Consider the following 57671-nt stretch of genomic DNA (forward strand, 5'->3'; position numbering starts at 1 on the left):
TAAATGTTGAAAGCTGTTGGATAAATGTATCGATATTTTTGGTCGAATAAGGGTTCACCCCCCTAATGCTTTGTATTAGGTCTACACCAATATTTTGTGCTTGTTCAGGGTGATCATGAAGATAATGACTTAGATAGCTAATAGTATCTTTAAAATCACCAAGCCAATCACCAGTCGCAGCATCCTGTGTCCAATTTACCTTATCGAAAAAAGGAGCAAGGTAAGTCTGCGATGCAAGTTGGTAAAAGATAGTGTCTGTTAAATTTTGAAAATAGCTTTCGTATAAAAATGCGTATTGCTGTCCAGTACCGCGCGGAGTATCTACTTTATAACCGTAAAAAGCCTCAAGCGCTGAGATCTTTCTACCATCAATCGGTGATAGCGCACCTTTATCGGTGTAAACCGCGCGTTCACCGCCTGTCTGACCAGCCCAAGCAAAAATTATTCTTTGAATCAAATCAAGTCGCGACTCTCTTGTCTGCGAGCTTACGAACTGCTCTACTAAGGAAATCAAATTGCCTGATGTGTCACGTACCATCGCTTGATGCAAGGAGCGTGATTTACCGAAACCTTTAGCATCTGGTAGTAAATATATCTCCATAGATATTGGTAGCTTTTCTTCCAGTGAATTTGTTAGATCCGTTGCAAACCATACGTCAGTAATATTACGAGTCACGCCGTTTAATAAAGTGTAATTTCCAATTTGATTGTGTCGGTTTCCGTTACTGTCTATTTGATCAATTTGAGTTGAATAATTTAGACCGATGCTGGCAATTTCTAATTGAGAAAGCGTAAAAAGCTCACCCTCATCTGATATGCCGTCCTGATTTAGATCACGCCAAACTTTTAGTTTGGAAAAAGAAGCGTCACCCACATCAATTTTGCTATTGTTATTTGTATCAAGCTCCGCCAATGCAACGAAGCCATTACTTGCAAAGGTGCCATTTTTTAAAAGTGTTGAATTACCAAATAACTCATTGCCGCTAGTAATTTTTCCATCATTATTTTTATCGAGCACAAGCAGACCATCATCAGCGCCAACCCAACCTGTATTCTCCTTAAAGGTGTCGCCCTTGTAATCAAAGTGAATGTTGCTGTTTAGACCCGTGGTGGAAATAATACCATCGCTATTTAAATCTAAGGCTAAAGGTGATGCAGGGGTTGCTGCCGGACGTTTGCTTCGGCGCAACTGGTTTTGGAGCATCAAGATTTTTACTGCGCGAAGGAGGTCTCGTAAATCTTTAACACCATCAACATAATCTTTATCGCCACCCACTATTAATCGCAAAACATCTTCATCGTTCAGCGCCAGCTAGGTTTGCCTTGAGGGCGGATTTTGTAATTATCAATGCTTTCCAGATAAAGATTTACAACTATTGGATACCGTTTGAAAGTCTTCACCGAGACCGAGCGGATTTTAGGAAAAGCTTCATTCATCATATTGTCTTGAGTGCCCAGCCCAAATCTGTGCTTTGATAATTTGAGCTGTCGTTCGAATAAACTTGGCCGGGCCCAAAAGCTTCTCCGTGTGTTGAGGGTGCAAACCCATAACTTCTAGGCTGCCCACTAAGTTGGTACCACATATCCTCAGCTAAATTGTTTGATGCAGTTTGTACCTTTTGTTGATATATTCACAGTCAACTTTGGCATTCTTAGCTCCTTTCTCATTCCATAGATTAATTTAAAAAAATTCGATAAGTTGATATATAAACTACAAACTCACTATCTTTCATAAGAATTAATTACGCTATCATTCATAGCTATCTATGCGATCTAACAAGCTCATAACCAAAACGAATAGCAAATAGAATCAACATAGGAACAAAACAATGATAAAGAATTATCCAAAAATAATTAAACAATATGTTATAGATTAATCCACCGTGCTGATGAATAGGCGATAAAGCAAAGTGAATTAGTCCTGCAAGTGGGGAAATTGATAAACTAGCAACGAGAACCCATACAACACTACGCACGCTGTGAGGAATAAATGTAGCAGGAATTAAGGCAGCCCCAATAATCACAGAAGGCACAAGCATTGGAAATGGAAATAACAACATCCAACTTGGTAAAAAGATAGTTTTTGAGAATGAAAAAAAATCAAAATATATATAAACTATAAAAGATAAGATAACAGCACTCGCTCCAAAAGCTAAGTAGTTTCTACTCATATCAAAAGCCCTCATATTATCAAAATTCGATATCCAATTTTTTAAAACACATCTAAAAAACGATATTATTTAACGCCACATATAAGATGCATTATTTATCAAGTGCAATTCTACTTGGCATTACTCTGAAAAAATTACCTTAAAATTAAACACTTTATGAAAATAATCTAAATAAATAATTTTCATAAAATAACTAAAATTATTAAAATTTTTGCATACGAAATATAAAAATTTAGCAGCTTTGTACTATCAACAATACGAATATCAGAATTATTTTCAGCAATTTCCTTAGCAATACAATTAATATTTATATACTGCCCCAAATTGCCAATGTATAAATAGTCTGCGTACCAGTTCCTTTGATTTCTAACTGGAAAATTAAATTTCGCAGATTACTCGACCATTCTCTCGCCGCCAAAGCATCTCTAAAAGCTGTCATCATGACTCTCCTTTAATTTAAAAAATTTATTCACAAAAATCTTTGTTTTTCGCATCTGTATAATATGTAAATTCATAGGAACACCCGGCCACAGCACACGACCAAGTCTCTACGATAACTAAATTTTGGTTTTTAGGAGAAATTACAGCAACACCGCCAGACGCGCCGCTGAAATCACATTTTCGTACTGAATATTTTTGTTCATTATTCTCAAAGGGAGATATAAAGCTTTGTTGACCTAGAGGCTTCTGGATTGATAATCCCTCGGAGACCTTAGTAACTGCAGGAAAGTCCCAATTCGTTATTAATAATTTATCGCCCCCAATCGCTTGCACTTTATCTAGAAGTGGTATTTTCCTATGCACCGAATCAAAACACTCATTGCCTTCAATAATTTTTGCAGCTTCAAGTATTCCTTTTTCTTCAATAATTTTTTCTATCCCAACCAATGACATATTTATTTTCGTACACAACATGTCACACATTGCATTTTCAGAAAATACACCAACAAAAAGTATCGCAATAATTTTTTTCATAAAACACCACCTCATAAAAATATAAACACAAATCAATTAAAAGTTAAATTTCATTAGGTCTGATATTTTGACAGCTATACGATAAATTATCAGGGTACTTTTGAGATTTATTTGCACGAAGGACATAGTGGTTACCAATATATTAATTAACGCCATTCACTATATTTTTAGATAAACATGAAATTTTCGCCTTCGTTGATTATCTCTCCCTCAAACTCTCCGAAGCATGCCTCATCAACGGATCAAGGAAGTATTCAATCACACGTCGCTGTGTTGTTTTGATTTCCACCGTTACCGCCATCCCGGGTGACAGGTTTACCTGATTACCATCCACAAAAATTGCGTTTTTGTTGAGGCGAACACGCGTAGCGAATACTAAGCCCAGCTTTTCATCTTTAATTGCATCTGACGACACTGAAATAACTTCGCCTTTTACAGTGCCGTATTTTGTGAAGGAAAAGGTTTCAACCTTCACTTCCACTTGCTGGCCTTTACGAACAAAGCCAATATCCTGATTAGACACGTATGCTTCAATTTCGATGGGGCTATTGGTGGGAACAATCGTCATAAGCGGTTGCGCGGGAGTAACAACGCCGCCGATAGTGTGAATAGCTAATTGCTGGACTGTGCCATCCACAGGTGCGGTTAAACGCATAAAGCCACCGCGCGAGGTTGCCTTAATAAATTCTTGCGACAATGAGCTAGTTCTTTGCTCTGCCTCGTGCAATTTATCGAGCCAGTTGCGGCGAGTTTCTGCGTAGAACTGTTTACTCTCCCGCTGGGCTTCAACAAGTGCCGCTGTGATTTCCGCCAGATGTTCCTTTTGCGCTACCAAATCTCGCTCTTGTTCAATGAGTGATTTTTTTAGTTCGAGGTACTGGTGATTGGATACGTAGTTTTTTTCGCGAAGGCGCTGGTAGTCTTGTTCACGCTGCTGAATGATGGGTAGGGTTTCCTGGTATTTTTCTAGAATAGATTGCGTGGAGCGCTGCTCAGCTTCTTGCCGCGCTATAACTGCAGCGAGTTGTGAGGCACGGGTTTTGTAGGCATCTAACTGACCAGTAGCTAAACGCTTTTGTGCATCAATATCGGCACCTGAAATAGTGCTTGGGAATTTTTGAACGTCAAATTCCAATGCAGAGGATTTCTTTTGGAGCGTGGCAGATTCCTTTTCATGCGCAGCGAGGAGCGCTTTGTACATTTGTGCATCTAAAAATGCGGCTTGGTATTCGCGCTGCAGGCGATCGATATCAGCTTGCGCGACGGTTGCGTCCAACTCGATTAGACTCTCGCCTGCTTTAACCGCTTGGCCATCCACCACATGAATGGCATGAACCGATGCGGTTTCCATGGGCTGAATGGTTTTGCTGCGGCTGTCAGGGACTATTTTGCCGGTTGCAGAGGCCACAACATCCAACTTGCCAAAACAAGACCACAGCACCAATAAGACCACAAACAATAAAATAAGCCGCATAAATATTTGCGGGGCTGGGTGAATTGGCGTTTCTTGCAATGCGAGTGTCGCGGGCAAGAACTCATATTCGTGGGGAGTGCGTTGTACCGGTTCCATTTCGTGGCGGCGGGCCCACACCAACACAAATATGGATTTGTAGCGGTAGAGCAGCTCTTTAAATGCTTGCACTTTGAGGCTCATGATTAGCCTCCCTGCAATTCAAGCAGGCGGGCGTAATGGCCGCCGTTATTTTCCACCAACTCATTGTGATGGCCCATTTCAACAATTTGCCCGCGTTCCATAACGACAATGCGGTCGGCTTGGCGTACTGAGGATAAGCGGTGGGCGATGATAATAACGGTGCGTCCCACGCAAATATCTTTCATGTTATTTTGAATAATGCGTTCAGATTCGTAATCAAGCGCACTGGTTGCTTCATCAAAAATAAGGATTCGGGGATTACCCATTAGTGCGCGCGCAATGGCAATGCGTTGGCGCTGACCGCCTGATAACGTTGAGCCATGTTCACCCACCATGGTGTCGTAACCATCTTGCAGCTCTAGAATAAATTCATGAGCACCGGCTAACTTGGCTGCCACCATCACTTCTTCGATAGATGCGCCGGGATCAGCAAGGGCGATATTTTCACGAATGGTGCGGTTGAACAGCACGTTCTCTTGCAGCACGACACCGATTTGACGACGCAAGGAGACCGTATCCGCTTGCGCAATATCAACGCCATCAACCAGTACGCGGCCACGCTCGGGTACATAAAGGCGTTGAACCAGTCGCGTTAAGGTACTTTTTCCTGACCCGGAGCGCCCTACAATGCCGATGGTTTCACCCGGCTCAATCAACAGGCTTAGGTTTGAGAGAACTTCCTGGCCATCTGGTCTATAGCGGAAACGGACTTGATCAAACTCAATTCTGCCTTCTAAGCGCGGCAGGCTGGAGCGATTATCGGCGGCCAGCTCGGTACGCGCGTTTAAAATATCGCCCAAGCGCTGCATGGATATGCCCACTTGTTGGAAATCTGTCCACAATTGCGCCAAACGCATAATGGGTTGTGCAACACGGCCAGCCAGCATATTGAACGCAATTAATTGCCCAACACTGAGATCGCCATCAATAACCAACCTTGCACCCAACCATAGAGTCCCAACAACAACCAGCTTACTCACCAAATTCACGCCTTCATGGGCAATTGTTGATAAGGTGGTTGCACGGAAGCTTGCTGATACATAACTCGCTAATTGCTTATCCCAATGGCGAGTCATTTGCGGTTCGACCGCCATGCTTTTTAGCGTGTCTATTCCAGAAATGCTTTCTACCAAAAAGGATTGGTTTTCGGCACTGCGATTAAATTTTTCATTTAAACGAACCCGCAATAGCGGTGTGATGAGCAGCGAGATACAAAAATATAATGGGAGGGAACCTAGAACAATGAGTGTTAGCCACCCGCTGTAAAACAGCATCACTGCAATAAAGACAATCGAAAAAACGATATCAAGCACAACCGTTATGGCGTTGCCCGTTAAAAAGGAGCGGATATTTTCAATCTCCCTAACACGCGCAACCGAGTCACCCACGCGGCGAGCCTGAAAATAGCTCATGGGCAGGGCGAGCAAGTGCCGAAAAATTCTTGCTCCGAGTTCAACGTCAATACGGCTGGTGGTATGGGCAAATACGTAGGTGCGCAGTGCGGACAATAAGACTTCAAAGATGGATACCACTAATAAGCCGATGGCAATTACATCCAATGTAGTCATGCCGCGATGGACAAGAACCTTGTCCATTACCACTTGGAAAAATAGCGGTGTCACTAGAGCAAATAAATTCAGCGCAAGCGATACCAACAGGATTTCACTGAGTAGTTTGCGGTATTTAACAACAGCGGGAATAAACCAAGTGAAATCAAACTTGGCAAGCTCGCCGATCATGGATTCGCGGGATGCCACCAGTATTAACTCACCGCTCCATAACTCAGCCAGCTCTTCCTGACTTAGCACTAATGGACGTGCTGAACAGGGATCTTGAATTAGGAATTTATCAGTATCTGCCTGAGCCAATACAAAAAATTGGCCTGTTTTACTTACTGCTATAGCGGGCAGCGGTGTTCTATCCAGACGCTCAATCGACGTCGAGACATGCTTGACTTGTAACTTATATTTCTTTGCGGCCAACATAATGTCGGACACAGAAAACAATTTACCCGGCAAGCCAAACTCATGCTCAATCTGTTCTGGCTCTACGGGTATTCCATGAAAGCGCGCTAAGAGCACAAGACTAATTAAGCCAGAATCCACAGTCGGCGATTCCTGCAATGGGTCATTTACTTCTAAAACAGACATACAAAATCCTGATTCGAGTTGCGACTACGCAAAGTAACAACCCATTCCCTTCGTCATTTCTACTACATTGCGAGCGGCTTTGCCCAACAGGACATTCACGCAGCAGTAGAAAGCATTTTTTAAAAAATTAGGTGTATCAATATGAGTTTTGGCGGGAGACATGCTTCCATACTCAATTCCTTTTTATACTCAATCACAGGTAGATATAGGTACAATGCGGAAAAAAAAGTGACAAGCCTACTTGCCGGTCGCGCGGAATTTAACAATATTTGCCTGTCGCGTAAACTATCGTTTCGCAAAAGTGTTAAGGAATACAAACTTCATGAAGATTCTTTTCGTTCACCAGAACTTTCCGGGACAATTTAAACACCTTGCACCTACGTTGGCAGAATTGGGGCACGATGTTAAAGCCCTCGCAATTAATAAGAACCCAGTACCGCAAGGAGTTCACTGCGTACATTACACACCATTACGCGGTAACGAACCCAAAGTTCACCCTTGGCTACTGGACATGGAATCGAAAGTTATTCGTGGTGAAGCTGCATATTTTGCAGCGCGGCGACTGAAAGCAGATGGCTTTGATCCGGACATTATCATTGCACACCCAGGATGGGGAGAGGCTTTGTTTTTAAAAGACGTATGGCCACAAGCGCGCCTCGGTCTTTATGCAGAATTTTATTACCAAGCCCAAGGTAGCGATGTAAATTTTGACCCCGAATTTTTAACCACAAATGTTGCTGAAGCTTGTCGGTTACGCATAAAAAATGCGGGCCAAGATTTGCAATTTGCTCAGGCAGATTTATTCTTGTCCCCTACACAATTTCAAGCTTCTGTATTCCCAGCCGATTTACAAAGCAAAATTTCCGTTATTCACGATGGAATTGATACGCAACATTTGACACCTAGTGTGGATGCCGAACTTAAGCTTAATAATTCAGTGGTGCTGAACAAACAATGCGAAGTTATCACTTTCGTAAATCGAAATTTGGAACCAATGCGTGGCTATCATATCTTTATACGAGCCTTACCAGAAATACTGAGCAGACGCCCGAAGGCCCGCATTATTATTGTGGGCGGTGATGGGGTCAGCTACGGAGCAAAGCCGCCCAAAGGTAAAAGTTGGAAGAATATATTTTTGGATGAAGTACGCGATCAGATTGATATGAGCCGCGTACATTTTGTTGGAAAAGTTTCCTACCCAAACTTTATTAAACTACTGCAACTCTCAAGCGTCCACGTTTACCTTACCTATCCATTTGTACTGAGCTGGAGTTTGCTTGAAGCCATGAGCATTGGTTGCGCGATTGTCGCGAGCGACACAGCGCCAGTCAGCGAGGTTATTGCGCACAATAAGACTGGGCGCTTGGTAGATTTTTTTGATAGAGAAGCGCTGGCCGCACAGGTCATCAATTTATTGGAATGCCCTACAGAGAGAGAACGATTAGGTAACGCAGCCCGTGAGTTCGCGATACATAATTACGATTTAAAAAATGTCTGTTTACCTAAACAGATGGAATGGGTACAGAAATTAGCAAGAAAGGGATAATAATTTAATTTTCAAATAAAAGCTTCCTGCCCAACGTTGCACTGATTCTTGCGCAAGCGATGTGTTATCTGTTGTACCGGTCTTTCGGTGGACGCGGCTATTTTTAGCGTGTTGTGGTCATTTTGAATGCTGCGGAGGCGGCTCAAGTCCACGCCATATTTTCTTCAAGTCGCCACATGGATCCCAAAATGTATCGCTTTGAGAATCTTTATTTTGCTTTATTTAAAGTGCAAATCAACAGACCCCGATCAGTGTTCTTACCGGCTGGCTGCCGACTATGCAAAATCTAGTTCGTGGTTCCTGATCGTAAGCTTCGTAATTTCAAAGCTTTTTCGCAGGCCCCTACGACTTGGCTGAGCGACCTTTGACTTAGATACTAAAAGAGTTTCATAGACGATAATCCCTTTGATCTGTGAGCGTCATCAACTCTGAATTTCAATAGGCAATCTCAACATCGTCAAAATTGGCGTGTAAACATCAACCTCCGCATTTTCAGTTTCTATAGACACTATCAAACTATAACGTGTTTTTCGATTCCAACATCCAAGATGAGCTCGCTCTCTCCACCAACCGATTTTTGGCATTACGGAAATAAAATTTGAGGTTGCGAGCTCCGCCGCTGTACCCAACCAAGTATCGGAATGGATAGAGCCGCGATCTCTCGCGGTTGAACCAAGTAACCAGTGCCCAGATGCAGATTGGGTACTAACCAGTTCTTCATCTTCTTGTCGCGCAGCTTTGTTTATTCGTTTAATAAATTCTTCTTTGGATTCACCCGGATTATTAATATCAAATCGCAACGCGTGCGACGCGTAACGATATCGATCTTTCCAACCGATTTCACCGGGCCCTGGCTCAATAAAATATGAAAGTGTAATTTTCATTTTTACTTGCACGTTATCAGGGAGTGATTGCAAAACTTCTACCGGCCATGGCAAATCATAGAAATGCATATCACGAGTACGCATTCCGCCACCTGATTTTTTATCAAAAGGTTGCAGTACTGCTTGCGCGATTAAGGTTAAGGAATTTCTGGCGCTATATCGCGCTCGATCAAGATTGGGTACACCATAACCGCAGATTTTGAGCAGATTTTTGTAATCACTCTTTTTATCGCCCAACATAAATTGCTTTTTCAAAGCTTCGGGCCACTCTGCCGAATGCACTAACAATGCTCGAATAGTTTCTTCCCAATAGTCTGGATATTCGGCTCTGATAAAACCCGCCATTCTTGCCAATTGAGCGGTGGCCGCACTCGTCATATTGAACGGATAGAAATAACCTTGAGAATTCGGTTGATAGGTCGTAGAAAGAATTGAAAGATCATCACATTCAGTAGCAAACCCAGTATCGTCAATTGCTAAGTTTCCACCCTCCAATACCAGCTCTGGCTTAACGGGCCACTTATTCTCTTCCCATGTACTTGAGGTTGTAGAAAATGGGGATAGCGTTCGCGCTTCCGCAACGGGATGGTAGGACGCTAAATTGGTTTCAACAATATCTACAAGGTTTGTAATTGCACCTACTGTCAACGCATTCCATGATTGAGCAGGATCGTGAACCGATTCTGTTACCTGAATATCAGGATAGTGTTGAGCAGCTTCTTTCACTCCTATGGAGTGCAAAGAATTTCCACCGCTGATAATAAATAATCTTTGTTCATTCCATTTGGCAGTCAATTGATCGATTTCCGCAGACCAAGAGCTAGGGCGCCCTCTATCGCGGCTATCCGTTGCAGTGACTGCCATGCAGTAGGAACGCTTTCTTTCTGGCGCTTGTATTTCCGCTCTGCTTACACCCTGAGCAGTAATATATCCCCATAAATTTGGTTCATTTTCACCATCATGCGGCAATATTTTTACCGACTCTAAAATGTGAGGAATGGATATTGATTCGTTGCTTTCCAATAGAGGTGTTAAATCCCCATATAGAGCAGTGCCCGCCATCAAAGTCCCATGCCTATCATGATCATGCGAGCCCCAAGCCGCATCAACAGTCTGGCAGTCTTCGTTCAATAAAAATGGTTTGATTAAAGGATGCCCATTGTTGACACCCGTATCCAGAATACATACCGATGACAATTTATCCTGAGACTGAACAATTCGTTTTTGTAGATTATGAATCCAGTCGGCTTGCTCTTTGGCATCCATTTCCATAAAGAAAGCAGATGTTGTTTTAGCCAAGCGATATTCTGCTATAAGATCACTTGACTGAGTCAGCTTTTCCAAATCATTTGAACTGGCGAAAATTACCTTAACGGTTCGCTCTGGAAACTTGATGACTCCTTGTCTCGCCTCCAATTCCAGCTGAGCTAAAAGCCTTTCAAATTTATTTACATCCTCACCAGAGTCAATTCGAAGCCAAACTTCTATCCACTTTTTATCTTGTCCAGGTTTTGGAGCTGTTTGATCAGTCCAAAATGATTCAACCAATAATGCAGTTCTGATATCGGAAATACTAGCAACAAGATCTTGATGCCTTGGGTTACCCTTATCCGTATTCAGACTCAGATATTCGGAAAACTTTTTTACAAAATATGCTCGTTTATTATTTGAGACATATACAGTCGCTAATGTAACTAATTGGTCAGCGGCATTTTTTACTTTTCGAACATTTAGCAACCTTATTTCCTTGGATTTCATATCCTCAAGGCTCTTGGTTACTAGTTCCGCATCTGGATCGCTTACAAACTCTAAGTAAACACCGTCACGCGCACCAACTGTTACTAGCTGACTACTATGAGACTCATCCCATGCTTTTTTAAACTGGCCTTGCAAATATTGACCATGTTGCGCTCGATTTCTGGGGACAATTGTTTTTTGGATTACTGCGGTGGAGGTGCTGGTGTAAAGGCGGGTTTCAGGCAGGTTAGGTAAAACTATGTGAGGTAACTTATCCATAAATTATTTTCTGTTCTAGTGGTATTAGATGTCAGAGTCCCGAATAAACTTCTCTCCGCTGATCTAAATTTTCGATTAATTCATTCTCGGTAACTCTCGATTTATCATGTAGTACCGCTTCCTTAATTGCGTCGCGACAAGCCGATCCAATTTCAGCCTGACTCAAACCGTTGCATGTTTCAAGAACATTTTTCCAAGAAAATCGGCCACTCAAAAATGTACCTAAAACGAGCTCAATCAGATGTTTTCTTTCGCTCTCATCAGGCAAAGAATAATAAAGAACATCATCGAATCGGCGGAACAAAGCGGGATCAAGCAATTTAGGGTTATTGGTCGCAGCAATAACAATACTATCGGACTGATCAAGCTCAATAAATTGCAACAGTGCATTTAATACACGCCGCATTTCACCCACATCGTTATCCAGTGAGCGATCACCGCCTATAGCATCAAATTCATCAAAAAAATATACGCCTTGCTTCTGTGCCATCACATCAAAAATCTGACGCAGCTTAGCACTCGTCTCACCCATAAACTTAGTTACAAGTCGATCTACCTGAACAGTGTAAAGAGGTAGTTTCAACTCATGCGCGAGAACTCTTGCCGACATGGTTTTTCCCGTTCCAGGTGGTCCAGCGAGCAAAATGCGGCGGCGGTTAAAGAGGCCATGCTGTTGTAACTTGCCGCGCTGGTAGAACTCTTTAATCACCCGATGAAACCGATCCAGAGTGGCCCGAGGGGCAACCAAAGATTTAAATGGGATGTCTGGATTTTCTGATACCACCAACCCCTTCAATTCTTGAGGAAAGGGAACGACTGTCAACCCATGGTGAGTACGCTTGCGATGATTATCCACCAGCCCACGTATTTCATGAGCGAGGGACGCATGCCCTTGTTTTGCCTCATGTGCTGCCACTTGAAGAGCGATTGAGTAGAAGCGCTCTCGATCCTCCTCGGAGTAAGAGCGAATAAGAGATTTAATCTGATCCGCAGTGGCCATGGCGCTACCTAAAAATGAATATTCTAATGACAATATGCTACAGGAACTTTGCTATACACAGAACAGTTCCGAATTTAGGTCAGAGTAACACACATTTGCGTCTAATAGACACATCTGTTTGTCTATTAAGCTTAATTAATGGTTTAATAGACACAGAAATCTGATATTGAGCGTGCTTAATGAATGTTCGTACACTGAAGATGGCTGATGCATGTGCAATCTCTGGTTATACCAGGGACCAAATGAGGGCACTTTTGCGAGATTTGCCATCATTTACAATAGACCAAGGTTCTGGCCGAAACCGCACATTCACCAGAGTTGAACTACTAACTATCGCGATCATCTCCCACATGGAGCAGAGATACGGAATCAGACGCGCAGCTATTGGAACCATTATTAAACAGCTACTCGAGACACTTCAGACTCCCCGCACAGTAGATCCACTCGCTTGCTTGGTGATCATCGCCGGTGACTCATTTGTTTTATACACCCAATTAGGTGAATCGGTTGCGGAAGGACTAGTGATTCCTCTTGCACCCATTTTCGACCAGTTAGACGCCTACCTAGGCGTAAAAGCACCTCAAAAACAGATGGAAATCGGTTTTGGGCCATCTGCCTTGCGAAAGGCTTCTATTCACACTATTAGATCCTAAGAAGCCTCATAGAAAACCAGCTCAAATCATTTCTGCATAAACCCTTTCAGCCCAGCGCTGAACCGATTCTTGTTCAAGCGATGACTTATCTGCGGCGCTGGTCTTTTGGTGGGGGATGCGTTTGTAATTTTTTCCAAACACTTTTTTCAAATAAGACGTTGGCCAAGCCAACGAACGCTTCACCAAAAGCACTTCGATTTCAGCTATTCGCTTATCCCAATTCTGGTTTTCATTTTGCTGCTTCAGTAAGAGACTAGAAAGGCGGTTTTTGTTGTCTGAGGTATCAACCTCGACTAATGCGTACACGGCGTTGTTCTTTCTTATAAGGTAGTACGCTAAACAACGCGGGTTGCCATCTGCAAGTAAATGTTTGGAATATCCCCCAATCGCTGGAAGCTTGCGTAGCTCACGCCTTATTTGGCTACACTTGGGCATTGCGATTAAGTGCTTAACCATTGCTGCAAAAGCTTCAAACTTATCGGCATAAAGATAAGTATCTTCGCTCTTATCATCCAATCCATCATAATCAGCTGATGGCAGAGTTCCATGAATACTTGACTCATTTGTACTGACATCTATGGACGGATTAGTTTTCGAATTTGACTGATCATCGCCCTGTTGTGTTCCACTAGAAGAACGAGTGCCTTTGCCAACACGTGTAGTTTGGATTGGATTAGTAAATTCAAAAGAAACTGTAGGCGTTTCTATTTTAATTTCTGAATGATCTGTATCGGGATCTTGTTCATCATCTATCTCAACTTCGGGCAATGGAGAACCGCTTGGCTTAGCCGCACCTTTACCACCTGATTGTTGTGTCTGATATCGAGGGTCAAAAAATTCAACGGAAGAGGGGCAATTGCATGTGAGATTGGAAACACTGTAGATCTCATACACAAAAAATACTTTCTGTTCTTGATCATAGTGCCCCCTAAGAGTTAGCCCTACACCCTCAAGTAAGGGCGGATCAAATTGGAAATGCCAAGTTCGATACTTTTCTGTGTCATAGCCATTTTGGAGTTGATAGTACGAAATGCTTTCAAATGAGCGCCTTGCATCAGGGTCTAATAATATCCAGGCTAATAGTCGTCGCAATGCATAATCACCCCTTACGTAAAGCGGCACTGAACAAACAGGTAGGATATTAATTAATACTTTTTCGGGACTTATTTGTTGAACATCAAAGTCTTGTACGAGTCCTTGGTCTATAAGCGATAATCGTGCTATGTATGCATGATGAAAAAATAAGACTCTAGCCAATTCAAGCTGCGGTAAATAATAGGTTGTGCCTTTATCTTGAAAAGTAAAACACCATTGTTGTGAATCACCTTGCTTACTAACAGATGCTATAGGACAAGATTTAATATTTGAGACTTTCCATAAACCCGTAGTGTTAATCAAAACAGATGATTGAAAACCCGCTAGTTTTACCTGATCTGTAGGGTTAATTACTCTGCGCCTTGCTAGCACAGGCAATTGTGATGCTCCAAAATATTGTTTTTTCTGATGTGGCATTAACTTTACATTAATATGCCAATCCGATTTATCTACACCACGAAATAGGGAGCCTATTTCCCTGACAATACTATTATTTTCTACGCCTTTGAACTTCATGCTCATAACTCACTAAATCTTCCAAATAACTTCTCGAATATTCTGTTAGCCTTTCTTCACTCAACCCTGAATTTCGTAGCAATCGCCAGCGAGGTGGAAATTCAAATAAACCCCTCAGATCTTCATACGCATTTTGTAATCGTCTGACTTGATATTGTGAGACAGTTTCCACCTTCTCTGACAAAAATTGATAAGTCAGCGGCATTTTGTCCATATTTTTTTCAATGGTCGATACGTTTCCCAGAGTTTTTAAGTACATCGCCCTGGATCGCCGAGCACACTTATTATTGGCCTTAAAGAAATTATCCAGTTCTGCTAAGGCTTGCAGATATTCCCGATCACGATACTCCCAATCAACTTTGAGCTTATGCCCAATGGATCGATCTTTTGCGTGTTGGCAATTAATATCTAGTAACCAATCACGATAATTTCGATAAAGCCTTGCATATAAAGCAGGAGAAATTTTTCTAGATTTTTTAGGGGTATGTAATCTTAATAAATTTATCCATGAGTGTTGATCATCCGAAAGAGCAAGAGAGGTTAAATTTTTGACATTAATCTGATCTGATTTTCTATCTTCGGGATACTTACGAACAGCTGCAATTACATCTGAGATTTTCCAGTCTTCGCCCAATAATGTCTGATTTACAACTATGTGTTCAAGATAACTAAACGTTTTTCTATGTTTTCGGAATAGATTGCACAACCAATCAGATTGGTTGTCGTGAGCATTAAATGTAAGTCCATATTTAATCAGCCAGTTTTTTGGCCAAACCTGTAGAATTTGCTCCTTAATTTTTTGGTGCTCAATTTGGGCATTACCTCGGACAAAACCAAACTGACGCGCCAACTCCTGATAATATTTAGTCCACTGCGAAAATGACGCTGATGGCTCAGCAGGCATCATGAGTAGCTGCTGAACCTGTTGGCCTACCCATCCAGACATTATTTCTTTCTGTGATTGCAAAATAACCGGACAGCTATCGGGCGAAGCGGCTATAAACCTATGTCGTTCAACCCCAGTTCTAGAAATTTTGGTATTAATTAATGCTAAGGTTTTATGTATAGAGCATGTTTCAATTCCAGCGATTTGCCATTCTCTACACCAAAAATATTCGCCATAATTTAATTTTTGCTGTGTTACACATTTTGGACAATATCTGATAAATCGCAGAGTTTTTATTCGAGATGCCGCAACTCCTAAAGCCACATGAATTGCACCTTGGGATTTTTTCAGCATCCACTTCATACATTTTTGGCGGCGCTCTTCGGGTATAAAAGGTGCATAGATAGGAAATAACGTGTGATTATAAATTAGTTTTTCCGCATTAAATTCAGAAGGCAACCAATTTAATATGGAAGAAATATGGTTAGGTAAATCTAAAGTCGCTATCACAGTACGGGAATTAAAAACTTCATCCAATAACTGTTTTGGGCTGGTCAATCCGTGCCTTATACCGGCACGAGCAATCGTGCTGTAAAGAAGCTCTTCCTGATACGGTATAGGAAAGTTAAGCATCTATAGCTATCTCATTTGATCAACCCAATGTTCAGCATCAAGAATAATATTTTCTTTTTTCAATGACTCCTGGAAATATTCTTCGTTAGCAGATTGAGAAAATAGAAAGCGTAAATCCCGTGATTCCAAGGTATGCCATTCATTCTTTTTAATGGTTTTCTTTTTTGGTTTTACAGATACAGAAGCTCCGGATTCTTTATTTTGATACCAATTCAGAATTAGCGGCATGAGATCCCTAACTGCTAAACCAGAGTGTTCTTCGAAAGCACGATTAATGAGAGGCTCCAGTAAACTTGACTCATAGCCCATATCAACAAGCATATTGTGTAAACGAATTGCTTGTTCATTTCCGCGATATTTGACGGCTGCATTGATATTTTCTTGTTTTGATTGGAGCAGATTACTTAACTCAATAATTTTTTTGTCAACCTCTGGAATTGTAAGATCCGAGTACTGGGCGATTCTTTCGATGTCACCAGAACTTAATGCTTCAATCATGGGATGAATTGGTTTTAGCTCATCCTGATATACCTTCTTCATTAGAGTAGGTGTGATTCGCTCTATGCCTGTCACCACGGCCCGAATTTGTGATAAGACAAAAAGTTTAATAACAATATCCATTATCCCTTGAGATAATTCATACCAGGTGTCACGAACGTCTTGCGATATTTCGATAGATGCTTTTGTCAACCACTGGTATTTCCACAATCGATCAGTAAAAGCTCCCCATTCTGTTCGCGATATTTCTTGGTCTGCAGAAGGCTTATTTAAAGGCTCCCAAAGTATTGAGCCGAAACCGGCGCCACGCCGAGCTGATCGCAAATCCAATTCAAATATTGGTCTGGCTTTCGGAGTTCCAACCATGACAACAGGTACAGAAATTTCATTTACTAGAGTTACAAAAAAATTGAGCATTCTTTCTGCACCGCCAGAATGCTTAACACTCAAATGCTGAATTTCATCTATTACTAAAAGTCCTATCGCATGGGTGTTGGCTATGTGCGCCATAACTGCAATTAATGTTTCAACGCTGTGTCGTTTTTCAACATATCGACGTACATAATTTGTTGCGAGTATTGCGTCTATTTCACGGAAAAAATTATGGCACAGACTTTTTAAAGAACCGTCATGTGGACAATCAATTTTCAAAAAAACAATTTGCGTAAAGTTATATTTCTCGTGATATATCAGTTGCGGATACGTAGCCAAAATTCTGTTTAATGAGCTTGTCTTTCCTGAACCAGAGCAACCAATGAATGCCAGGCTTTTAGCGGTAGATTCGACATGATCAAATCTGAATACACCAAGGTTACCTTGCATCACTCGTTCATATCCATTCTGAATATGCGCATTCAATTCACCAGTCGCCAAATTTCTTCCAACGTACCCTTGCCTGAGCATTATGGATATCTTTGATTCCAGCTCTATGTGACGGGAAAGTGGCTGGAAAAAACTGTCGAGCAATTGAGAAATAACGTGTATTCGTGTCTGGCCGTCAAGATAAATATCTGTCGGACGAATTTCGATATTACTTGAAAGTCCATCACGTAATTGTTTCCGATCTAATATGGGTGGTAAAGCTTCAATAAGAGGATTCCCCTGATACCTATCAATACCCGTATCACGATAAGCCGCATTAACCATACCTTTTGGAAGCGTCATTCATCATCTCCAAATAGATCATCTAAAAAGTCAGGAAAAGCAACGTCTTCAGGTTTTTCATGTAAATAGGTAACTGTTGCCGATGGCTTTGATTCTTTAGGCTTTATTTCAGACTGTCGTTGTCGTCGCTCCGCCGCCTTGGCTTCTCGCCGACTGCCTTCAATACCTGACAAGGTTTCTTTCTTTAGCTCTCCGAAATATGATGGCCGGAGCTGCTCTGCTTTTGCGATAGTTTCCTGAATTGCATTTTCCAGTTTTCTTTTGCTGTCTCGTTCCTGCAATTTTGCAGTGGCCGTTGTTTTTCGCTGCTGCCTTTGTTTATCCCACAATTCCCACATTGACATGCCACGATATTCCCGCGAACGATCTGTCAAAGAGCACTCCCAAAATTCGGATTTATTTTCTTCAGGAAAAAAATAAATTATGTCCGCAATAGCAGGATCATACGCAGCCATAAATGAACTTGGCCTCTGACCGCCACCTCTATGTAACCATCCTGTAGCGAGTAGTTCGCGCGATGTGTAGAAAGCACCAAAACACTGAATACCATTGTCAGAGAGAGTTACCTTTTGGCGTGGAAGCAGCGCTAACTTTAATTTTTCCTCAGATGTGTTTCTTAAACGACCACTCCGATGTTGAATACCCCATTTCCAGATATGTACAGGTATTGCAGGAAGAGAATCTGGCATATCTACATCACGGTCGTATTTAACTAATACAGAGCTCAAGTTTCTATGCAGAATGGAACCAAGAATAATTTTTCTAAAATCACTCATCGTCAACGTGGCATCTAATCTGTAGTCCTTTCCGCCGCGTTTTTTAACAATGGTTCCAGATACCACACCTGGAGCAAATGGTTTAAAATCTGCCTGAATCGTATGAAAATGGCGCTCAACAATACCTTTTGCATCGCCCCGATAAGGTGGTGTATTTTCAATCCTTACACCAAAAGCTTGTTCGAGATACTCAATTTGATATCCCAACAGTTCGCCACGATCCGCCAAAATGGCATCTGGTAAACCAATTGAGGGCCAGTCATCTTTATCAATGTCGTAACCATACTCCTTGCATAACTGCGTTTTATCCGTCATCGCATTTACCAACGCTAACATTGCAGTTACATAGGATGGATTTTCTGTGCCGACATAAAAGCCAGCAATCAAACGACTATATACATCTACAACAACATAGAGTGTTGGGCGACCGATAATTCTTTGTCTATCCTCCGACAGTAAATAGATGTCAGCGATAGTCGCATCAATTTCATAGCGTGCGCCTGGCCCATGCACACTTGCTGTAGCGGTACCATGCAGAGGTCGAATATCTTTTTGATATTCAATTTTATTAGCCCTCAATCGAATGCGCTCAGGAAGAACATATTCACGCTCATAGAAGTAGCGCAACTGCGCAAGCGTAGGAAAGTCCTCTTTGGATACTCCAGGATTCGCAGCTTCAAACATATCTTCAAAACGACGATGAGTGTAGGGAAGGGAAAGCTTCTTCTCATTTAAGTAATACCGATCAAGCACAATGCGAAACATACGCTCTACAGTTTCGTCAACAATTGCACCTGTACCAGAAGCAATGCTCCTCGGGCGGCCAAGTTTCTTTTCTGAGGCAACGCGTTTTTTCCCCCGACCACCTGAATTTTCATAATCAGGTAAAAGAGCATTTGGCGTACTACCTCTTTGCCAAAATTGACGAAGATATGCATAGATAGTTTTCTTAGGCGTACCTGTTTCTTCAACAACTCGTTGAATCAATGTGCCCCTACCATTTCGGTAATAGATATCAGAATGACGAATCAAACTTGAGATAATTGAATAACGCTTGTCTCTGATTTGTTGAGCAGTAGAACCCGGTTCAGGAAGCTGGGCCGCCAGATTTAAAAATGGATCATCGGCTTTCTTTAGGTTTTCCGATAAAATTTCAGATTCAACTTCTGATATCAATATTGATTCTGGAAATGATTTTTCAGAATCAATATTAATCCATATGTATCTGGAGTCACCGACTTCCAAAATTCGATATCGCTCGCCTCCGAGTTTCACCACATCATTGATTCGCAGCATAACGATCCCTTAACGAGTTAATATCTGATGATGCTTGTAACTCACACACTGACAATGATGACCAAGGTTTACGGATATCAAATAAGAAAACTCTCAATGCCATAAGAGCACGAATTCTTTGAAGAGATTCACCTGTTGAAAGTGAATAAGCTTGATCTAGCATCATCGCGGCTTGTGATATTTGCAGTGCGGGGTATTGAAGAAAATAATTCAGATACAATGGAGCAAAACCAAGAGTTTCTTCCAGTTCTCCTAAGACAACCTGTGCGGGATAAAGCCACGCAATATTCTTTATTACTATTTTAGGGATTTGCCTCTCGGTAAGTAGATACCAAGGAATTTCTTTCATTTCCCAATAACGCCGTTCAAGCTCCAGCTTTTCAATCGTTCTTGGATTGAAGAGGTCAGTCGAAGTTTTGACTTGGATTGCCAATCTGGGCGTGTTTGGTCTATTTGTATCAACAAGCAGGTCCGTAGACATCACTTGGACCTGTCCACCAACTTCTGGATGGCGGATACCTGCATCAGTTGCGAGTTTAAGTGTGTCTTCAAGCCTAAGAGGGTATTGCTCTCGGATATCAGTAACCGTTGAATTCCAGTCAAAAAGAAAGAAGGCTGCTAGTTCAAGGTCTGATAATAGATGGTGTGTTCTCTGGGTTTGAAACCCCCAGATACGATGAGACCTGCCAGAAGATGGCAGGTCTCTAACAGTTAACCATGGATGATAGTCTTTTCCTGAGCCTGAGCCGCGCCCTTGCTTTATCCATTTCTGGGAGCGTGAATCAAGAATAATGCTGGTCATGTCCCATATACCTTCAACATTGCCGAGGTTAGATGGGAAAAGTTACCAGCTTTATTTGCAAGTTACTATCTTTATTTATATGTTACGAACTTTATTATCGTGCCACAGCCTTCATTTGAAGGCCCTTTTTTATTATTCCACAGTAACTGATTTTGCTAGATTGCGCGGTTGATCTACATCCGTTCCTTTAATAATTGCCACGTAGTAACTCAGCAATTGCAATGGCAGGGTGTAGAGAATTGGCGCTAACCACGGGTGAATATGCGGTACGTTTATTACGCGCATGGTGTCATCAGATTCGAAGTGTGCGTCTACATCAGCAAACACATATAATATACCGCCGCGTGCGCGAACTTCTTCTACGTTGGATTTCAATTTTTCCAACAAGTCGTTATTTGGTGCGACCACAATGATTGGCATTTCTGCATCAATCAATGCGAGTGGGCCGTGTTTTAATTCGCCGGCTGCGTATGCTTCTGCGTGAATATAAGAAATTTCTTTTAACTTCAACGCGCCTTCCATTGCGATGGGGTATTGATCACCGCGGCCTAAGAAAAGTGCGTGGTGTTTATCCGCAAATTCTTCTGCTAAAGCTTCAATGCCTTCCGCTAATTTCAAAGATTCTTCTAATTTAGCGGGTAAATTTTTCAACGCAGCAACCATGTCTTTTTGTTGCTCGGCAGTTAAGCCGTTGTATTTACCAATCGCCAATACCAACATGGCCAAACCAACCAATTGCGTGGTGAAAGCTTTGGTAGATGCCACACCAATTTCTGCACCGGCGCGCGTCATAAACGCGAGATCTGATTCGCGTACAAGTGACGAACCCGCAACGTTACAAATAGTTAAGCTACCCAAGTAGCCCAACTCTTTTGCAAGGCGTAATGCCGCGAGTGTATCTGCCGTTTCGCCCGATTGGCTGATAGTCACAACCATACTGTTAGGTTGTACGAAGGATTTGCGGTAGCGAAATTCGCTCGCGATTTCTACGTTGCATGAAATACCCGCGAGCGATTCCAACCAGTAGCGCGCAACCATGGCTGAGTGGTAGCTGGTGCCGCATGCGACGATTTGGATGTGTTTTACTTTCCTAAATAAATCTGCTGCGCCGTTGCCGAAGGTTTCATCCATAACGGATTCATTGCTTAAACGACCTTCTAGCGTATTCAAAACCGCATTGGGTTGCTCGTAAATTTCTTTGAGCATGAAGTGGCGATATTGGCCTTTATCGCCTGCATCGTAACTGGCGGTTGATTCGTGAATCTGACGTTCAACGGCGTTACCATCTTTGTCGAAGATTTTAATGCTGTGACGAGTAATTTCGGCAACATCACCTTCTTCCAAAAAGATAAAGCGACGAGTGACGGGCAATAATGCGAGCTGGTCTGATGCAATAAAGTTTTCGCCAATCCCCAAACCAATCACCAAAGGCGAACCGGAGCGAGCAACAACCAAACGCGATGAATCGTTTTTATCCATCAACACCGTGCCATAAGCACCGTGCAGTTGCTTTACCGATTTTTGTACGGCGGCTAATAAATTGTTAGTCGCTTTTAATTCTTTTTGCACGAGGTGCGCGATGACTTCTGTGTCTGTATCAGACGTAAATACATAACCGTCTTCTTGCAAAGCGCGACGCAAATTCGCGTGGTTTTCAATAATGCCGTTGTGCACAACCGCAATGTGTTCGCTAGAGATGTGTGGATGCGCGTTGCGTTCGCTTGGCTCGCCGTGCGTTGCCCAACGTGTATGCGCAATGCCAGTGCCGCCGGGAGTAGGATCTGCTTTTACCGCGTCAGACAATTCTTTTACCTTGCCCAAGCGACGCACGCGTTGCAGCTCGCCGCCGTTGCTGACAACGGCAACACCTGCAGAATCATAACCGCGGTATTCAAGCCGGCGCAGCCCTTCTACCAAAATTTCTACCACATCACGCTGCGCAACGGCGCCTACGATTCCACACATAATTTTTTCCTTGCAGAAATTAAATGAATTTTTAAATAGGTTATTCAGACGCGCAAATCACTTGCACGCCCTGCTGTTCAATTTTTTGTTTATCGGTCGCGCTTATGCCATCGTCTGTTACCAAGACTTTGATGGAAGACCAAGGCAATTCCAGGTTGGGAATTTTTCGGCTGATTTTGTCGGACTCTGCCATCACAATCACTTCGCGCGCCACCTCGGCCATGACTCGGCTCAAGCTGTAGAGTTCATTAAAGGTAGTTGTACCGCGCGTTAAATCCAGCCCATCCGCGCCGATAAAAAACTGGTCGAAGTTATAGGAGCGCAGAATTTGCTCGGCCAGTTGGCCCTGAAAACCCTCAGACTTCGGGTCCCAAGTGCCCCCGGTCATGAGAATTGTGGGTTCGTTTTCCAACTCGCGCAGTGCGTTGGCGATGCTCAACGAATTAGTCATCACCACCAAGCCTTGCTTGTGCGACAGCTCAGGTAGAAGAGCGGCGGTGGTTGAGCTGCCGCTATCGAGAATGATGCGATTGTGGTCTCGGATGAGCGCGGCAGCCGCTTTGGCGATAGATTGCTTACGAACTGAAACTTTTTCTTCGGCAGGGTTAGCGATAAGCTCGTGAGGAACTGGGACAGCGCCGCCATAACGACGCAATAGCAATCCGTTTGCCTCTAAGGCCGCCAAATCCTTTCGAACCGTAACTTCTGAGGTCACAAACTGAGCCGCCAAAGTCTCAACACTGACCTCGCCACTGGCGTTGAGCAGGTCGATAATGGCTCTACGGCGTTGTTGTGTGTTGCGTTTGGTCATTTAGCTTGCCTTAAGTTTCGAAACGAAAGATATTCTAGTCAAAATCGAAACAAAGACAAGTTATTTGATTAATATAGGGTCAAATGAACCTCACCTGCCATAACGTCGGCCTTCGCTGAACACGAGCCGTTACCTTTATGGCTTAAATTAGCCCCAACTAATAGCGAGCGCTCCCCAGATCGTGTTTGGCCTCGAACATCTGTTAACTTTGCATCGCCCACTTTTGCGTGCAGTTCGGCTGAGCCCAGTTCGGATTCTTTAAGCTTCAGGTTGAGCTGGCCGGCGTTGAGGTTCGCATTTAGGCAGGCGCTGGTACCTTCAATACTCAACTCGCCAGCTGCTTGGATGATGTTGAGTGGCTTGTCATTTGGGACGCTGATTTTTATGTCGATTTGAATGTCGTTGTAACGAGTAATCTTATTGGGTATCAAACTCAGTGCAGCGCCTTTTCCCATTTTGTTAGACCAACCCAAATCATTCAGTACTGATTCGCAATTCGCTCGATCTATTTTTCTATCCTGCTTGCAGCTGGCCTTTACCTCCGCCAGTAATTTATTACCAGTTGCGCCAACCACCAGCACTTGGCCTGCAGGTATATCGATAGTGATGTCCTGCGCTTGGCTGACATCTGCTTCAAAGCGTTTAGAGTTTTGATTGTCGTTTGCTAATGCAGTGCCTGAGATTGTGAATGCCAAAAGCGTAACTGCAATGAGATGCGTTTTAAGTGCCATAACAGCCGTCCGTAAATTATGGTTAGTGAATGTGGGAACCTCGCTTACATAGACGCAACTTTTCCATATTTAGATTCAAGCTCGTTTATTTATCTGGCACAGCCAACACAAGGCGTGTAGATTCGCTCCATCTTTTAAGGAGTGGAAATATGAAACAGGTTAGCCGTGTAGGTGGTGTAATTTTGTTGAGCTTGTTGTCGCAGCTTGCGCTTGCTGACGACCCCAGCTGGAGCGCGCCACACGCGCCTTACCAAATCACAGACAATATTTATGCAGTGGGTACAGAAGGGATTGGTGTGTATCTCATCACCACACCTAAAGGTCATATTTTGTTGGATGCATCCACTGAGCAAGGTGCGAATGTGGTTGAGGCCAACATAAAAAGCCTGGGCTTTAAATTAACCGACATAAAATATTTGATTGAAAATCATGCTCATTCAGATCACGTAGGCGGTTTGGCGCAACTCAAAAAATCAACCGGCGCAACCATTGTTGCAAGCCAAGGTGATCGCTACAGTTTGGAGCACGGTACGCTGGATAGCGAAACAAACTGGGAAGATAAATTCACGCCCGTTAAAGTAGAAAAGATAATTGCCGATGGCGAAAAAATTTCTGTCGGCGGAGTTCAGCTGCAAGCGGTACTTACGCCCGGACATACCAAGGGCTGTACAAGCTGGTTTATGCAATCACCCGATAATGGAGCTGTGCGCAAGGTGGCATTTGTTTGCAGCCTCACCACGGCTGGCAACAAATTAGTGAATAATAAAATCTACCCACAAATTGCTGATGATTTTCGCAACACCTTTGCAAAGCTTAAAACCCAAAAAGCGGATTTACTGTTAATTGGCCACCCGGATTTAGCCAACTTAGAAGGAAAAAGTATCGCCAAGAAAAATGGGAAAACAGACGCATTTGTAGATTCAACTGAGTTACAAAAATTTGTAAAAACATTTGAAGACAAATTTGAAAAGGAATTGATGCCTCAGCAAAACCTCAAACCATAAACTTATTCAAGACTGTGTAAGTTTTTAAAGCTCTCGCGATAGCGACGGGAGAGCGCAAACTTTATGCCGGAATGTAAACTGATTTCATAATCATTGGATTTTTTCTCTACGCTAATCATCCTGTGACTCATAACTTTGTGGATGACTGGTTTAACCACGCGCGTTCGTTTCTGTGTTTCGTGTTGGGGTTTGGTCTTGTGCAAATACCGAGTCTTTGGAAGCAGCTTTGCACATGGCGCTGGCATTTTTTGATAACGGCAAGCTGCAGCTACGCTTACTGCCTGTTTGCATTTCATGGTGGTAGTCTGGGCGGCTCTTGGTTGGCGAAGGAAACTAACGGATTTATCTGGTCGGCCAATATGTGGTTATGGACGCTTACGCTAATCGTTTGGGCACAGCGCCGTTTTACGCAAAGCTCACCCATGTTGCGTTATTTAAATAACGGAGTGTTTTGCTTTTATGTGCTGCATCAAACGCTGATTATTGTGTTTGCCTACTGGCTAACGCCGCTAGCACTGGGGCCTGTGTTGGAGCCCGTGATAATTATTTCTTTAGTGGGACTTGGCTGTGTGATCTTGTATGAGTTGATTCGCAGGCTACCGGTCTTGCCAATCTTCTTTGGTATTACTCGCAAATCCTGAAATTGGGGTGTAAAAGCCCTAACCCGAAATGGCCAGCAGATGCCGTGAAGGTATCGCGCACTGACAATCAAAAACGAGGCTTTCGGCCTCGTTTTTATGGGAACCTAATGTCACGGCTTTTTCACTCCACATTCGCCACAATAAATTCCAGAATATGTTTAGCGGTGGTGATGTTGTTAAGTTCAGTGTACAAAGATCCGTCCCGCCCTGAATGGTGACCATGTCCCACTAAATTAAATAAGTGCTGCCCCGGTGTTTGTGAATCAATAATGGATTCATAAATAAGGGAGGGTTGCCCCGATGAACCATTACCCGAGTAAATTGCATCATCAGGAAAGCGGTTCTTGCTGTAATACTCATTGAAATCGTAGGTGCGATTGACCTCGATCATAAGTTTGTAACGTCCCATACGTGGTGCAGACATAGTGACTTGATAATCCACCTTGGGTGTTGCAGCGGCAATAGCATCCAGATCAGAGTTGTGTTGGTCAGGTGTATAAAGGCCATCGATCGATTTGATTCCGCGCTTATGACTCCAGTAGGGCAATGCCTCTGGGCGGCGCACTACATCTTTAGCAAGATCTTTTGAACGGTAACTGGAGTTGGATGTTTTTCCGGTAATGTAAAGCGTATCGATATATTTACCCTCAAGCGTTTCCATCCACACCACAATTTGTGGTGTGCTGGTGTAGGTTAGATTCAAAAATAAATTTTGCGGTGCAGACTGATACTCTGGGCCAGCCTTAAAAAAAATATGTAATTTGGGTGAGGTTGCATGGGCACTTAAATCAATCACCGTGTACTCTCGTTTGTCAGGCTCGGCTGCCTTCTTTAAGTTATAGCCAAAGTTAGCGACAGTAGAAACCGGGGGTAAATCAAATGTTAAGCCGATTGCCAAGGGTACAACACCACCAATCGCTAATCCCATGGACCATTTTCCGGCTCGCTTTTGCATATGATTTTTATAGGTTTTCGCATTGTGTTTGATATGCCAAACGATACAACCTAAAAACAAAATAGCCCCCCATATATGAAATGAGACGACGTAATAATTATAGGGTGTTGCGTATAAGAGTACGCCGGTGATGAGCAATACTACAAAGGCAACCGATAAAGTAATGGTAGAAACAACGCGAATATTCATAATATTTCTCAGCTAGTTGGCAGCAATCACAGGTTTGATTTAGTACGTCAGGATTTGAAACGTCTTATCAACAGGCAAATCAAACTAATCAGTAACCCTGCTATAGCCCAAAGGTAGGCCAAGATAAAAATGGCAAATTTGATAACTGCAAAACTGGAGTAGGGATACACCAGCCAATCTGCAAAACCTTGCGGGTTAGCGATAAAAAGAAATGACACCAGATTTTCCAAAGCATCAAATAGGGCCGCAGTAGGTGCGATAAAAATCATCGCCCAAGCTAAATTTTTCAACCATTTCACATTCGGCAAGCTACGGTAAACAGCTGTCATAAGCGCAAAAAAAGACCCGAATACGGTCACCATAAATAGGTAATCTGCTATCTGCACCCAAAAATATTTATCTAGCGTACCTTTGCTTATTAACACGGCGTAGTAGCCTTTCAGTTCTTCGGCGTTAAATGTGGTTTGGCCTACGTAGAAAGGAACGGGAAATTGGCTATCTACATAAAGACCATCTAACCATACTTGGGTTACTTGGCGAATAACGACCAACGCAATTGCAATGCCCCACCATTGCAATGGGGTTAAGTGCTTCGTGAGCCCTGCGCCCACATCGATGAAATTTTTTAACATGATGATTTTCCTTTTGCTTATTGGTTTAGGTCGGCTGTCAAACCAACAAAGGCTTCGACAGCCTTATTTGGCTAGGCATTTGAAAACTTTTCGTTCAGTTTGTTACGCAGCTCAATTATCTGGCCATCAATGCTCTGATTAATTTCTTTATAGAGCAGGTCGGGTAATTGAGATTCATGCATTTGAAGTGGTGTTTGGGGTTGTGAGTATGAAAACTTCATAAATTTAAAGTTTTTCTTTTTCGCCCATTCACCGAATGACTGTTTAAACTGAGTTAACTCTTCTTGCGTTAGCAAGCTCGCAAGCTCAGCTTCCTTCTGCGCGAGAAAGGCGGGAATTTTTTCGGTTTGGTTGGTGAAATAGAGTTTTGGTATTTCGCGATAAGAACCCAGAATCGCGTCCATTTTTGCGGCGCGTTCTGCATCAAGGTTTAGCTCCGCAACAAAACGATGGTGTCCGGTAGCCCAGTTAGATTGTTTTTCACTATCGGATGAATCCCAATTCTTAGCTAAAGCGAAGGATGCATAAGTGATGCTAGCGGCAATAAGGCTGGTGACAAGTAGCTTTTTCATAACACTTTCCTCTTTGGTTGTGGTCTACAGTTGCCAATTTAGGCCACAAATGAGGAAGCAAAATGTTTGAATTGTGAATGAATTATGTCTTTTTAAAGCCAGCCTCGGGAAGGAAAAGCGAAATCACGGCGCCTCGTATTTATAACCACTACCGTAGACCGAGCGAATCAGTTCGACTTGATCATTTGCTTCATTAAGCTTTTTACGGAGCTTTTTGATATGACCATCGACAGTCCTATCTCCCACTACACGGTAATCTTGATAAATATTATCGAGAATATATTGTCGGGAAAATATTCGACCAGGCTGAGAATAAAGTAATGAAAAAAGTTGAAATTCCACGCTCGTTAATTCAACTTTTTGATCAAAAACTTTCAGGCTCATACTTTGCTCATCTATAACCACCGGTGGAGTTGTTATTGATACATTTTGAATTGTTACAAAACTTCGACGAAGGACAGCCTTGACTCTCGCAACAACTTCGCGAGCGCTAAAGGGCTTGCAAATATAGTCGTCCGCACCCAGCTCTAGTCCCAATAGTCGGTCAATTTCTTCAACTTTTGCTGTCATCATGATAATGGGTACAGCAGACAGTTGACGTTTATTTTTGCAGATTTGCAAACCATCCATTCCCGGCAACATTAAATCCAGCAAAATTAATGCTGGCTCATTTTTTTGTAGCCAATCATTAGCGTGGTCGCCACGATTAAAAACTATAGTTTCAAAGTTACTGGCTTTTAAATAGTCAGCCATAAGCTTGGCTAAATCGATTTCATCTTCAACCAAACAGATAAGTGGTAATTTTTGCATTTTTATTCCATCGACAGATTTTAAAAACTTCTTGGTAACTCGACACGAATTTGCAATCCACCCAAGTGTGAACTACTTGCAGTAATTTTGCCTTGATGTGCATCGACAATGTTTTTGCAAATCGCTAGGCCCAAACCAGCACCACCAGTTTCTCGGCTACGGGAATTTTCTAAACGATAGAGTCGTTCAAAAATTTTTTCTTGTTGTTCCAGCTCAACACCTGGTGGGCTGTCATCTATGGTGATTTGAATAAACGTGTCTCGCACGCCGATACCCACTTCAATTATTCCACCTGAAGACGTATAACGAATCGAATTTTCAAATAGGTTACTCAATAGCTGTTGTAGTCGATTCCTATCTGCCATTATCAAGTAATCTTGCCCTGCATCAATATTATCTTTTAGTGTTAGTCCCGCGGCTTGCGCTTTTACTTGAAAATGATCAATACACGTTTTTACCAATGGCGCGAGGGAAACATTCTGTTTGTGATAAGTTAAGGCACCTACATCTGATAATGACAGCTCAAATAAATCGTCGATTAAATTGCTAAGGCCAAGCACTTTTTCATAGACAAACCCCAAATTCTCGTGATTTGCAGGCCTGATTCCATCTTGCATAGCTTCTATTTGTACTTTTAATACAGAGAGTGGCGTGCGCATTTCATGGGAAATATCCGCAACCCAAAGCGCACGTGATTTTTGACTAGCCGCAAGTGCTTCGCTAAGCTGGTTAAAACTATTGCAAAGTTGGCCGATTTCATCTTGACTGGATACAGGTATTTTTTGGGAATAGTCTCCGGAAGACAAAGCATGAGCTTTTTGTGCGAGGCTGGTGAGTGGTTTACTAATTCTTCTCGCTAATAAAGTGGCAACAATGGTCGCAATCACCAATACAAATAGGCTAATTACACTGAAAATTTTAAATTGATGTTGTATAAAATTTTGGTCTTGCTGTCGGCTCACAACCTTAGGTTTTACAAAACTAATAAAACCAATAATATTATTAGCTTGAGTGATCGGAATCCAATCCAGCGTTTGATTAGGCTTGCTAACACCTAACAGTAATTTTTTATCGGCATCATGCAAATTAATACTGCTGACGAATTCACGATAATAGGCACGTGGTGCCTCTGCATCTGCGCCTTGTGTTACCGGTATACCTTCAAAGAGTGCATCACTCTCTGCAAAAATAATATCTTTCAAATTTAGCCAGCGTGATGGATTAGATTCCAACCCAGAAAAAGAGCCCTCTTCCCGATGCACTTTTATCAGTGCACTGCGCAATATTTCCAGCCGCTGCACCGATTGTTTGGAAGTGTAATCCAGAAAACCTTGTCTCAAACTGTTATGTAACAGGAGATAAAGTGCTAATACACAAAGAGCTATGGTGCTCACAAAAGCAAGCCAGAGTTTCGTACCTACATTGAGTCGCATGAAGTCCCTACTAAATTATTTATTTTGACCAATAAGAGGTTTCAATCTATTCGCTAGGAGATTAAATACCTCTGAGGTTGTGTGCAACAACAACTTCCATTTTAAAGTCATCACCTTGTGAAGAAGGGCGAGTATGGCACTTTTCGTGTTTGTTGAGCTTGGTTTATGAACTTGTATGGGTTGATTCGCAGGCTACCGATCTTGCCAATCTTCTTTGGTATTACTCGCAAACCCTGAAATTGAAATGTTGAAGCCCCGCATGGAACCGCAGGGCTTTTGTCTTTCTGCCATTTTTCTACAGCTTTCTTCCCAAACGTTTCTCTACCAATCGCAATTCCCATTTGGGCGGTGTAATCCAACTAAAAGCATCATGTGCCCAGAGCCCATGCATGGTTAAGCCCAAAGCCCAACCCAAAAATGGCCAGTGGATTCCTTGTAGGTGCCAACCTCCATTTAATAAAAACGTGCTGGTAAAAACAACGTACATCAAAACGTGGGAGTAAAACTCAATAACGCCTTTAACGTAATGCATGGCCTGTACTTCATCGGCCTTTAGGTGTTGCGTGTTCATATCACTATCTCCGGCTTCAAAGGTTTGTATGTCAACCTCAAACACCGCCGCAAGCGATTTCAGTGTCTCCAACCCGGGCTTATGACCGCGCTCCAAGCGCTGAATAGTACGAACACTTAAATTCGTTAATTCCGCCAAATGTTCTTGCGACCGACCGCGTTGTAGCCTGAGTTTTTTAACAATCATATCGTCACCTGTGTGTGTTGAGGTGGGAGAAGTGTCGGAGATGAAGTGAGTGTAGAACACGTCAGGAACCTGACAAAAGAGCGAAACAGTCCGGACTTAAGTGAGATCTAGTACACCAAATTAAAAATGGCGTCTCACTTATATTGATCGAATGGCTTTAGCAATTTACATTCGCCCCGTTTTTTCTGCAGTCTACTTTTTATAACGTGCCTTTTTGACGAATAAATTCTGGAGACCTCGAGGGATTTTATGGATTTTACAACTAAAGATTTTCTTCAATTGCTTAAGGTGAGCGCCAGCGTTGCGCTACTGAGCACTGCGAGCATTTCTTCCCACGCTCAATGGCTGGGCCAGGATTACGCGACTTATGGCGTTCCTCAAGTTAATTATGCGGCGAACAGCTTTCTCAATTTTTCCGTTCTGAATAATGCTAGTGAAGAGGCGGCTGCAGAGACTTCAACGATTGCGCCGCGCACCGGCAAGTCAACCGTAGCCGCCGATTTGGCCGCGCGCTACACAGGTGCTGACCGTGCACAACTTACGAAAGTGTTCACTGACTCACTCGCCAATTTTGAGCAGGTGACTAATCGACTTGGGTTGCCGAATGATGATGTGGCGTCCGCGCTGGCGGCCTTCCTCGTTGGAAACTACATCGCTATGCACGGAACTTCACTGCCTCCTGACGAGGAGTTTGTCGCACTGACGGCGCATTTGCGTACCGCACTCGCAAGCTCACCGCAATTCGTAGAGTCCACACCCGCACAAAAGCGCCAAGCCTACGAACAGTTAGCGATGATGGGCATGTTTATGACCACAGCTAGGTTAGCTCTTGCTCAAACACCTAATCCAAAAGCAGAAACCCATTTTCGCAATCACGCAAAAGCCAATCTTGAACAGCTACTCAACCGCCCGGCCGACACTCTGGAAATTAAAGGTGGGCAGGTAAGTCTGCACTAACTCTGGTTGAATTCCTTGGTTTTGGTCGGGGGATTAAAAAAGCTTTGGACTTTAATTAACAGAAAAAAGGCGGCTCAGTTATCGAATCTGAGCCGCCCAAGAAGTAATGCTGTACTTATTGCGGAACCGATACAGTTCTTACGTCACCTGTATTGAAGTCAAGGATATAAATGGTTTTGCCATCCGCTGAGATATCAATCGAGTTAGGGCGATTGAATGTTGCCTGCAAGGCCGCACCATCTTGTGAGCCGGCTACAGATTTTGTGCCGGCAATTAATTGGAAATTTCCAAACAAATCTACGCGGCGAATTTCCTGATTGAGCGGGTTAGGCGTATAGATGTAGCCATTAAAATATTTGATGTGGTTAACGCGCGTGTCGCTAGTGCCAATTTGTTTTACCTTTCCACCCGTCACCTCAAAAATTTCGCCGGTGTAGAAATTGGACGCGAAATACCTGCCCTTACCATCGCCCGCAACACCAACTACGTTCGCTAAACCGCCGTCGCTCGCCAGCGTGCTAATGGTGCCGTCCGGGGTGATTTTCAATACTTTTGCCGCAGGTGTTGCGTAGCCAAACATACCCACAATCAAATTATCCTGTTCATCAATATACATACCGGCGGGACCATCCATGCCAGTTAGAAAATCAGTCACCGTACCATCCGGTGTAATTTTGTGGATGATGCCCGAGGTTTCGTTTGCAACAAACAAATTACCTTTTGAATCGAAATCAGAGCCATTTGCCGAGCCGTTCGCTAGCGTGGCGAAAAGTGAAATTTCACCTTTTGTGGTCACGCGATAAATCGTATGGCCCTTGGACGTGCCCACAAATACATTGCCATTTTTATCGAGCGTGAGGCCGTCGCCATTTAATGCCGCCTTTTTGGCGAGAGTCCCTACGGTTACGCCTGCATCTGAAACTTGGCTACTCGTGCTTGAACTGCTAGAGGTACTGCTTGACATAAGACTGCTGGAACTGGAGCTGGAACTTGAAATAATAATTGTTTCTGAGCTTGCAACATTACCGCTCTTTCCACTGTCACCACCGCATGCCGATAGAATGCAAAGAATTGCACTTAGGGCTACTGAGGGCGCGATGAGTTGTTGATTTTTCATGGGGGCCTCCACCGAAGATTAATGGTCTTGTTATACCCGCTGCCGCGAGCTTGGTGGATATTAAAAAATAGGCCGCAGCACTCAAGGGGACTGTGATAAAACAAGGAAGTGGCGGTGTAAACGATAGAATTGGTGTGACCAATCAGAAGACATTTGTTGAGGGAATTTGTTTGCGCATAAGCCAAACAAAAAGTGCGAGCTTAGCTTTCGATGCGCGCGAGAAGACTTTCCTTGTAGGTTTGACTTAGCTTTAGTGTATCGCCATTTTTTAACACCAAGTTAAATTGCCCGTCATCTTGGCTTCTAATTTCTTTAATAGACGACACGCGCACTATGGCGCTTCTATGGCATCGCGCAAATACGTTCGGATCCATATTGTCTTCAAGATAGGACATGGGGACGCGATGCAAATATTTTTCATTTTGCAAAATAACTTCCACATAATTGCCGCAGCCGCGAAACCATACAACGTCGTTAAGATCTACAACTTGGATGAGCCCCACGGAACGCACAATTAAAATTTTGAGATAAGGTTTTTGGGTATTTTGCTTGTCGGGTTCGCGCTGCAGTTTCAACGTGGAAGCTGTACCTGATAATTTATCCAAGCGTGCAAGGGTTTGCTTGAAACGTTCATCGCTAAAGGGCTTTAACAAATAATCCAGCGCATAAAGTTCAAACGCCTCCAGCGCGTAATCTCCGAAGGCACTGGTAAAAACAATAAGTGGCGCATTTGGAACAGCAAGCAAACCTTTGGCCGCCAAAATGCCATTGCGTTTAGGCATGCGCACGTCCATAAAAATTAAATCCGGTTGCAGCTGACTTACATAGTTTTCGAGGTCTAGGCCGTTTTCCAGTTCAAGCACAATCTTCCAATCGGTGTATTTTTCGATGAGCAGCCGCAGATTGATTCTGGCTAAGGGCTCATCATCGATAATCATGACGTTAGTGATCATGTTGCTGTGCCACCGGAAAAATAATGCTGGTCTTAAAGTATTCTTGGGATTCCACCACGCTGAGATCTGCTTGCTGCCCGTAAAGAACCTGTAAGCGGTTTTTCAAAGATTGCAAACCCGTGCCTGTACTTTCATATTCACTGAGCAAACGCGGAGAATTTTCCACGTTTATTTGAATTAAACAATTCTGCTCGCTAATTTTTACGCGTATGTGAATGGGATTTGTTTGGCTCATATCATTGTGTGAAAACACATTTTCCACCAGTGTTTGAATACAAAAGGGGGGACATAAATGATAAGTATCAACACCATCAACCGTAAATTGCACATCAAAACATCCGTCGAATCGGCTCGCTTGTAACGCAAGATAATCCTGGGTGAAGCGAATTTCATCTGCCAGGTAAACCTGTGCTTGGCTGGCGGCTTCAACGGCGTAGCGCAATAAGCCGCCCAAGTGTGCAATTGCTTTAGTAATTGCTGAGGTATCTTGCATGCGCGCCAAACCGCTAATGGTATTTAAGCAATTAAACAAAAAGTGCGGGCTTAGTTGCGATTGAAGGGCCTGCAATTGAAAGCGCGATTGCTGTTCTAAATGTTGGATATGTTCCCTTTCCAATTCCAATATTTTGATGCGAGACTCTTGCATGCGCCTGTAAAAAAATAGCCCCGTACACGCAGAATAGATAAGTAAAACTTTTACCAAATTAAATAAATGTAAAAACGGCGGCATGCTCGTGAGCATGTAGCTAAAGGATTTTAATTTTTGTCCCCATAATAACTGGCTGAGCGACTGATTGATCAGGGTTATTAAAATCAACCATACAATTGCAGTGATGGTCAAATTCAGAATCCAACGAAGATTATTTTTGGACGGGGGATCTGATTCAATCAGGTAATAAAGGAAAACGGTGAGGAATGCCCAGCAAAGATAGGCATAGACAAAAAGTGTTATTCGTTGTTGGGACAAGAACGCCATTCGATGCGCAGCTGGCTCTTCAAGCCAAAGCGAAACCACGTGCAAAAGACCCAAGGTCATCCAAAAAAGTGCGGCGTATAAAAACAACCGACCGTAGATCTTCAGGTTAAATACAGGCATCCGTGTTACCTATAAATTTCAATATAATGTTTATTATTTTAAAATGGAAATTACAGAAATCCTTTTCTGATTGGCTTCCGCTGAATTACTTTTTCTTGGTCGGTCTTTCCCAACCTTGAATGTTGCGCTGCTTGCCGCGGCCAATTGCTAACTCAGCGGCTTCAACATCTTTGGTAATTACCGAGCCCGCTCCAATCGTACTGCCTGCACCCAATTTTACCGGCGCAACTAATGCGGAGTTGGAACCAACAAATACGTTATCGCCAATTTCGGTTTTGAATTTATTTACGCCGTCGTAGTTACAGGTGATGGTGCCTGCGCCGACGTTTACGTTGCTGCCAACAATTGCGTCACCCACGTAGGACAAGTGATTTACTTTACTCCCTTTGGCGATCACTGCTTTTTTGGTTTCTACGAAGTTACCGATTTTTACGCCGTCCGCCAAATCGGTACCGGGACGCAAGCGTGCGTAAGGGCCAATATCACAATCAGCGGCAAGAACAGAATCTTCAATATGCGTGTAGGCTTTGATGTGACTGCCCGCACCAATTTTACTATTGATGATGACGCAGTTTGGTTCAATCACAACGCCATCGCCTAATTCAATTTCACCCTCGAACACACAATTAACGTCGATTACTACATCTCGACCTACGGTTAAATTTCCACGAATATCAATGCGCGCTGGGTCGAGCAAGGTTACACCGGCAACCATCAATTCATTCGCTTTTTGTTTTTGATAAAAGCGTTCAAGCGCTGCTTGTTGTTGGCGATTGTTAATGCCTTCAACTTCTTCTACCGCATTGGGTTGTTCGACATGAATCGCAACTCCGTCTGCTTTCGCCATCGCGATAATATCGGTGAGGTAGTATTCGCCTTGTGCGTTGTTATTCTTCAAAGCTGGCAACCACTTTTGCAGATGCTTGGCTTTTACCGCCATGATGCCTGTGTTGATTTCGGCAATTTTCTTTTGCTCGTCGCTCGCGTCTTTATGTTCAACAATCGCGGTCACTGCGCCAGATGCATCGCGGACAATACGACCGTAGCCGGTCGGGTCTTGCATATTCACCGTGAGCAAGCCCATTTGCTTTTCGCTCACGCCAGCGATTAATTTTTGCAGGGTTTCTGCACGAGTTAAGGGAACATCGCCATAAAGAATTAACACGGTCGCGTCGTTACGCAATTGTGGAAGCGCTTGTTGCACAGCATGGCCAGTGCCGAGCTGTTGCGCTTGCAATACAAATTTCACATCAGGCGCTGCCATGCGCTCTTCAACTTTTTCTGCACCATGACCAACGATAATCAACAATTGTTCACCACCGACTTGGCGAGCGGTATCTGCCACATGTTGCACCAAAGCTTTGCCACCAATGGGGTGCAACACTTTAGGCAAATCTGAACGCATGCGAGTGCCTTTACCGGCAGCGAGAATGAGTATGTCGAGCATGATGATTCCTTTACATAAACAAATGTGAGGTCGGCATTCTAGCGCCCTGCTTGGGGTATGCCCAGAATCGCCGTGATGAACCAATAAAAAAGGCGACTCGAAAGTCGCCTTTTTTACTTACATCTAACTTACTGCTTGCCAGCCTTTTTCTTGATAGCTTGCAAGGTGCGCAATTGTGCAGACGCTTCTGCCAATTGGATCGCCGCGCGGGAGTAATCAAACTCACCGCTTTTGTTTGCCAGTTCTTGCTGAGCGTGTTGCTGAGCCTGAAGAGCGGCAGCTTCATCCACATCGTCGGCGCGCAAAGCAGTGTCTGCCAATACGCTGATGTGGTAGGGCTGTACTTCCAGGAAGCCACCGGAAACGTAGTAGATTTCCTCGGTACCATCTTGCTTGATCACACGTACTGGGCCTGGTTTCAAACCAGTCAACAGTGGGGCGTGACCATAGGTGATACCAACTTCACCGACGCTACCCGTCGCAATCAACATTTCGACCAAGCCAGAGAAAATCTCGCGCTCAGCGCTGACGATATTGCATTGAACAGTCATGGCCATATCTGTCTCTCTTGATGAATTTCAAACCCAAGTGACAAACCCCGACCTAGTGGCCGGGGTCAGTAATTACTTGAGCTTGCTCGCTTTCTCGATAGCTTCGTCGATTGAACCAACCATGTAGAACGCTTGCTCTGGCAGGTGGTCGTAGTCACCAGCCAACAAGCCTTTGAAGCCGCGGATGGTTTCTTTCAACGGAACGTATTTGCCTGGTGAACCAGTGAATACTTCTGCTACGTGGAAAGGTTGAGACAAGAAACGCTCGATTTTACGCGCGCGGTTTACGGTTTGTTTGTCTTCTTCAGACAATTCATCCATACCGAGGATCGCAATAATATCTTTCAACTCTTTGTAACGTTGCAGTACGGTTTGTACGCCACGGGCTACAGAGTAGTGTTCCTGACCGATAACCATTGGGTCCAACTGACGCGAGGTTGAATCCAGTGGATCGATCGCTGGGTAAATACCCTTAGCGGCGATGTCACGGCTCAATACTACGGTTGAATCCAAGTGAGCAAAGGTGGTTGCAGGAGACGGGTCAGTCAAGTCGTCCGCAGGTACGTATACCGCTTGTACAGAGGTAATAGAACCGATTTTGGTAGAAGTAATACGCTCTTGCAGAACGCCCATTTCTTCCGCCAATGTTGGTTGGTAACCTACCGCTGAAGGCATACGGCCCAACAATGCAGATACTTCAGTACCAGCAAGGGTGTAACGGTAAATGTTGTCAACGAACAACAATACGTCTTTACCTTCGTCACGGAATTTTTCAGCCATGGTCAAACCAGTCAAAGCAACACGCAAGCGGTTACCTGGCGGCTCGTTCATTTGGCCGTAAACCATCGCTACTTTGTCTACTACGTTAGATTCTTTCATCTCGTGGTAGAAGTCGTTACCTTCACGAGTACGCTCACCTACACCGGCGAATACAGACAAACCGCTGTGCTCTTTTGCGATGTTGTTGATGAGTTCCATCATGTTTACGGTCTTGCCTACACCGGCACCACCGAACAGACCAACTTTACCACCCTTGGCGAAAGGACATACCAAGTCGATAACTTTAATACCGGTTTCCAAAAGCTCTTCAGAAGCAGCCAATTCTTCGTACTTAGGAGCAGCACGGTGAATTTGCATACGCTCTTGTTCGCCGATAGGGCCAGCTTCGTCAATTGGGTTACCCAATACGTCCATAATACGACCGAGGGTTTCTTTACCCACAGGTACTTTGATTGGCTCTTGGGTGTTGGTTACTGAAAGGCCGCGACGCAAACCTTCAGATGAACCGAGTGCAATAGTACGAACAACACCGTCGCCCAACTGTTGTTGAACTTCGAGGGTCAAATTGCCTTCGGTAATAACCAGTGCGTCATACACTTTTGGTACTGAATCACGTGGGAATTCCACGTCGATTACCGCACCAATGATTTGAACAATACGTCCGCTACTCATTTCCGGTTCCTCATTTGTTCCAGAAATATCAGGCCTTTATAAACCGCTTCGGACCTGAAGGTTAAACTTAAAATAAGTTAAATAAGGTTTGCGTCTTAGCTTACTGCTGCCGCACCACCCACGATCTCGGAGATCTCTTGGGTAATGGCTGCCTGACGCGCCTTGTTGTAAATCAGTTTCAAGCTGTTGATTAACTCGCCAGCGTTGTCGGTTGCGGACTTCATCGCAATCATACGTGCAGCTTGTTCAGCCGCGGCGTTTTCAACAACGGCCTGATAGACTTGCGACTCAATAAAGCGAGTCAACAGACCTTTCAACAGGAACTCGGCATCGGGCTCATAGATATAATCCCAGTGATGCTTGAGCTTGCTGTTTTCATCAGGCAACAGCGGTAACAACTGCTGGACACGTGGCGACTGCGTCATGGTGTTAACAAACTCGTTACTCACCAAAAACAGCTTGTCGATTTTGCCTTCTTCAAATGCATCCAACATGACCTTAACGCCGCCAATCAGATCAGCAACGGCTGGTGCTTCACCTAAATCGCGAGTTGCAGCAACAATGTTGCCACCGAAACTCTTGAAGAAAGCACCGGCTTTCGCACCGATCAGGCACAGATCAATGGCCACGCCCTGGTCTGCCCAGGATTTCATGGATTTGATCGCGGCTTTAAACACGTTAATGTTCAAACCACCGCAGAGGCCGCGGTCACTGGACACTATGACAAAACCCACACGCTTGACTGGACGTTCCAGCATAAAACGGTGTTTGTATTCGGGATTGGAATTGGCCAAGTGCCCGATTACTTCACGCATGCGACTGGCGTAAGGTTTACCCAGCTGCATGCGGTCTTGCGCACGACGCATTTTACTAGCGGCAACCATTTCCATTGCGCTGGTAATTTTCTGCGTGCTTTTGACGCTTGCAATTTGCGTCCGGATTTCTTTAGTGCCTGCCATACGCAAAAACTCTTGAAAGATGAAGCTGCGTTTAAGCGCAGCTTCGGTTAACGGCTATTACCAGGTGCCAGTTGTCTTCAGCTTGGTAACCAGTTCTTTGAACTTGCCTTCCAATTCGCCGTTCCAATCACCGGTCGCGTCGATGTGGTTCATCGTGTCCGCGTATTGCGATTTAGCGAAAGAGAGCAGGGCAGCTTCAAAGTCGAGCACTTTGTTAACAGGAATATCTTTCAAGTGGCCTTCGTTGGCAGCGAACAATACCAATGCCATTTGCGCAACGCTCAATGGAGCAAATTGTTTTTGCTTCATCAATTCAGTTACGCGTTGACCGTGATCTAACTGAGCTTTGGTAGCTTCGTCGAGGTCAGAGGCAAACTGCGAGAACGCAGCCAATTCGCGGTATTGCGCCAAAGCAGTACGGATACCGCCTGACAATTTCTTAACCACTTTAGTTTGCGCAGCACCACCTACACGCGATACCGAAATACCGGCGTTCATCGCAGGACGAATACCTGAGTTGAACATGCCAGATTCAAGGAAGATCTGACCGTCGGTAATAGAAATCACGTTGGTTGGTACGAACGCAGAAACGTCACCAGCCTGGGTTTCAATGATTGGCAGAGCGGTCAAAGAACCGGTTTCGCCTTTCACTGCGCCATTGGTGAATTTCTCAACATAGTCTTCGCTCACACGTGATGCGCGCTCCAACAGACGGCTGTGGAGATAGAACACGTCACCAGGATAAGCTTCACGACCTGGTGGACGACGCAACAAGAGAGAGATTTGACGGTAAGCCCAAGCTTGCTTGGTCAAGTCATCATAAATGATCAAGGCATCTTGACCGCGATCACGGAAGTATTCACCCATGGTGCAACCAGTGAACGCAGCCAAGAACTGCATTGCAGCTGGGTCAGAAGCGGTAGCTGCAACCACAATGGTGTGGTCCATAGCGCCGTTTTCTTCCAACTTACGAACAACGCTCGCAATAGAAGAAGCCTTTTGACCGATGGCAACATAGATACACTTAATGCCAGAACCTTTTTGGTTGATGATTGCATCAACCGCAATAGCGGTTTTACCGATTTGACGGTCACCGATGATCAGCTCACGTTGACCGCGACCGATAGGTACCATCGCATCGATTGCTTTCAAACCGATTTGAACAGGTTGGTCTACCGATTTACGCCAAATTACGCCGGGAGCGATTTTCTCAACCGCATCGGTCATCTTGGTGTTCAATGGACCTTTACCGTCGATTGGGTTACCCAAAGCGTCAACTACACGACCCAACAACTCTGGACCCACAGGAACTTCCAGAATACGGCCGGTGCACTTACATTTTTGACCTTCGGCAACACCGCGGTAGTCACCCAGAATTACAGCACCTACGGAGTCGCGCTCCAGGTTCAGTGCCATACCATAAACGCCGCCTTCGAACTCGATCATCTCGCCGTACATAACATCGGCGAGACCGTGAATGCGGATAATACCGTCGGTAACGGATACCACCGTACCTTCGTTTTGTGCTTCTGTCGAAAACTCAAGACTCTCAATACGCTTCTTGATGATTTCGCTGATTTCAGAAGGATTCAGTTGCTGCATGCTCTGTTCCTCAATCCCAACGATTAGGATTTCAATGCTTCGGCGAGTTTCGCCAAGCGGCCACGGACGGAACCATCAATTACAACGTCACCGGTGTGGATCATCGCTCCACCCAACAAGCTCTTATCAACAGAGCTGTTAACGTTTACTTGACGATCCAACTTGGCGCTCAGTGATTGGGCCAATTTGTTAATTAAGTCAACAGGCAACTCGTAAGCCGCTGTCACCTCAACATCGATAGTTTTTTCTTGCTGCGCTTTCAGGTTGGCAAACAATTCCTTGATAAAAGGAAGCAGTGCCAAACGCTTGTTGCTTGCAAGGGTCTGGATGAAATTTTTGAAATTTGCATCCAACTGCTCACCACACACTTGTACAAACACGGAAGCTTTCTGCTCGGCAGTCAGACCAGAAGCGGCTAGCGCTTTTTTAACCTGGTCTTGTTCTGCTACGGCGGCTGATACTTCCAATGCTTCAAACCATGACTGCAGTTTATTAGCAGCTTTGGCGTATTCGAATGCGGCTTTGGCGTAAGGTCTTGCCAAGGTGGTTAGTTCAGCCATATCTACCTCTTAGAGCTCGGCAGCGAGTTTATTTACCAACTCGTTGTGAGCATTTTGGTCGATAGAAGATTCGAGAATCTTTTCTGCACCGGCTAAAGCAAGAGTCACTACCTTCGCACGCAATTCTTCACGCGCACGGCTAGCGTTTTGCTCAATTTCAGCTTGGGCAGCGGCTTTCACACGCTCAGCTTCAACAAGGGCTTTTGCTTTTGCTTCTTCAACAATTTCAATCGCACGCTTGTTTGCCAAATCGACAATAGCGGCAGCTTCTTTCTTTGCAGTAGAAAGCTGTTCAGCTACTTTTTGCTTGGCTAATTCAAGATCTTTTTCAGCCCTATCCGCAGCCTGGAGGCCATCTGCAATACGTTTGCTACGCTCAGCCATTGCCGCAACAATGGGTGGCCACACAAAACGACCTGTCAGATAAATAAAGATGACAAACGCCACCATTTGGCCAATTAACGTTGCATTAATGTTCACGTTTAAATGCCTTTGTTAAAGGGTTTAAAAAAGTTGTGTGGAATTACTGACCAACAACTGCGAACAGGATGTACATGCCGATACCAACACCAATCATTGGAACCGCGTCCACCAGACCCATAACAACGAAGAATTGGGTACGCAACATTGGGATCAATTCTGGTTGACGAGCACCGCCCTCCAAGAACTTACCACCCAAAATACCTACGCCGATTGCTGCGCCAACTGCACCCAAACCAATTACCAGGGCACCTGCGATGTATAAAAAAGCTAATGCTTCAGTCACTGTATTTCTCCTACAAAGTTAAAGTTAAAAAGTTAAAACAAAAAAACAAACCAAAAACAAAAATTAGTGATGCTCTTCTGTCTGGTAAGACAGACTCATGTAAACAATGGTCAACACCATAAAGATCATTGCTTGCAAGAAAATAATCAGAATGTGGAAAAGCGCCCACACAACCTGAATTAAACCAGCCAAAGGCGCAAACAACACACCAGCGCCATACATGATGGCAACCAGGATGAAGATAATTTCGCCCGCGTAGAGGTTGCCGAACAAACGAAGACCAAGAGAAACAGGTTTAGAAATCAGCGTTGGCAATTCCAAGACGAAGTTAACCGGAATAAACAAGGCTTGAACAATAGGGTTGCTGCTGCTGAACGGATGCAAAGTCAGTTCTTTCAAGAAACCCAATGGACCTTTTTGAGTAATGCTGTACCACAGGATCAAGGCAAATACACACATTGCCATACCCAAAGTGATGTTAGGGTCAGTAGAAGGAACCACTTTGAAGAAGACTTCGTGTGGGTTGGCGCCCATGGCACCACCGATTTTTTGCGCGATGGTTGGCAGCAAATCGATAGCCAACAAGTCCATCGCATTCATGAAAAACACCCAAACGAAAATCGTCAACGCCATAGGCGCAACCATTTTGTTTTGGTAAGGGAACATGCTTTTTACGTTGCCTTCAACAAACTCAACTGCTGACTCAACCACGTTTTGCAAACCGGTTGGAGTATCAGAGGTTACTTTCTTGGCAACACTGCGGAAAATCAAAAAGAACACTAAACCGAGGAATAGTGACCAGCCCATGGTATCCACGTTAATTGCCCAAAAGCCCATGGTTTTGGCTTCGGCAGCATTAGCGGCGAAACCCCAGTGGCCATCGGGGAATTGACCATAGGTCAGGTTGGTTAAGTGGTGCTGGATATACTGTGATGAGGTGAGGGCTTCACCGTGCTCACTTACGTGTTCAACGTCAGACATGTCGTTAATCCCAATCAAAATGAAAAAACTTTTATCATCAACCTCGGCGAGCACTCTTCAAGAGTCTGCTACGAGCCAAGGGATATGCCCACACCGTGCATTGCACCAAGGCGTAGGACACAAAAATCAGGAGCGCGTATTTCGCTTGTTTAAACCATGCAACATATTTGAATGCAATCAGGAACAGTAAGGCCGTGATTACAAATTTACCTATTTCGCCCAGGTAAAAGGCAGCCAGCATTTCCCTCGGTGGTTTTCCCAACGCGGGGCGAAACGCAACAATCGCAAGCCAAAGGTTAGCTAACGAACAAATCATTCCACCAGACAGGATTACGATTGCGACTTGCTTGCTGAAAGGGAGCCCAAACAAGCTCAACCCCAGCGATACTACTACTTGAGCAGCAACAATTTCCAAGGCGAAGGTGCGACCTCTAGGCTCCACAGGGGGCTGGGCGCGGGACGAAAGATTGCGATTCGTCAAAGGCGTTCTCTTGGATTTTGCGCAAGGTTGTTATTACTTTTGGTAACAATCAACCGGATTTAAGGCTCAATTTTGGCGCAGGCATTATAGTGACAAAGGTCACTCTCATCAACCACGGCGCTTTACAATATCCTTACAAAGCAGCAAAAGCTGTCGCGGTTTTGCTGCTTTTCCACCAGATTTACTGGATATGGCCCAAAATGCCATCCAATTCATCCAGCGAGTTATAAGTAATCACTAACTTGCCCTTACCTTTAGTGCCATGCTGGATTTCTACTGCAGCACCCAGTTTTTCCGACAAGCTGTTTTCAAGGCGACGTATATCGGCAGAAGGCTGGTTATCCGGCTTCACCTTTTCATCCTTTTTGCCTTCCTGATAAACCCGAACCAAGGCCTCCGTTTGGCGAACCGATAAACCCTTGGCAACGATTTGGCGAGCGATGTCGCGCTGGGCGGCAGCTTCCAAGGTGAGAATCGCACGCGCATGGCCCATTTCGAGGTCGCCATGTTCCAGTAATGTCTTCACTTCGTCGTTGAGCGCGATCAAGCGTAACAGGTTTGTCACAGTCGCGCGTGATTTACCCACCGCTTGGGCTACTTCCGCATGGGTCAATTCGAATTCGTCTTGAAGACGTTTGAGCGCAACGGCTTCTTCGATGGGATTGAGGTTTTCGCGCTGGATGTTTTCGATAAGCGCCATGGCAATGGCGGCTTCATCGGGTACGTCGCGAATCACGGCGGGGATTTTGTCCAAGCCGGCTAATTGGGTCGCGCGCCAACGGCGTTCACCAGCGATGATTTCGTAACGACCTTCACCAATGGGGCGAACCACGATGGGCTGCATAACGCCCTGAACTTTGATCGACTCCGCCAGTTCTTCCAAGGCTTCTTGATGCATATCCCGGCGCGGCTGGTATTTACCGCGCTGAATAATTTCCACCGGCAAATGCGCGAGCTTGCCATCTTTGTATTCGAGTTTCGCATCTAGCTCGCCGGGTACGAGTGGCATATCCGGCGCGGGCGCTGTCACACCGAGACCTGCGCTCAGGAGCGCATCCAAACCTTTGCCTAGACCTTTACGTTTTGTGGACATCTGACTTAAACCTTATGAATTTTTAGTGTGCGGTTTCAGCTGCAGCAGCTGGTTTGGCGGCGGCTTCGTTGCGACGCAAAATTTCGCCCGCGAGCGCAAGGTAAGCAATGGCTCCTTTGGACTGGCGATCAAACGCCAATACTGGCATTCCGAAACTGGGCGCTTCGGCCAAACGAACGTTGCGTGGAATGCAGGTGCGATAAAGTCTATCGCCAAAGTGTTGCGTTAATTGTGCAGACACATCGTTGGTCAAGCTGTTGCGCGGATCGTACATGGTGCGCAGCAATCCTTCGATTTTTAAGTCGGGATTCAACACGCGCTGAATTTGGTTAATGGTATTCACTAAGGCCGACAAGCCTTCGAGCGCATAGTATTCACATTGCATGGCAATGATCACACCATTGCACGCGGTCATGGCGTTGAGCGTGAGCATGTTGAGCGAAGGCGGGCAGTCAATCAAAATATAATCGAAATCATCCTTCACTTGATTCAAGGCATTTTGCAAACGACGCTCTTTGTTATCGAGCGCAAGCATTTCTACTTCGGCGGCGGTTAAATCGCCGTTTGCTGGTAGAACTTGATATTTGCCACTCTCCGAGAACACCAAACAATCTTTTATGGATTCACGCTCGGTGAGTACATCGTAAATAGATTTTTCAATTTCATTTTTATTCACACCACTGCCCATGGTGGCGTTGCCTTGTGGATCCAGATCCACGAGCAAGACACGCTTTTTGGTCGCAACCAAGGAAGCGGCTAAATTCACACAGGTGGTGGTTTTACCCACACCGCCTTTCTGATTTGCAATAGCGTAGATCTTGGTCAAAATAAAATCCTTTAACCACAAGGTGGTTTTCAGTATTTATGATTCGATTATTTTTTTGTTTGCAGTACTAACAAGTGACGCTCACCGTCAGTTTCTGCAACATCTAATTTTATGCTTTCGAGTAATTCAATTTTTTCCGCGATAGGCATCAATTCATCTTGCGGATAAACACCTTTCATCGCTAAAAACACGCCGTCGCTTTCTAGCAAGTGGGCGCAACCTTCTGTCATATCTTGCAAGCTCGCAAAAGCGCGGCTAATAACAGCGTTAAATTTTTGCGCGGGTTGAAATTCCTCGACACGGCGATTTTCAACACTAACATTTTCCAATTTCAATAATGTTTTTACATGAAACAGAAAGCGTGTTTTTTTTCCGGCGCTATCAAGTAGCGTAAATTTTTTTTCGGGAAACATAATCCCTAGCGGAATTCCCGGTAAGCCTCCGCCTGTTCCCACATCAATAACACGGTCGGTTGAGTATGGGGTTTTCAAAAAATAAGGAACCACACTCAAGCTATCTAACAAATGCCGCGCCACCATTTGACGTATATCGCGAATGGCTGACAGGTTATAGGCTTTGTTCCATTTATCGAATTCGCGGATATAGGCCAACAGGTTGTTAATTTGCGATTCGGCCAAGGCAACCTGCATTTGGTTTGCGCCCTGAACGAGAATTTCACGCAAATCTTTTTCTAAATCACTCACTCGATAAAACTCTTGTATTTGTTAGATGGTGTTAGCGAAGCGCCCCTTGCTTCCGCGTAAGCGGAAAATTTTTACGACGCTTGTTGCTCAGCGCTGTCCACCGACTTCATTCTTTTCAACATGCCATGCTTTTTCAAGTACATCAGCAATTGTGATATTGCCGCAGGCGTAATACCTGAAATTCGCTGGGCACGCGCCAATGTTTGCGGCCGCGCAGCGGACAATTTTTGTTTCACTTCGTTAGACAGACCTTCTACCAAGCTGTAATCAAAATCATCCGGTAAAATGGTATTTTCATAAGCACGCAGGCGTTCTATTTCTTCTTGCTGGCGATCAATGTAGCCGGAATACTTTGCTTCAATTTCAATTTGCTCGGCCACGAATTCGTCGTTAACCGCTTCGCCTTTTAAAGTTGCCACTTGATCGTAGGTTAATTCAGGGCGCTTTAATAAATCGTGCAAGCTGTATTCGCGAATTAATTTGGTGTTAATAATCGCTTCGACTTTTTCCGCTTCTGGTGAACCAGCCTGAATCCAGGTGGATTTCAAACGCTCTTGCTCGCGCGCGATATTTTCACGCTTATCGCAGAAGGCTTTCCATTGTTCGTCGCTAATTAAACCTAACTCGCGACCTTTTTCAGTCAAGCGCAAATCGGCATTGTCTTCACGCAATAACAAACGGTATTCGGCGCGACTGGTGAACATACGGTAAGGTTCTTTGGTGCCGAGCGTAATCAGGTCATCAACCAACACACCTAAGTAAGCTTCATCTCGGTTTGGGCACCAAGCTTCTTTTTCCTGCGCGCGCAGCGCCGCGTTTATTCCCGCAAGCAAACCTTGCGCGCCCGCTTCTTCGTAACCTGTCGTGCCGTTAATTTGGCCGGCGAAAAATAATCCGCCAATCACGCGAGTTTCTAAACTGTGCTTCAAATCTTGTGGATTGAAAAAATCGTATTCAATTGCGTAACCGGGACGGAGGATATGCGCGTTTTCAAAACCTTTCATGGAACGCACGATTTCCAATTGCACATCAAACGGCAAGCTGGTGGAAATTCCGTTTGGGTAAAGTTCGTGCGTGGTCAAACCTTCGGGTTCGATAAATACCTGATGTGAATCTTTATCCGCGAAGCGGTGAATTTTATCTTCGATGCTTGGGCAGTAACGCGGGCCAATACCTTCGATCACGCCAGAATACATGGGTGAGCGATCAAGATTGCGACGAATCACATCGTGAGTTTTTTCGTTGGTATGCGTCATGTAGCAACAAATCTGACGCGGGTGCATAGCACGATTACCACGCACGGACATAACCGGAACCGGATTATCGCCCCATTGTTTTTCCAAACCTTCGAAATTTACGGTGCGCGCATCAATACGCGGCGGTGTTCCGGTTTTTAAACGATCAACGCGCAGCGGCAATTCACGCAAGCGCTTTGAAAGTGCGATTGACGGTGGATCACCCGCGCGACCACCCGAATAATTTTGCAAACCAATATGGATCAAACCACCGAGAAACGTACCCGCTGTGAGCACAACTTGATTTGCGTGGAATTTCAAACCCATTTGCGTGACGACACCGCGAATTTCGTCGTTCTCGACGATTACGTCATCGGCAGCTTGTTGGAAGATCCACAGGTTAGGTTGATTTTCGAGAGTTTCGCGAATCGCGGCTTTGTAGAGAATGCGGTCTGCTTGAGCACGGGTCGCGCGCACAGCGGGACCTTTGCGGGCATTGAGAATACGGAATTGAATACCGCCTTTATCGGTTGCCAACGCCATAGCACCACCCAAGGCATCAATCTCTTTTACGAGATGGCTTTTACCAATGCCGCCAATAGCAGGGTTACAGGACATTTGGCCGAGAGTTTCGATGTTATGGGTCAGCAGCAGGGTTTTACAGCCCATGCGCGCCGCGGCCAGACAGGCCTCGGTACCGGCGTGGCCACCACCGATTACGATCACATCAAAACGCTCTGGAAAAATCATCGAGTACAACCTTGCAGCGGTGCTGCAGCTAAACGGGTTTGCCATGCAAAGCGCGGACACAGCGCTTTTGCGAAAAGGGCACGCATTATAGAGCGAGTTGAGCAATTGCACAAAACATGTACAGGGTTTAATCAGCTTATTTTTTGCACGAAATTTTATTCTGTTACAACAGAGGAAAATATTTAAATAAATATATTTAAGGTTAATTAGGAAGTTAAAATATGTTGTAATTAATATGACGATATATATCTGTGGATAAGATATATTTTTATTTATTTATCAATATATTACAAGAAGTAAAACCCTTAGGGAAAGCTGCTCGAAAGCTCATTGTAAGATGGATGTAAGCTGTTTGTGGAAGCCCAACTTATACAGACGCGACGAAAAATCCGACTTATCCCCAAAAATATCGCAAGCTTTTGTTCAGTCAACCCACAGAATTACGCACAGACCTGTTAATAATTAACGAAAACCTATAAAAAACAGTTATTTATGGCGTAAATCTCTATTTTATTGTGGATAACCTGTGTAAGTGTGTGGAAAAACATGAAAATAAACTTGTATAAACATTTCTCTTACTGGAATGTTTGTGTTGTTGTGCAGGTTTTTGTAGTTTCAGTTAAAAATGGCGTTAACATTAAAAGGCCGCTGGTTGAGAGCGGCTTTTTATTGCCATTCTAAAACCACCTCCTATGGAGGTGGTGATCAGCTACTCGGGGCTATGCCTGAAAAGTGCCCATGCTAGATACACAATCGTTTGTTACCAGCAAATGATCAGGAGTAAAAAGCATGAGCAGATATGAATCCGCTTCACACGTATTCTATCGATGTCAGTATCACATTGTTTGGACGCCGAAGTATAGGTTCAAGATATTGACGGGAAATATAGGAAAAGAGTTGTATCGAAGTATTTATGTGTTTTGTGGGATGAAGAATTGCAAAGTAGTTGAGCTAAATGTGCAGATAGATCATGTGCATTTGGTGGTAAGGACGCCGCCCAGCATAAGTGTTTCGGAGCTAATGGGGACATTGAAAGGAAGAACAGCGATAAGACTGTTCAATAAATTTCCGTATTTAAGAAAGAATAAAATGTGGGGAAATCATTTCTGGCAGCGTGGCTATTTTGTAGATTCAGTTGGCGCGAATGAAGAGGTGATTCGGAGATACGTACGTTATCAAGATAAGCAGGCGAGAGAGGAAGATGAGCGCCAGCTGCGGTTAGAGGTAACGGTTTAAGACAAGCACCCTTATAGGGTGCTAATCAAAGCCACCTGCTATGCAGGTGGATTTTTACTTTCCTATACAGAAACTACTGAAGATTCGACCCAGCAAATCATCGGGCGTAAATTCGCCGGTGATTTCACTTAAGGCGTTTTGAGTTTGGCGAAGGTCTTCGGCCAGCAATTCACCGGCTGCGTAGCCCTGTAACTGGGCTTTACCTGAGGCAAGGAATGATTGTGCGCGTTCAAGTGCATCCAAGTGGCGACGACGAGCGGTAAACCCTCCCTCACCCGTGTTGCTAAAACCCATAATGTCTTTTAGGTGTTGTTTTAAATCATCCATACCGTCGCCCTTGGCGGCGCTGATGCCTATATAAGAAACACCAGTCTCTAATTCCACAATTCCCGCCCGTTCGCCACTCAGGTCAATTTTGTTGCGTACGAGCGTTAATTTTTCGGGGTGTTCCAAGCGCTCAATAAAATCGGGCCAGATTTTTATGGGATCTGTTTCGGGCGTGCTGCCGCTGTCTACTAACAAAAGCACGCGATCGGCTTGCTGGATTTCTTGCCAGGCGCGTTGAATGCCGATGCGTTCTACTTCGTCTGGGCTGTCACGCAACCCGGCGGTATCGATGATATGCAAGGGCATGCCATCGATATGAATGTGTTCGCGCAGCACGTCGCGGGTAGTTCCTTCAATGCTGGTAACAATCGCCGATTCGCGGCCGCTTAAGGCATTCAACAAACTGGATTTTCCGGCGTTGGGTCTGCCTGCAATAACCACACGCATACCATCGCGAACCAAAACGCCTTGTTTGGCTTCTTTAAATACCTGATTGAGTTTTTGTTCGATAGTATTTAAATCATGTGCGACTTTTCCATCGCTTAAAAAATCGATTTCTTCTTCAGGAAAATCGATCGACGCTTCAACGTAAATTCGCAAACTGATTAAGGCTTCTACCAATTCGTGAATACGTGTGGAGAAAGCGCCTTGCAAAGAATGGAGCGCATTTTTAGCAGCTTGTTCGCTGGTGGCATCAATCAAATCTGCAATAGCTTCAGCTTGGGCTAAATCGAGTTTGTCGTTGAGAAAAGCACGTTCGGAAAATTCACCGGGGCGTGCAAGGCGAACGCCAAGTTGCGTAATTTCACGCAAGAGCAAATCTAAAATAACCGGGCCACCATGACCTTGCAGTTCAAGAACATCTTCGCCGGTAAATGAATTGGGACCAGGAAAAAATAGCGCTATGCCTTGATCAAGAATTTCACCTTGGTTGGAATAAAAAGGTGTGTAATGTGCAAAGCGTGGTTGGAGCTTTTGTTTTAACAGCGTTTCAGAAATGAATTTGGCTTTAGGGCCAGAGACGCGAACTATACCGACACCACCACGACCGGTCGCAGTGGCGATTGCAGCGATGGTGTCAGTATGTAAATTCATGCTTAAGCTTTTGCGTCAGCTTTTTCTATTTGTTTGGTGATCACGTATTGCTGAGCAATAGTCAAAATATTGTTGGTTACCCAGTACAACACCAAGCCTGCTGGGAACCACAAGAACATAAAGGTAAATACCAGTGGCAACATTTGCATGACGCGCGCTTGCATCGGGTCAGTGGGTTGCGGATTTAATTTTTGCATGAACCACATGGTCACGCCGTAAATTAACGGCAACACATAGTAAGGATCCATGACGGACAAATCTTGAATCCAACCATAGAAAGGCGCATGGCGAAGTTCTACGGATTCCATCAATACCCAATACAACGCCAAAAATACCGGCATTTGAATCAGCATTGGCAAGCAACCGCCAAGCGGATTTACTTTTTCATCTTTGTAGAGCTTCATCATTTCTTGCGACATCTTTTGACGATCATCGCCATAACGCTCTTTCATCTCTGCCATTTTTGGAGCGAGTTTTTTCATCTTCGCCATAGATCTGTAACTGGTAGCAGAAAGATGGAAGAACAAGGCTTTAACAATAATGGTCAAACCAATAATCGCCAGACCCCAGTTGCCAACGAGCAAATGAATTTTTTTCAACAACCAGAATAAGGGTTCACCAATCATCCACAGGAAACCGTAATCAACAGTTAAATCCAAATGTGGAGAAATAGTTTTAAGTGAATCTGTATCTTTTGGGCCAGCATAAAAATTCGCTTTGATGCTGCCTTGTGCACCTGGGGCTACATCAACGGGGCTACCAATAAAGCTAAACAGGAAAACATCGTTGGTGCCTTGCTGGCTTAGCTTGAAGGTATTGGTGGTGCTTGGATCTGGAATCCAGGCGCTGATGAAATAATGTTGAATTAGAGAAACCCAACCACCTTGTTCTGTGGTTTCAAAAGGAGCTTTTCTCAAATCATCAAATTTAACTTTTTTGTAATTTTCTTCTTTGGTTGTTACTGCGCCGCCCAAGTAGGCGCTCATCATCATGGCGTTGGTTTTTGCGAAGTTTTTGCTGTCGCGTTTGATTTGGCCGTAGAGTTGACCATCCCATTTATTAGCGCTTTGGTTATCAATCAAATATTCAACACCAACAACATATTGGCCGCGGGTGAAGGTAAAACGCTTGGTAATTTTTACATCGCCTTGCTGCAAGCTTAAATCCACCGCTAAGGTATCTTTACCGTTTTCCAAGGAGTATTCAGATTTTTCAACGCTGTAAGTTGGGCGACCTTGCGCGGTGTCAGTACCGTTAGCGCCAATCAAACCACTTTGAATGCGGTAAAGATGATCGGGTGTGTTGTCAATCAACACAAAGGGAGAATCTGGGTTTTTCAGATCAATTAAATGACGTGGCAATGCGACACGCACTATATCGCCACCCACTGGATCGATACTTACTAACAAGCTGTCGGTTGCAACTTTAATGACACTGGTCGATGCAACGGCAGGCGCAGTCGGTGTAGATGGGCTTGCGGTAGAAGTCGCACTGGGAATATCAGAAGACTTGGCAGCAGTTGAAGCTGGAATTTCTGATGTAGCTGCTGGTGCAACAAGGGGAGCATGTTGCTCTTGATAGGTATTCCAGCGAATCGCCAGCATAAATAGAACGGCGAGAATTGCCGCGATCAATATGTTTTTTTGCCAATCCATCTTATTGACTGCCATCTAAAGGTTGTTGAAAGGAATTCTGTTCAGGTTTTATCACCGGGTCCAAACCACCCGGATGCCAGGGGTGGCATTTTAGTAGGCGACGCAGGGTTAAATAACCCCCTTTGGTAACGCCATATACATTTATTGCTTCTTCCGCGTAGTGTGAGCACGTCGGGTAAAACCGGCATTGGTTGCCAATCCAGGGGCTTAAAAAAAAGCGGTAACCGTGAATGCACTTTATGGCGATACGGCTTGGATTGAGAAAACTCATGCTGCAGGTTCCGATGTTGCTTTTTGAAGCTTGCGGATCAAGCGCTGCCATTGGCCATTGAGTTGTTCTATCAACATGGCGTTGGTTGAATCGTTCATGCCTTTGCGCGCGAGCACGATAACATCTATACCCGCCAATTGTTGCTGTTTTACACGAAAAGTTTCGCGAATCAGACGTTTCATCCGATTTCTATCGACAGCATGGCGAATGTGTTTTTTGGCAATGACTAAACCCAAGCGCGGACGACCGAGCTGGTTTTGACGAGCGAGAAACAGGAAGTGTTGGTGCGAGGTACGAAGCGGTGCGTCATCAAAGACGCTTTGAAAATCGCTAGAGCTTAGCAGGCGCATCGACTTGGTAAATGACTGACCTGATTTTCGGTCAGCTTGCCATTCGACGGTAATGGCCTGCTTCACTCTAACGATCCATTAATACGGGGTATTAAACGGTTAAGGCTTTACGACCTTTAGCGCGACGACGAGCCAATACCAAACGGCCGTTTTTAGTAGCCATGCGAGCACGGAAACCGTGGTTGCGAGCGCGTTTAAGAGTACTTGGTTGGAATGTTCTTTTCATGAAACTAAACCTGTTGTAAGGACACAATAAATCACACGGTGTGTGAAAGACGCGGGATTCTAAAGAAGTTGTGTTTATAAAGCAAACAGTTTTGGAATTATTATTCAGTTTGCTGGGTGAGTGTTAATAACCACGGGTTTTACTCAGTTTATACATAATATATAAACAGGTTTATCCACAGATTTTATTAATAAACATTATTTCGCTTATTTTTTGGGCAATCTATAAGTTGTTGAATTTTTAGCACTTTGAACCATGTTTAAAAATTCTTACAGAGATTTTTAGTCTAACTGTGGATAACTTTTTTTGTTGGGAGTACACTCCGTTTTCTTAAAAATTCTTTCCCTAAAAACCTTCTGCATAACCCCTTTTTTGTAGCGGTTTTTGGCTATTTTTTGCTCGTTACACATAGATGTAGGTTTGCAGTTCAATAACAGTCCTATATGTAGTTATTCGTAGATATATATAGATAAAGATAAGATCGTCGGGAGTTTCTGTTTTGTCGCAGTCCGTTTGGAAATTATGTGCATCCAGCTTGCAGGATGAATTGCCTTCGCAGCAATTCAACACCTGGATTAAGCCTTTGCAAATAGATGAAGTTGCCAACCCTAACGAATTGCGTTTGTTAGCACCCAACCGTTTTATCAGTAATTGGGTAGAAGAAAAGTTTTTAGCGCGTATTAAAGAGCTGGTCGCCCACTTTCAAGACGGAGCGCCCTTGTCTGTGGTGATTGCTGTGGGTGCTAAACCTCAAGCCGCTTTTGAACAGGTACGTGCGCCAGCAACTTCGGTCGCTAATACGCTCACTGTTGCATCATCTATAAAGGAAGCAACACCCGTCGCCAAATCTGATGCTGATGAAGTACCTGAAAAATCCCGTCGTTCTAATGATGATGTACAACGTGTTGTGCAAGAGGCCGATGTTGAAGGCGGCTTAAAACACAGCAACTATTTAAATACGGCGTCCACTTTCGCCACCTTCGTGGAAGGTAAATCCAACCAGCTGGGATTGGCCGCCGCACGCCAAGTCGCCGAAAATCCGGGTGGTGCTTACAACCCGCTCTTTATCTATGGCGGTGTGGGTTTGGGTAAGACGCATTTAATGCAAGCCGTTGGTAATGCATTGGTTGCCAAGAACCCCAATGCAAAAGTGGTTTACTTACATTCCGAGCGATTCGTTGCCGATATGGTGAAAGCCCTGCAATTGAATGCGATCAATGACTTCAAACGCTATTACCGGTCCATGGATGCTTTACTCATCGACGATATTCAGTTTTTCGCCGGTAAAGAGCGTTCACAAGAAGAATTCTTCCACACCTTCAACTCACTACTTGAAGGTGGTCGCCAAATTATCCTTACCTGCGATCGCTTCCCCAAAGAAATTAATGGCTTGGAAGAACGCTTAAAATCGCGCTTCGGATGGGGTTTAACCGTAGCCGTGGAACCGCCAGAGTTGGAAACCCGCGTGGCGATTTTGATGAAGAAGGCCGAGCAGGTAAATATTGAATTACCGCATGATGCTGCCTTCTTTATTGCGCAACGAATTCGCGCTAATGTACGTGACCTCGAAGGTGCGCTTAAACGCGTGATTGCGAGTGCGAACTTTACCGGCCGCCCAATTGACGTTGAGCTGGTTCGCGAAGCCTTAAAAGATTTGTTGGCGTTGCAGGATAAACAAGTCGGTATCGACAATATCCAAAAAGTGGTGTGCGAATATTACAAAATCAAAATGAACGACATGGTGTCTAAACGTCGCAGTCGTTCTGTGGCTCGACCGCGTCAAGTTGCCATGGCCTTAGCGAAAGAATTGACCAACCATAGCTTGCCGGAAATTGGCGAAGCCTTTGGTGGACGCGATCATACTACCGTGTTGCACGCGTGCCGAAAAATAAAAGAATTGCAGGAAGAAACAGCCGATATTCGCGAAGATATGAAAAACTTGCTGCGGTCGCTGACAACTTAATTTATAAACACGCTTACTATTTTTGTGCTGATTTTATTAATAAACCTTTAGATCCCGGACGATAACAAAAGAGACCATCACATGAAATTTGTCGTATCCCGCGAGGCGCTACTTAAACCCTTACAACTGGTTGCAGGTGTGGTGGAGCGTCGTCAAACGCTGCCCGTTTTGTCGAACGTCCTTATCGTTTTGAATGGCGATCAACTGTCCTTAACGGGTACAGATCTTGAGGTCGAAATTATTGGTCGTGTGACCTTGGAACAGGCTGGGGACTCCGGTGAAATTACAGTTCCTGCGCGTAAGTTAGTAGATATCTGCCGATCGCTACCAGATGGCTCAAAATTAGAGTTTATCCAAGAAGATCAGCGCATAGTTTTAAAATCAGGTCGCAGCCGTTTCACCTTATCAACACTGCCTGCATCAGATTTCCCGAATGTAGAAGATGCACCCGGTAATTTGCGTTTTAGCTGCGCACAGCAAGAAGTTAAACGTCTTATTGAGCGCACCGCATTTGCTATGGCTCAGCAGGACGTTCGCTACTATTTGAACGGCATGTTGTGGGAAGTTCGCCAAGATCAATTGCGTGTAGTCGCTACCGACGGTCACCGCATGGCCATGTGTACTCGCGCCATTGCAGTGAATGCTCCCGATGTTGTACAAGCTATTCTTCCGCGCAAAGGTGTGTTGGAATTATCTCGTCTTTTAGATGATTCAACGGCGCAAGTAGAAGTGACCTTAAGCGGCAACCATATTCGTGTGACCTCTGTTGATTACACCTTTACCTCCAAATTGGTGGATGGCAAGTTCCCTGAATACGAGCGCGTACTACCGCGCGGTGGCAACAAGGTGGTTATAGGTTCTCGTCTAGAATTGAAACAAGCCTTCGGCCGTACTGCTATTTTGTCGAACGAAAAATACCGTGGCGTGCGTCTTTTATTATCCGATGGTTTGCTGACAATTGTGGCTAACAACCCAGAGCAAGAAGAAGCCGAAGAACAAGTGGTGGTGGATTATTCTGGCGATAGTTTGGAAGTGGGCTTCAACGTAAGCTACTTGCAAGATGTAACCAACGTTATCCAAAACGAAAACATTAAAATCACTTTGTCTGACGCCAACTCCAGCGCCTTATTGGAAGAACCTGAAAACAGCGATTCCTTGTACGTTGTAATGCCAATGCGCTTGTAATGAGCGCATTGAATTCTCTAGTAAAAATCTTTGGCTGTAAGCCATCTTTCCTGTTGGTCGTATGACCTTAAAACGTCTCTTTATCCAGAACCTTCGTAATCTTAACTCGGTAGATGTACAACCATCTCACCGAGTTAACCTTATTTATGGCGAGAATGGTTCTGGAAAAACCAGCATTTTGGAAGCGATTAATGTGCTTGCGTTGGGCCGATCCTTTCGCAGCCATAAGCACAAGCCGCTTATATCTAACGGGCAAAACGCATTTACGATATTCGGAAAGGTGCTTGCGGATGATCAAGCAGAAGTCCCTATAGGCATTAATCGTCAGCTGGATGGAACGGCTAGCTTTAAAGCAAACGGCAATTTGGTGAGCTCGGCTGCAGTCTTAGCTTCATATTTGCCCGTGCAAACTATTAACTCAGACACCTTTTTATTATTGGAAGGTAGCCCAAAGGTTCGTAGACAATTTATTGATTGGCTTGTGTTCCACGTGGAACATAAATTCTTCCAAACATGGAAAGATTGTCAGCGCTGCCTTAAACACCGCAACAGTTTGCTTCGGCATGATAGAATAGATCCCTTTGAATTATCGACTTGGGATCAAGAGCTTGTCGCTCT

Annotated in this window: 52 protein-coding genes (2 of these 52 running past the window's edge); 9 read left to right on the top strand and 43 right to left on the bottom strand. The window is 44.3% G+C overall.

Annotation, left to right across the window (positions count from 1 at the left end; translation table 11 throughout):
* The 5 genes from U1F02_RS08925 to U1F02_RS08945 all read right to left on the bottom strand — a co-directional run.
* Positions 1-1288 carry the 5' end (the start) of an Ig-like domain-containing protein gene (locus U1F02_RS08925; RefSeq protein WP_409990036.1) on the bottom strand. It extends 11537 nt beyond the left edge of the window, so only the first 1288 of its 12825 coding nucleotides appear in the window; its start codon is at positions 1286-1288; its stop codon lies beyond the left edge, outside the window.
* Positions 1289-1760: 472 nt separating this feature from the next.
* Positions 1761-2171: a hypothetical protein gene (locus U1F02_RS08930; RefSeq protein ID WP_409990037.1), complete on the bottom strand. Its 411-nt coding sequence runs from the start codon at positions 2169-2171 to the stop codon at positions 1761-1763.
* A 465-nt stretch (positions 2172-2636) separates the two neighbouring features.
* Positions 2637-3146 (bottom strand): hypothetical protein, encoded by a 510-nt coding sequence (locus U1F02_RS08935; RefSeq protein ID WP_409990038.1) that lies wholly within the window; start codon positions 3144-3146, stop codon positions 2637-2639.
* A gap of 199 nt (positions 3147-3345) precedes the next feature.
* A complete protein-coding gene (locus tag U1F02_RS08940; RefSeq protein ID WP_409990039.1) occupies positions 3346-4800 on the bottom strand; it encodes an HlyD family type I secretion periplasmic adaptor subunit in 1455 nt (484 codons plus the stop codon).
* A 2-nt stretch (positions 4801-4802) separates the two neighbouring features.
* A complete protein-coding gene (locus tag U1F02_RS08945) occupies positions 4803-6950 on the bottom strand; it encodes a type I secretion system permease/ATPase (RefSeq protein WP_409990040.1) in 2148 nt (715 codons plus the stop codon).
* Between the two features lie 322 nt (positions 6951-7272).
* Here U1F02_RS08945 and U1F02_RS08950 point away from each other — a divergent pair, with 322 nt between their 5' ends.
* A complete protein-coding gene (locus U1F02_RS08950) occupies positions 7273-8496 on the top strand; it encodes a glycosyltransferase family 4 protein (protein ID WP_409990041.1) in 1224 nt (407 codons plus the stop codon).
* Between the two features lie 422 nt (positions 8497-8918).
* On the opposite strand, the gene U1F02_RS08955 is transcribed toward U1F02_RS08950, so the two are convergent.
* The gene (locus U1F02_RS08955) at positions 8919-11396 is read right to left on the bottom strand and encodes a S8 family peptidase (protein ID WP_409990042.1); all 2478 of its coding nucleotides are present in this window, start codon (positions 11394-11396) and stop codon (positions 8919-8921) included.
* A gap of 31 nt (positions 11397-11427) precedes the next feature.
* Entirely contained in the window at positions 11428-12396 is a 969-nt protein-coding gene (locus tag U1F02_RS08960) for an AAA family ATPase (RefSeq protein WP_409990043.1), read from the bottom strand.
* Between the two features lie 242 nt (positions 12397-12638).
* On the opposite strand from U1F02_RS08960, the gene U1F02_RS08965 reads away from it, so the two are divergent.
* Complete coding sequence (locus U1F02_RS08965) at positions 12639-13049, top strand: hypothetical protein (protein ID WP_409990044.1); 411 nt, start codon at positions 12639-12641, stop codon at positions 13047-13049.
* A gap of 21 nt (positions 13050-13070) precedes the next feature.
* On the opposite strand, the gene U1F02_RS08970 is transcribed toward U1F02_RS08965, so the two are convergent.
* The 8 genes from U1F02_RS08970 to U1F02_RS09005 all read right to left on the bottom strand — a co-directional run bounded on the left by U1F02_RS08970 (position 13071) and on the right by U1F02_RS09005 (position 24222).
* Positions 13071-14660, bottom strand: a complete 1590-nt coding sequence (locus U1F02_RS08970; protein WP_409990045.1) for a Tn7-like element transposition protein TnsE — start codon at positions 14658-14660, stop codon at positions 13071-13073.
* Complete coding sequence (locus U1F02_RS08975; protein WP_409990046.1) at positions 14635-16179, bottom strand: TnsD family Tn7-like transposition protein; 1545 nt, start codon at positions 16177-16179, stop codon at positions 14635-14637. The genes U1F02_RS08970 and U1F02_RS08975 overlap by 26 nt, the downstream gene beginning before the upstream one ends.
* Positions 16180-16185: 6 nt before the next feature.
* Positions 16186-17841, bottom strand: a complete 1656-nt coding sequence (locus tag U1F02_RS08980) for an AAA family ATPase (protein WP_409990047.1) — start codon at positions 17839-17841, stop codon at positions 16186-16188.
* A complete protein-coding gene (locus U1F02_RS08985; RefSeq protein WP_409990048.1) occupies positions 17838-19913 on the bottom strand; it encodes a transposase in 2076 nt (691 codons plus the stop codon). Before U1F02_RS08985 ends, U1F02_RS08980 begins: the two co-directional genes overlap by 4 nt.
* On the bottom strand, positions 19897-20715 hold the full coding sequence (locus U1F02_RS08990; protein WP_409990049.1) for a TnsA endonuclease N-terminal domain-containing protein: 819 nt from the start codon (positions 20713-20715) through the stop codon (positions 19897-19899). The genes U1F02_RS08985 and U1F02_RS08990 overlap by 17 nt, the downstream gene beginning before the upstream one ends.
* Positions 20716-20847: 132 nt before the next feature.
* Positions 20848-22680 (bottom strand): glutamine--fructose-6-phosphate transaminase (isomerizing), encoded by a 1833-nt coding sequence (gene glmS, locus U1F02_RS08995; protein ID WP_409990050.1) that lies wholly within the window; start codon positions 22678-22680, stop codon positions 20848-20850.
* A gap of 40 nt (positions 22681-22720) precedes the next feature.
* Complete coding sequence (locus U1F02_RS09000) at positions 22721-23491, bottom strand: DeoR/GlpR family DNA-binding transcription regulator (RefSeq protein ID WP_409990051.1); 771 nt, start codon at positions 23489-23491, stop codon at positions 22721-22723.
* A 68-nt stretch (positions 23492-23559) separates the two neighbouring features.
* A complete protein-coding gene (locus tag U1F02_RS09005; RefSeq protein WP_409990052.1) occupies positions 23560-24222 on the bottom strand; it encodes a hypothetical protein in 663 nt (220 codons plus the stop codon).
* Positions 24223-24371: 149 nt separating this feature from the next.
* Here U1F02_RS09005 and bla point away from each other — a divergent pair, with 149 nt between their 5' ends.
* Positions 24372-25226, top strand: coding sequence for a subclass B3 metallo-beta-lactamase (bla, locus tag U1F02_RS09010; protein ID WP_409990053.1), 855 nt, complete (start codon positions 24372-24374; stop codon positions 25224-25226).
* A gap of 122 nt (positions 25227-25348) precedes the next feature.
* A complete protein-coding gene (locus U1F02_RS09015) occupies positions 25349-25867 on the top strand; it encodes a hypothetical protein (RefSeq protein ID WP_409990054.1) in 519 nt (172 codons plus the stop codon).
* A 121-nt stretch (positions 25868-25988) separates the two neighbouring features.
* On the opposite strand, the gene U1F02_RS09020 is transcribed toward U1F02_RS09015, so the two are convergent.
* From U1F02_RS09020 to U1F02_RS09045, 6 genes are all read right to left on the bottom strand, one after another.
* Positions 25989-27011: a DUF4405 domain-containing protein gene (locus tag U1F02_RS09020; protein WP_409990055.1), complete on the bottom strand. Its 1023-nt coding sequence runs from the start codon at positions 27009-27011 to the stop codon at positions 25989-25991.
* 47 nt (positions 27012-27058) lie between these two features.
* Complete coding sequence (locus tag U1F02_RS09025) at positions 27059-27643, bottom strand: hypothetical protein (protein ID WP_409990056.1); 585 nt, start codon at positions 27641-27643, stop codon at positions 27059-27061.
* A gap of 71 nt (positions 27644-27714) precedes the next feature.
* Positions 27715-28215, bottom strand: coding sequence for a hypothetical protein (locus tag U1F02_RS09030; protein WP_409990057.1), 501 nt, complete (start codon positions 28213-28215; stop codon positions 27715-27717).
* Between the two features lie 123 nt (positions 28216-28338).
* Positions 28339-29025: a response regulator gene (locus U1F02_RS09035; RefSeq protein WP_409990058.1), complete on the bottom strand. Its 687-nt coding sequence runs from the start codon at positions 29023-29025 to the stop codon at positions 28339-28341.
* A gap of 20 nt (positions 29026-29045) precedes the next feature.
* Positions 29046-30227 carry an ATP-binding protein gene (locus U1F02_RS09040; RefSeq protein WP_409990059.1) on the bottom strand — a complete coding sequence of 394 codons (1182 nt, stop codon included), beginning with the start codon at positions 30225-30227 and terminating at the stop codon, positions 29046-29048.
* A gap of 526 nt (positions 30228-30753) precedes the next feature.
* Positions 30754-31215 (bottom strand): helix-turn-helix domain-containing protein, encoded by a 462-nt coding sequence (locus U1F02_RS09045; protein WP_409990060.1) that lies wholly within the window; start codon positions 31213-31215, stop codon positions 30754-30756.
* A gap of 249 nt (positions 31216-31464) precedes the next feature.
* On the opposite strand from U1F02_RS09045, the gene U1F02_RS09050 reads away from it, so the two are divergent.
* Positions 31465-32172, top strand: coding sequence for a DUF6683 family protein (locus U1F02_RS09050; protein WP_409990061.1), 708 nt, complete (start codon positions 31465-31467; stop codon positions 32170-32172).
* A gap of 115 nt (positions 32173-32287) precedes the next feature.
* Here the strand turns inward: U1F02_RS09050 and U1F02_RS09055 are convergent, their stop codons facing one another.
* The 17 genes from U1F02_RS09055 to mnmG all read right to left on the bottom strand — a co-directional run bounded on the left by U1F02_RS09055 (position 32288) and on the right by mnmG (position 48745).
* The gene (locus U1F02_RS09055) at positions 32288-33289 is read right to left on the bottom strand and encodes a hypothetical protein (RefSeq protein WP_409990062.1); all 1002 of its coding nucleotides are present in this window, start codon (positions 33287-33289) and stop codon (positions 32288-32290) included.
* A 200-nt stretch (positions 33290-33489) separates the two neighbouring features.
* The gene (locus tag U1F02_RS09060) at positions 33490-34242 is read right to left on the bottom strand and encodes a LytR/AlgR family response regulator transcription factor (RefSeq protein ID WP_409990063.1); all 753 of its coding nucleotides are present in this window, start codon (positions 34240-34242) and stop codon (positions 33490-33492) included.
* Positions 34232-35338, bottom strand: coding sequence for a sensor histidine kinase (locus U1F02_RS09065; protein WP_409990064.1), 1107 nt, complete (start codon positions 35336-35338; stop codon positions 34232-34234). Before U1F02_RS09065 ends, U1F02_RS09060 begins: the two co-directional genes overlap by 11 nt.
* An 85-nt stretch (positions 35339-35423) precedes the next feature.
* Positions 35424-36785 (bottom strand): bifunctional UDP-N-acetylglucosamine diphosphorylase/glucosamine-1-phosphate N-acetyltransferase GlmU, encoded by a 1362-nt coding sequence (glmU, locus tag U1F02_RS09070; protein WP_409990065.1) that lies wholly within the window; start codon positions 36783-36785, stop codon positions 35424-35426.
* Between the two features lie 128 nt (positions 36786-36913).
* Entirely contained in the window at positions 36914-37342 is a 429-nt protein-coding gene (locus U1F02_RS09075) for a F0F1 ATP synthase subunit epsilon (protein WP_409990066.1), read from the bottom strand.
* 66 nt (positions 37343-37408) lie between these two features.
* On the bottom strand, positions 37409-38788 hold the full coding sequence (gene atpD / locus U1F02_RS09080; RefSeq protein WP_409990067.1) for a F0F1 ATP synthase subunit beta: 1380 nt from the start codon (positions 38786-38788) through the stop codon (positions 37409-37411).
* 95 nt (positions 38789-38883) lie between these two features.
* Entirely contained in the window at positions 38884-39747 is an 864-nt protein-coding gene (gene atpG / locus U1F02_RS09085) for a F0F1 ATP synthase subunit gamma (protein ID WP_409990068.1), read from the bottom strand.
* Between the two features lie 57 nt (positions 39748-39804).
* A complete protein-coding gene (atpA, locus tag U1F02_RS09090; RefSeq protein WP_409990069.1) occupies positions 39805-41349 on the bottom strand; it encodes a F0F1 ATP synthase subunit alpha in 1545 nt (514 codons plus the stop codon).
* A gap of 23 nt (positions 41350-41372) precedes the next feature.
* Positions 41373-41909, bottom strand: a complete 537-nt coding sequence (locus tag U1F02_RS09095; protein ID WP_409990070.1) for a F0F1 ATP synthase subunit delta — start codon at positions 41907-41909, stop codon at positions 41373-41375.
* 9 nt (positions 41910-41918) lie between these two features.
* Positions 41919-42389: a F0F1 ATP synthase subunit B gene (locus tag U1F02_RS09100; RefSeq protein WP_409990071.1), complete on the bottom strand. Its 471-nt coding sequence runs from the start codon at positions 42387-42389 to the stop codon at positions 41919-41921.
* Between the two features lie 43 nt (positions 42390-42432).
* The gene (gene atpE, locus U1F02_RS09105; RefSeq protein WP_409990072.1) at positions 42433-42675 is read right to left on the bottom strand and encodes a F0F1 ATP synthase subunit C; all 243 of its coding nucleotides are present in this window, start codon (positions 42673-42675) and stop codon (positions 42433-42435) included.
* Between the two features lie 63 nt (positions 42676-42738).
* On the bottom strand, positions 42739-43656 hold the full coding sequence (gene atpB, locus U1F02_RS09110; RefSeq protein ID WP_409990073.1) for a F0F1 ATP synthase subunit A: 918 nt from the start codon (positions 43654-43656) through the stop codon (positions 42739-42741).
* 37 nt (positions 43657-43693) lie between these two features.
* On the bottom strand, positions 43694-44137 hold the full coding sequence (locus tag U1F02_RS09115) for an ATP synthase subunit I (protein WP_409990074.1): 444 nt from the start codon (positions 44135-44137) through the stop codon (positions 43694-43696).
* 181 nt (positions 44138-44318) lie between these two features.
* Positions 44319-45146 carry a ParB/RepB/Spo0J family partition protein gene (locus U1F02_RS09120; RefSeq protein WP_409990286.1) on the bottom strand — a complete coding sequence of 276 codons (828 nt, stop codon included), beginning with the start codon at positions 45144-45146 and terminating at the stop codon, positions 44319-44321.
* Between the two features lie 106 nt (positions 45147-45252).
* A complete protein-coding gene (locus tag U1F02_RS09125; RefSeq protein WP_409990075.1) occupies positions 45253-46056 on the bottom strand; it encodes a ParA family protein in 804 nt (267 codons plus the stop codon).
* Positions 46057-46103: 47 nt separating this feature from the next.
* Complete coding sequence (gene rsmG, locus U1F02_RS09130) at positions 46104-46706, bottom strand: 16S rRNA (guanine(527)-N(7))-methyltransferase RsmG (RefSeq protein WP_409990287.1); 603 nt, start codon at positions 46704-46706, stop codon at positions 46104-46106.
* A gap of 125 nt (positions 46707-46831) precedes the next feature.
* A complete protein-coding gene (mnmG, locus tag U1F02_RS09135) occupies positions 46832-48745 on the bottom strand; it encodes a tRNA uridine-5-carboxymethylaminomethyl(34) synthesis enzyme MnmG (RefSeq protein WP_409990076.1) in 1914 nt (637 codons plus the stop codon).
* Positions 48746-49534: 789 nt separating this feature from the next.
* Between mnmG and tnpA the strand changes: the two genes are divergently transcribed.
* Complete coding sequence (gene tnpA / locus U1F02_RS09140; RefSeq protein ID WP_409988560.1) at positions 49535-49981, top strand: IS200/IS605 family transposase; 447 nt, start codon at positions 49535-49537, stop codon at positions 49979-49981.
* A 54-nt stretch (positions 49982-50035) separates the two neighbouring features.
* Here tnpA and mnmE read toward each other — a convergent pair whose 3' ends face one another.
* From mnmE to rpmH, 5 genes are read right to left on the bottom strand one after another with little or no spacing between them, the layout of a single operon-like run.
* The gene (mnmE, locus tag U1F02_RS09145) at positions 50036-51403 is read right to left on the bottom strand and encodes a tRNA uridine-5-carboxymethylaminomethyl(34) synthesis GTPase MnmE (protein WP_409990077.1); all 1368 of its coding nucleotides are present in this window, start codon (positions 51401-51403) and stop codon (positions 50036-50038) included.
* 2 nt (positions 51404-51405) lie between these two features.
* On the bottom strand, positions 51406-53058 hold the full coding sequence (gene yidC, locus U1F02_RS09150; RefSeq protein WP_409990288.1) for a membrane protein insertase YidC: 1653 nt from the start codon (positions 53056-53058) through the stop codon (positions 51406-51408).
* A gap of 1 nt (position 53059) precedes the next feature.
* Positions 53060-53380 carry a membrane protein insertion efficiency factor YidD gene (yidD, locus tag U1F02_RS09155; protein ID WP_409990078.1) on the bottom strand — a complete coding sequence of 107 codons (321 nt, stop codon included), beginning with the start codon at positions 53378-53380 and terminating at the stop codon, positions 53060-53062.
* Complete coding sequence (gene rnpA, locus U1F02_RS09160; protein WP_409990079.1) at positions 53326-53745, bottom strand: ribonuclease P protein component; 420 nt, start codon at positions 53743-53745, stop codon at positions 53326-53328. The genes yidD and rnpA overlap by 55 nt, the downstream gene beginning before the upstream one ends.
* Positions 53746-53770: 25 nt before the next feature.
* The gene (rpmH, locus tag U1F02_RS09165) at positions 53771-53905 is read right to left on the bottom strand and encodes a 50S ribosomal protein L34 (protein ID WP_409990080.1); all 135 of its coding nucleotides are present in this window, start codon (positions 53903-53905) and stop codon (positions 53771-53773) included.
* 499 nt (positions 53906-54404) lie between these two features.
* Between rpmH and dnaA the strand changes: the two genes are divergently transcribed.
* The 3 genes from dnaA to recF form a co-directional block, all read left to right on the top strand.
* Complete coding sequence (dnaA, locus tag U1F02_RS09170; RefSeq protein ID WP_409990081.1) at positions 54405-55868, top strand: chromosomal replication initiator protein DnaA; 1464 nt, start codon at positions 54405-54407, stop codon at positions 55866-55868.
* 81 nt (positions 55869-55949) lie between these two features.
* Positions 55950-57053, top strand: coding sequence for a DNA polymerase III subunit beta (gene dnaN / locus U1F02_RS09175; RefSeq protein WP_409990082.1), 1104 nt, complete (start codon positions 55950-55952; stop codon positions 57051-57053).
* A gap of 61 nt (positions 57054-57114) precedes the next feature.
* Positions 57115-57671: the 5' portion of a DNA replication/repair protein RecF gene (gene recF / locus U1F02_RS09180; protein WP_409990083.1), read on the top strand. It continues 544 nt past the right edge of the window; 557 of the gene's 1101 nt are visible here — the first part of the coding sequence; the start codon lies at positions 57115-57117; its stop codon lies beyond the right edge, outside the window.

It is taken from the genome of Cellvibrio sp., assembly GCF_046347455.1.
Lineage (GTDB): Bacteria > Pseudomonadota > Gammaproteobacteria > Pseudomonadales > Cellvibrionaceae > Cellvibrio.

Bases quoted from the DNA above. Each gene is read 5' to 3' on its own strand.
- U1F02_RS08930 (WP_409990037.1), bottom strand. From the start codon at position 2,171: ATGAGTAGAAACTACTTAGCTTTTGGAGCGAGTGCTGTTATCTTATCT.
- U1F02_RS08935 (WP_409990038.1), bottom strand. From the start codon at position 3,146: ATGAAAAAAATTATTGCGATACTTTTTGTTGGTGTATTTTCTGAAAAT.
- U1F02_RS08940 (WP_409990039.1), bottom strand. From the start codon at position 4,800: ATGAGCCTCAAAGTGCAAGCATTTAAAGAGCTGCTCTACCGCTACAAA.
- U1F02_RS08945 (WP_409990040.1), bottom strand. From the start codon at position 6,950: ATGTCTGTTTTAGAAGTAAATGACCCATTGCAGGAATCGCCGACTGTG.
- U1F02_RS08950 (WP_409990041.1), top strand. From the start codon at position 7,273: ATGAAGATTCTTTTCGTTCACCAGAACTTTCCGGGACAATTTAAACAC.
- U1F02_RS08955 (WP_409990042.1), bottom strand. From the start codon at position 11,396: ATGGATAAGTTACCTCACATAGTTTTACCTAACCTGCCTGAAACCCGC.
- U1F02_RS08960 (WP_409990043.1), bottom strand. From the start codon at position 12,396: ATGGCCACTGCGGATCAGATTAAATCTCTTATTCGCTCTTACTCCGAG.
- U1F02_RS08965 (WP_409990044.1), top strand. From the start codon at position 12,639: ATGAGGGCACTTTTGCGAGATTTGCCATCATTTACAATAGACCAAGGT.
- U1F02_RS08970 (WP_409990045.1), bottom strand. From the start codon at position 14,660: ATGAAGTTCAAAGGCGTAGAAAATAATAGTATTGTCAGGGAAATAGGC.
- U1F02_RS08975 (WP_409990046.1), bottom strand. From the start codon at position 16,179: ATGCTTAACTTTCCTATACCGTATCAGGAAGAGCTTCTTTACAGCACG.
- U1F02_RS08980 (WP_409990047.1), bottom strand. From the start codon at position 17,841: ATGACGCTTCCAAAAGGTATGGTTAATGCGGCTTATCGTGATACGGGT.
- U1F02_RS08985 (WP_409990048.1), bottom strand. From the start codon at position 19,913: ATGCTGCGAATCAATGATGTGGTGAAACTCGGAGGCGAGCGATATCGA.
- U1F02_RS08990 (WP_409990049.1), bottom strand. From the start codon at position 20,715: ATGACCAGCATTATTCTTGATTCACGCTCCCAGAAATGGATAAAGCAA.
- glmS (WP_409990050.1), bottom strand. From the start codon at position 22,680: ATGTGTGGAATCGTAGGCGCCGTTGCGCAGCGTGATGTGGTAGAAATT.
- U1F02_RS09000 (WP_409990051.1), bottom strand. From the start codon at position 23,491: ATGACCAAACGCAACACACAACAACGCCGTAGAGCCATTATCGACCTG.
- U1F02_RS09005 (WP_409990052.1), bottom strand. From the start codon at position 24,222: ATGGCACTTAAAACGCATCTCATTGCAGTTACGCTTTTGGCATTCACA.
- bla (WP_409990053.1), top strand. From the start codon at position 24,372: ATGAAACAGGTTAGCCGTGTAGGTGGTGTAATTTTGTTGAGCTTGTTG.
- U1F02_RS09020 (WP_409990055.1), bottom strand. From the start codon at position 27,011: ATGAATATTCGCGTTGTTTCTACCATTACTTTATCGGTTGCCTTTGTA.
- U1F02_RS09025 (WP_409990056.1), bottom strand. From the start codon at position 27,643: ATGTTAAAAAATTTCATCGATGTGGGCGCAGGGCTCACGAAGCACTTA.
- U1F02_RS09030 (WP_409990057.1), bottom strand. From the start codon at position 28,215: ATGAAAAAGCTACTTGTCACCAGCCTTATTGCCGCTAGCATCACTTAT.
- U1F02_RS09035 (WP_409990058.1), bottom strand. From the start codon at position 29,025: ATGCAAAAATTACCACTTATCTGTTTGGTTGAAGATGAAATCGATTTA.
- U1F02_RS09045 (WP_409990060.1), bottom strand. From the start codon at position 31,215: ATGATTGTTAAAAAACTCAGGCTACAACGCGGTCGGTCGCAAGAACAT.
- U1F02_RS09050 (WP_409990061.1), top strand. From the start codon at position 31,465: ATGGATTTTACAACTAAAGATTTTCTTCAATTGCTTAAGGTGAGCGCC.
- U1F02_RS09055 (WP_409990062.1), bottom strand. From the start codon at position 33,289: ATGAAAAATCAACAACTCATCGCGCCCTCAGTAGCCCTAAGTGCAATT.
- U1F02_RS09060 (WP_409990063.1), bottom strand. From the start codon at position 34,242: ATGATCACTAACGTCATGATTATCGATGATGAGCCCTTAGCCAGAATC.
- U1F02_RS09065 (WP_409990064.1), bottom strand. From the start codon at position 35,338: ATGCCTGTATTTAACCTGAAGATCTACGGTCGGTTGTTTTTATACGCC.
- glmU (WP_409990065.1), bottom strand. From the start codon at position 36,785: ATGCTCGACATACTCATTCTCGCTGCCGGTAAAGGCACTCGCATGCGT.
- U1F02_RS09075 (WP_409990066.1), bottom strand. From the start codon at position 37,342: ATGGCCATGACTGTTCAATGCAATATCGTCAGCGCTGAGCGCGAGATT.
- atpD (WP_409990067.1), bottom strand. From the start codon at position 38,788: ATGAGTAGCGGACGTATTGTTCAAATCATTGGTGCGGTAATCGACGTG.
- atpG (WP_409990068.1), bottom strand. From the start codon at position 39,747: ATGGCAGGCACTAAAGAAATCCGGACGCAAATTGCAAGCGTCAAAAGC.
- atpA (WP_409990069.1), bottom strand. From the start codon at position 41,349: ATGCAGCAACTGAATCCTTCTGAAATCAGCGAAATCATCAAGAAGCGT.
- U1F02_RS09095 (WP_409990070.1), bottom strand. From the start codon at position 41,909: ATGGCTGAACTAACCACCTTGGCAAGACCTTACGCCAAAGCCGCATTC.
- atpB (WP_409990073.1), bottom strand. From the start codon at position 43,656: ATGTCTGACGTTGAACACGTAAGTGAGCACGGTGAAGCCCTCACCTCA.
- U1F02_RS09120 (WP_409990286.1), bottom strand. From the start codon at position 45,146: ATGCCACTCGTACCCGGCGAGCTAGATGCGAAACTCGAATACAAAGAT.
- rsmG (WP_409990287.1), bottom strand. From the start codon at position 46,706: ATGCAGGTTGCCTTGGCCGAATCGCAAATTAACAACCTGTTGGCCTAT.
- mnmG (WP_409990076.1), bottom strand. From the start codon at position 48,745: ATGATTTTTCCAGAGCGTTTTGATGTGATCGTAATCGGTGGTGGCCAC.
- tnpA (WP_409988560.1), top strand. From the start codon at position 49,535: ATGAGCAGATATGAATCCGCTTCACACGTATTCTATCGATGTCAGTAT.
- mnmE (WP_409990077.1), bottom strand. From the start codon at position 51,403: ATGAATTTACATACTGACACCATCGCTGCAATCGCCACTGCGACCGGT.
- yidC (WP_409990288.1), bottom strand. From the start codon at position 53,058: ATGGATTGGCAAAAAAACATATTGATCGCGGCAATTCTCGCCGTTCTA.
- yidD (WP_409990078.1), bottom strand. From the start codon at position 53,380: ATGGCAGCGCTTGATCCGCAAGCTTCAAAAAGCAACATCGGAACCTGC.
- rpmH (WP_409990080.1), bottom strand. From the start codon at position 53,905: ATGAAAAGAACATTCCAACCAAGTACTCTTAAACGCGCTCGCAACCAC.
- dnaN (WP_409990082.1), top strand. From the start codon at position 55,950: ATGAAATTTGTCGTATCCCGCGAGGCGCTACTTAAACCCTTACAACTG.